This window comes from Pseudarthrobacter sp. NPDC092439 (assembly GCF_044754945.1).
GTDB lineage: Bacteria > Actinomycetota > Actinomycetes > Actinomycetales > Micrococcaceae > Arthrobacter.
Genome location: NZ_JBIVQB010000001.1, coordinates 115,344 through 171,956 on the forward strand (window position 1 = coordinate 115,344; position 56,613 = coordinate 171,956).

General features: G+C 64.4%; 51 protein-coding genes and 4 pseudogenes (2 of these 55 running past the window's edge). 22 read left to right on the forward strand and 33 right to left on the reverse strand.

The genetic code is table 11. The annotated features are described in order from the left end of the window. A protein-coding gene (locus tag ACIQCM_RS00535; protein WP_400604065.1) for a hypothetical protein crosses the window boundary here: on the reverse strand, nt 1–64 show its start. It extends 782 nt beyond the left edge of the window; only the first 64 of its 846 coding nucleotides appear in the window; it begins with the start codon at nt 62–64; the stop codon falls past the left edge of the window. A gap of 91 nt (nt 65–155) precedes the next feature. Between ACIQCM_RS00535 and ACIQCM_RS00540 the strand changes: the two genes are divergently transcribed. The 5 genes and pseudogenes from ACIQCM_RS00540 to ACIQCM_RS00560 all read left to right on the forward strand — a co-directional run bounded on the left by ACIQCM_RS00540 (nt 156) and on the right by ACIQCM_RS00560 (nt 4,606). After that, complete coding sequence (locus ACIQCM_RS00540) at nt 156–302, forward strand: hypothetical protein (RefSeq protein WP_400604064.1); 147 nt, start codon at nt 156–158, stop codon at nt 300–302. A 166-nt stretch (nt 303–468) separates the two neighbouring features. Beyond that, nucleotides 469–1,473, forward strand: a pseudogene (locus tag ACIQCM_RS00545) (IS481 family transposase). Nucleotides 1,474–1,601: 128 nt separating this feature from the next. Continuing rightward, on the forward strand, nt 1,602–2,132 hold the full coding sequence (locus ACIQCM_RS00550) for a YbhB/YbcL family Raf kinase inhibitor-like protein (RefSeq protein WP_400604062.1): 531 nt from the start codon (nt 1,602–1,604) through the stop codon (nt 2,130–2,132). Nucleotides 2,133–3,485: 1,353 nt separating this feature from the next. Then, a complete protein-coding gene (locus tag ACIQCM_RS00555; protein WP_400604060.1) occupies nt 3,486–3,797 on the forward strand; it encodes a putative quinol monooxygenase in 312 nt (103 codons plus the stop codon). 173 nt (nt 3,798–3,970) lie between these two features. After that, a complete protein-coding gene (locus tag ACIQCM_RS00560; RefSeq protein WP_400604058.1) occupies nt 3,971–4,606 on the forward strand; it encodes a TMEM175 family protein in 636 nt (211 codons plus the stop codon). A 441-nt stretch (nt 4,607–5,047) separates the two neighbouring features. On the opposite strand, the gene ACIQCM_RS00565 is transcribed toward ACIQCM_RS00560, so the two are convergent. The 5 genes from ACIQCM_RS00565 to ACIQCM_RS00585 form a co-directional block, all read right to left on the reverse strand. Further along, entirely contained in the window at nt 5,048–6,208 is a 1,161-nt protein-coding gene (locus ACIQCM_RS00565) for a low temperature requirement protein A (protein WP_400604057.1), read from the reverse strand. A 287-nt stretch (nt 6,209–6,495) separates the two neighbouring features. Continuing rightward, nucleotides 6,496–7,614, reverse strand: a complete 1,119-nt coding sequence (locus ACIQCM_RS00570) for a hypothetical protein (protein WP_400604055.1) — start codon at nt 7,612–7,614, stop codon at nt 6,496–6,498. Nucleotides 7,615–7,626: 12 nt separating this feature from the next. Next, nucleotides 7,627–9,357 (reverse strand): FAD-dependent oxidoreductase, encoded by a 1,731-nt coding sequence (locus ACIQCM_RS00575; protein ID WP_400604053.1) that lies wholly within the window; start codon nt 9,355–9,357, stop codon nt 7,627–7,629. A 24-nt stretch (nt 9,358–9,381) separates the two neighbouring features. Beyond that, entirely contained in the window at nt 9,382–9,645 is a 264-nt protein-coding gene (locus ACIQCM_RS00580) for a UBP-type zinc finger domain-containing protein (protein WP_400604051.1), read from the reverse strand. A gap of 30 nt (nt 9,646–9,675) precedes the next feature. After that, nucleotides 9,676–10,248: an HdeD family acid-resistance protein gene (locus ACIQCM_RS00585; protein ID WP_400604050.1), complete on the reverse strand. Its 573-nt coding sequence runs from the start codon at nt 10,246–10,248 to the stop codon at nt 9,676–9,678. Between the two features lie 9 nt (nt 10,249–10,257). On the opposite strand from ACIQCM_RS00585, the pseudogene ACIQCM_RS00590 reads away from it, so the two are divergent. Further along, nucleotides 10,258–10,323, forward strand: a pseudogene (locus ACIQCM_RS00590) (three-helix bundle dimerization domain-containing protein); the annotation flags it as partial. 104 nt (nt 10,324–10,427) lie between these two features. On the opposite strand, the gene ACIQCM_RS00595 reads toward ACIQCM_RS00590, so the two are convergent. After that, nucleotides 10,428–12,089, reverse strand: a complete 1,662-nt coding sequence (locus tag ACIQCM_RS00595; protein ID WP_400604048.1) for a phosphodiester glycosidase family protein — start codon at nt 12,087–12,089, stop codon at nt 10,428–10,430. A gap of 283 nt (nt 12,090–12,372) precedes the next feature. Between ACIQCM_RS00595 and ACIQCM_RS00600 the strand changes: the two genes are divergently transcribed. Further along, a complete protein-coding gene (locus ACIQCM_RS00600; protein ID WP_400604046.1) occupies nt 12,373–12,537 on the forward strand; it encodes a hypothetical protein in 165 nt (54 codons plus the stop codon). A 784-nt stretch (nt 12,538–13,321) separates the two neighbouring features. Here the strand turns inward: ACIQCM_RS00600 and ACIQCM_RS00605 are convergent. Next, nucleotides 13,322–13,633, reverse strand: a complete 312-nt coding sequence (locus ACIQCM_RS00605; RefSeq protein ID WP_400604044.1) for a 4a-hydroxytetrahydrobiopterin dehydratase — start codon at nt 13,631–13,633, stop codon at nt 13,322–13,324. Nucleotides 13,634–13,904: 271 nt separating this feature from the next. On the opposite strand from ACIQCM_RS00605, the gene ACIQCM_RS00610 reads away from it, so the two are divergent. Both ACIQCM_RS00610 and ACIQCM_RS00615 read left to right on the forward strand, forming a co-directional pair. Next, nucleotides 13,905–14,111, forward strand: coding sequence for a ribbon-helix-helix protein, CopG family (locus ACIQCM_RS00610; RefSeq protein ID WP_400604042.1), 207 nt, complete (start codon nt 13,905–13,907; stop codon nt 14,109–14,111). Then, nucleotides 14,108–14,476: a type II toxin-antitoxin system death-on-curing family toxin gene (locus ACIQCM_RS00615; RefSeq protein WP_400604041.1), complete on the forward strand. Its 369-nt coding sequence runs from the start codon at nt 14,108–14,110 to the stop codon at nt 14,474–14,476. Before ACIQCM_RS00610 ends, ACIQCM_RS00615 begins: the two co-directional genes overlap by 4 nt. Before the next feature lie 83 nt (nt 14,477–14,559). On the opposite strand, the gene ACIQCM_RS00620 is transcribed toward ACIQCM_RS00615, so the two are convergent. The 11 genes from ACIQCM_RS00620 to ACIQCM_RS00670 form a co-directional block, all read right to left on the reverse strand. Then, nucleotides 14,560–15,822 carry a hypothetical protein gene (locus ACIQCM_RS00620; RefSeq protein WP_400604040.1) on the reverse strand — a complete coding sequence of 421 codons (1,263 nt, stop codon included), beginning with the start codon at nt 15,820–15,822 and terminating at the stop codon, nt 14,560–14,562. Continuing rightward, the gene (locus ACIQCM_RS00625; protein WP_400604039.1) at nt 15,822–18,719 is read right to left on the reverse strand and encodes a hypothetical protein; all 2,898 of its coding nucleotides are present in this window, start codon (nt 18,717–18,719) and stop codon (nt 15,822–15,824) included. Before ACIQCM_RS00625 ends, ACIQCM_RS00620 begins: the two co-directional genes overlap by 1 nt. Continuing rightward, nucleotides 18,716–19,114, reverse strand: coding sequence for a hypothetical protein (locus ACIQCM_RS00630; RefSeq protein ID WP_400604037.1), 399 nt, complete (start codon nt 19,112–19,114; stop codon nt 18,716–18,718). Before ACIQCM_RS00630 ends, ACIQCM_RS00625 begins: the two co-directional genes overlap by 4 nt. A gap of 235 nt (nt 19,115–19,349) precedes the next feature. Next, nucleotides 19,350–20,012, reverse strand: a complete 663-nt coding sequence (locus tag ACIQCM_RS00635) for an aminotransferase class I/II-fold pyridoxal phosphate-dependent enzyme (RefSeq protein ID WP_400604035.1) — start codon at nt 20,010–20,012, stop codon at nt 19,350–19,352. Between the two features lie 68 nt (nt 20,013–20,080). Next, nucleotides 20,081–20,884: an SDR family NAD(P)-dependent oxidoreductase gene (locus ACIQCM_RS00640; RefSeq protein ID WP_400604033.1), complete on the reverse strand. Its 804-nt coding sequence runs from the start codon at nt 20,882–20,884 to the stop codon at nt 20,081–20,083. A gap of 11 nt (nt 20,885–20,895) precedes the next feature. After that, nucleotides 20,896–22,476: a class I adenylate-forming enzyme family protein gene (locus ACIQCM_RS00645; RefSeq protein WP_400604032.1), complete on the reverse strand. Its 1,581-nt coding sequence runs from the start codon at nt 22,474–22,476 to the stop codon at nt 20,896–20,898. Next, on the reverse strand, nt 22,473–23,777 hold the full coding sequence (locus ACIQCM_RS00650) for an MFS transporter (RefSeq protein WP_400604030.1): 1,305 nt from the start codon (nt 23,775–23,777) through the stop codon (nt 22,473–22,475). The genes ACIQCM_RS00645 and ACIQCM_RS00650 overlap by 4 nt, the downstream gene beginning before the upstream one ends. A gap of 171 nt (nt 23,778–23,948) precedes the next feature. Beyond that, entirely contained in the window at nt 23,949–25,106 is a 1,158-nt protein-coding gene (locus ACIQCM_RS00655) for a PucR family transcriptional regulator (protein ID WP_400604028.1), read from the reverse strand. Between the two features lie 152 nt (nt 25,107–25,258). Next, nucleotides 25,259–25,708, reverse strand: a complete 450-nt coding sequence (locus ACIQCM_RS00660) for a type 1 glutamine amidotransferase domain-containing protein (protein ID WP_400604026.1) — start codon at nt 25,706–25,708, stop codon at nt 25,259–25,261. A 53-nt stretch (nt 25,709–25,761) separates the two neighbouring features. Further along, entirely contained in the window at nt 25,762–25,941 is a 180-nt protein-coding gene (locus ACIQCM_RS00665) for a hypothetical protein (protein ID WP_400604025.1), read from the reverse strand. A 1-nt stretch (nt 25,942) separates the two neighbouring features. Then, a complete protein-coding gene (locus ACIQCM_RS00670) occupies nt 25,943–26,653 on the reverse strand; it encodes a TetR/AcrR family transcriptional regulator (protein WP_400604023.1) in 711 nt (236 codons plus the stop codon). A 183-nt stretch (nt 26,654–26,836) separates the two neighbouring features. On the opposite strand from ACIQCM_RS00670, the gene ACIQCM_RS00675 reads away from it, so the two are divergent. Then, entirely contained in the window at nt 26,837–27,448 is a 612-nt protein-coding gene (locus ACIQCM_RS00675) for a hypothetical protein (protein ID WP_400604021.1), read from the forward strand. Nucleotides 27,449–27,630: 182 nt separating this feature from the next. Next, complete coding sequence (locus tag ACIQCM_RS00680) at nt 27,631–28,875, forward strand: ATP-binding protein (protein WP_400604305.1); 1,245 nt, start codon at nt 27,631–27,633, stop codon at nt 28,873–28,875. A 13-nt stretch (nt 28,876–28,888) separates the two neighbouring features. Here ACIQCM_RS00680 and ACIQCM_RS00685 read toward each other — a convergent pair whose 3' ends face one another. The 5 genes from ACIQCM_RS00685 to ACIQCM_RS00705 all read right to left on the reverse strand — a co-directional run bounded on the left by ACIQCM_RS00685 (nt 28,889) and on the right by ACIQCM_RS00705 (nt 34,015). Continuing rightward, a complete protein-coding gene (locus ACIQCM_RS00685; RefSeq protein ID WP_400604019.1) occupies nt 28,889–30,085 on the reverse strand; it encodes a glycosyl hydrolase in 1,197 nt (398 codons plus the stop codon). 119 nt (nt 30,086–30,204) lie between these two features. Next, nucleotides 30,205–30,624: an ATP-binding protein gene (locus tag ACIQCM_RS00690; RefSeq protein ID WP_400604018.1), complete on the reverse strand. Its 420-nt coding sequence runs from the start codon at nt 30,622–30,624 to the stop codon at nt 30,205–30,207. Then, entirely contained in the window at nt 30,617–30,949 is a 333-nt protein-coding gene (locus ACIQCM_RS00695) for an STAS domain-containing protein (protein ID WP_400604016.1), read from the reverse strand. The genes ACIQCM_RS00690 and ACIQCM_RS00695 overlap by 8 nt, the downstream gene beginning before the upstream one ends. Then, on the reverse strand, nt 30,939–32,903 hold the full coding sequence (locus ACIQCM_RS00700; RefSeq protein WP_400604015.1) for a glycosyltransferase family 2 protein: 1,965 nt from the start codon (nt 32,901–32,903) through the stop codon (nt 30,939–30,941). The genes ACIQCM_RS00695 and ACIQCM_RS00700 overlap by 11 nt, the downstream gene beginning before the upstream one ends. After that, nucleotides 32,900–34,015: a PP2C family protein-serine/threonine phosphatase gene (locus ACIQCM_RS00705; RefSeq protein ID WP_400604013.1), complete on the reverse strand. Its 1,116-nt coding sequence runs from the start codon at nt 34,013–34,015 to the stop codon at nt 32,900–32,902. Before ACIQCM_RS00705 ends, ACIQCM_RS00700 begins: the two co-directional genes overlap by 4 nt. A gap of 145 nt (nt 34,016–34,160) precedes the next feature. On the opposite strand from ACIQCM_RS00705, the gene opgC reads away from it, so the two are divergent. The 5 genes and pseudogenes from opgC (at nt 34,161) to ACIQCM_RS00730 (ending at nt 39,405) form a co-directional block, all read left to right on the forward strand. Continuing rightward, a complete protein-coding gene (opgC, locus tag ACIQCM_RS00710; RefSeq protein ID WP_400604011.1) occupies nt 34,161–36,644 on the forward strand; it encodes an OpgC domain-containing protein in 2,484 nt (827 codons plus the stop codon). Between the two features lie 97 nt (nt 36,645–36,741). After that, on the forward strand, nt 36,742–36,906 hold the full coding sequence (locus ACIQCM_RS00715) for a hypothetical protein (RefSeq protein WP_400604009.1): 165 nt from the start codon (nt 36,742–36,744) through the stop codon (nt 36,904–36,906). Nucleotides 36,907–37,102: 196 nt separating this feature from the next. Next, nucleotides 37,103–37,369 (forward strand): annotated as a pseudogene (locus ACIQCM_RS00720) (flavodoxin family protein); the annotation flags it as partial. Nucleotides 37,370–37,399: 30 nt separating this feature from the next. Beyond that, complete coding sequence (locus tag ACIQCM_RS00725; protein ID WP_400604315.1) at nt 37,400–37,720, forward strand: hypothetical protein; 321 nt, start codon at nt 37,400–37,402, stop codon at nt 37,718–37,720. Nucleotides 37,721–37,728: 8 nt separating this feature from the next. Beyond that, nucleotides 37,729–39,405, forward strand: a complete 1,677-nt coding sequence (locus ACIQCM_RS00730; protein WP_400604007.1) for a DUF4389 domain-containing protein — start codon at nt 37,729–37,731, stop codon at nt 39,403–39,405. 345 nt (nt 39,406–39,750) lie between these two features. Here the strand turns inward: ACIQCM_RS00730 and ACIQCM_RS00735 are convergent, their stop codons facing one another. The 5 genes from ACIQCM_RS00735 to ACIQCM_RS00755 form a co-directional block, all read right to left on the reverse strand. After that, nucleotides 39,751–40,716: a sugar phosphate isomerase/epimerase family protein gene (locus tag ACIQCM_RS00735; RefSeq protein WP_400604005.1), complete on the reverse strand. Its 966-nt coding sequence runs from the start codon at nt 40,714–40,716 to the stop codon at nt 39,751–39,753. A 233-nt stretch (nt 40,717–40,949) separates the two neighbouring features. Beyond that, nucleotides 40,950–41,993 carry an alcohol dehydrogenase catalytic domain-containing protein gene (locus tag ACIQCM_RS00740; RefSeq protein ID WP_400604003.1) on the reverse strand — a complete coding sequence of 348 codons (1,044 nt, stop codon included), beginning with the start codon at nt 41,991–41,993 and terminating at the stop codon, nt 40,950–40,952. Nucleotides 41,994–42,047: 54 nt separating this feature from the next. Next, nucleotides 42,048–43,346 carry a four-carbon acid sugar kinase family protein gene (locus ACIQCM_RS00745; RefSeq protein WP_400604001.1) on the reverse strand — a complete coding sequence of 433 codons (1,299 nt, stop codon included), beginning with the start codon at nt 43,344–43,346 and terminating at the stop codon, nt 42,048–42,050. A gap of 1 nt (nt 43,347) precedes the next feature. Beyond that, a complete protein-coding gene (locus ACIQCM_RS00750; RefSeq protein WP_400603999.1) occupies nt 43,348–44,613 on the reverse strand; it encodes a RuBisCO large subunit C-terminal-like domain-containing protein in 1,266 nt (421 codons plus the stop codon). 38 nt (nt 44,614–44,651) lie between these two features. After that, a complete protein-coding gene (locus ACIQCM_RS00755; RefSeq protein ID WP_400603997.1) occupies nt 44,652–45,662 on the reverse strand; it encodes a 2-keto-3-deoxygluconate permease in 1,011 nt (336 codons plus the stop codon). A gap of 150 nt (nt 45,663–45,812) precedes the next feature. Between ACIQCM_RS00755 and ACIQCM_RS00760 the strand changes: the two genes are divergently transcribed. Further along, the gene (locus tag ACIQCM_RS00760; RefSeq protein WP_400603996.1) at nt 45,813–46,661 is read left to right on the forward strand and encodes a GntR family transcriptional regulator; all 849 of its coding nucleotides are present in this window, start codon (nt 45,813–45,815) and stop codon (nt 46,659–46,661) included. Between the two features lie 25 nt (nt 46,662–46,686). Here the strand turns inward: ACIQCM_RS00760 and ACIQCM_RS00765 are convergent. Next, nucleotides 46,687–47,949, reverse strand: a pseudogene (locus tag ACIQCM_RS00765) (alkaline phosphatase D family protein); the annotation flags it as partial. Nucleotides 47,950–47,964: 15 nt separating this feature from the next. After that, the gene (locus tag ACIQCM_RS00770; protein ID WP_400603994.1) at nt 47,965–48,969 is read right to left on the reverse strand and encodes a LacI family DNA-binding transcriptional regulator; all 1,005 of its coding nucleotides are present in this window, start codon (nt 48,967–48,969) and stop codon (nt 47,965–47,967) included. Between the two features lie 106 nt (nt 48,970–49,075). On the opposite strand from ACIQCM_RS00770, the gene ACIQCM_RS00775 reads away from it, so the two are divergent. The 5 genes from ACIQCM_RS00775 (at nt 49,076) to ACIQCM_RS00795 (ending at nt 54,253) form a co-directional block, all read left to right on the forward strand. Beyond that, nucleotides 49,076–50,227, forward strand: coding sequence for a Gfo/Idh/MocA family oxidoreductase (locus ACIQCM_RS00775; protein ID WP_400603992.1), 1,152 nt, complete (start codon nt 49,076–49,078; stop codon nt 50,225–50,227). After that, nucleotides 50,224–51,015 (forward strand): TIM barrel protein, encoded by a 792-nt coding sequence (locus ACIQCM_RS00780; RefSeq protein ID WP_400603990.1) that lies wholly within the window; start codon nt 50,224–50,226, stop codon nt 51,013–51,015. Before ACIQCM_RS00775 ends, ACIQCM_RS00780 begins: the two co-directional genes overlap by 4 nt. 80 nt (nt 51,016–51,095) lie before the next feature. After that, nucleotides 51,096–51,581, forward strand: coding sequence for a hypothetical protein (locus ACIQCM_RS00785; RefSeq protein WP_400603989.1), 486 nt, complete (start codon nt 51,096–51,098; stop codon nt 51,579–51,581). Further along, complete coding sequence (locus tag ACIQCM_RS00790; protein ID WP_400633642.1) at nt 51,581–53,758, forward strand: bifunctional polysaccharide deacetylase/glycosyltransferase family 2 protein; 2,178 nt, start codon at nt 51,581–51,583, stop codon at nt 53,756–53,758. Before ACIQCM_RS00785 ends, ACIQCM_RS00790 begins: the two co-directional genes overlap by 1 nt. Nucleotides 53,759–53,785: 27 nt before the next feature. After that, nucleotides 53,786–54,253 (forward strand): phage tail protein, encoded by a 468-nt coding sequence (locus ACIQCM_RS00795; protein ID WP_400603985.1) that lies wholly within the window; start codon nt 53,786–53,788, stop codon nt 54,251–54,253. Nucleotides 54,254–54,286: 33 nt separating this feature from the next. Here ACIQCM_RS00795 and ACIQCM_RS00800 read toward each other — a convergent pair whose 3' ends face one another. Together ACIQCM_RS00800 and ACIQCM_RS00805 are read right to left on the reverse strand one after the other, a co-directional pair. Beyond that, nucleotides 54,287–55,384, reverse strand: a complete 1,098-nt coding sequence (locus tag ACIQCM_RS00800; RefSeq protein ID WP_400603983.1) for an alanine racemase — start codon at nt 55,382–55,384, stop codon at nt 54,287–54,289. 138 nt (nt 55,385–55,522) lie between these two features. Beyond that, on the reverse strand, nt 55,523–56,613 hold the 3' portion of the coding sequence (locus tag ACIQCM_RS00805; RefSeq protein WP_400603981.1) for a prealbumin-like fold domain-containing protein. It continues 280 nt past the right edge of the window; 1,091 of the gene's 1,371 nt are visible here — the last part of the coding sequence; its start codon lies off the right edge, out of view; its stop codon occupies nt 55,523–55,525.

Below are 56,613 nucleotides of genomic sequence, written 5' to 3' on the forward strand. Positions count from 1 at the left end.
TTGCCGATTGCGCTGTCCAGGCTCCGGTCACGACAAGCTCCCCGGCCTGCCCGTGGTTTTTCATCGTTTTCCTACCCTGCTGCTGATCTGAACCGCCAGTTTTGCATCATTCCGTGAATCAAGGTGAACGGCCGGTCCAATAGCTCCATTCCTGGGTGGAAGACCTGACTCGGTACACGGTGGTCCACTCCCGGACGGTTGCGGTCCTGTTCGTGGACACCCGGCCGGTGGACGCCATCGTCTTTCATCACGACCTGCTGGGCGCCGATGACCCGAAGAGCTTCTTCAGTCTCCCTGGGTAGGCCAATGAGCTGCCCTTGCAGGGACGCTCATCACGGGTCCGGGAAGCGCCTTTTTGGTGTACTGTCCCGGCAGGTTGGTGACTCGGGGACGGATTTGACGCAATAAGAGGATCTCCGGGGGGTTGTGTGGTGCTTGTCGAGAGCGAACACAAACCAGGAGGTCCTCGTGTCCCACCGTAACGCGTTTTTGGCTCATTCGGGTCGTCTGCAGTTGGCCCGGTGCATTGTGGTGGATGGGTGGCCGTTGCGCAGGGCTGCAGAGCGGTTCAATGTCTCTGTGCCGACGGCGGCACGCTGGTCCCGCCGTTATCGGGAGCTGGGCGAGGCTGGGCTGGAGGACCGCCGGAGCAGGCCCCTGACCTGCCCGCACAGGACCCCGGTGCGCACCGAGCGCCGCGTGCTGGGGCTGCGGGTGAACCGGCGCTGGGGTCCGGCACGGATCGCCTACCACCTACACCTGAACGTCTCCACGGTTCACCGCATCCTGAGCCGCTACCTGTGTCCGCCGCTGCGGTTCACCGACCCGGCAACCGGGATCAGGGTCCGCGGCAGGAACCGCGCCAACCGGTACGAATATGCCTAACCGGGCGAGATGATCCATGTGGACATCAAGAAGCTCGGCCGGATCCCCAACGGTGGCGGCCACGGCATTCACGGGCGGGTGCAGGACGAAGCGAACTCTCGTGCCCGGAACCTCGCGGAGGGCCGGCCCAGGGACCGCGGCCAGGTCCGCGGCTACACTTTCCTGCACCACGCGGTGGATGACCATTCCCGGTTCGTTTACTCCGAGATTCTGCCTGACGAGACCAAAGAGACCGCATTGGTGTTCATGCGCAATGCCATCGCCGCGTTCGCCCCCCGGGGCGTGAAAATCCACCGGGTGCTGATCGACAACGGCTCCTGTTACCGTTCCCGCGCTTTTGCCGCTGTCCTGGCCGAAGCCGGGATCAGGCACAAACGCACCAGGCCGTACCGGCCCCAAACTAACGGCAAGGTCGAACGGTTCAGCCGCATCCTGCAAGAGGAATGGGCCTACGCCAAGGCCTACAGCTCAGAAGCCGAACCGCAATCCTGCTACCCGGACTTCATCGAGTACTAGAATCATCGCAGGCCCCACACCGCACTCAAAGGCGCCTCACCCGCCAGCCGCGTCACCAACCAACCGGGTTAGTACACCTAGGGTGTGTCTCCCAAACCCTGAGGCGGTTGTCCCGACCTAACTGCATTGAAACCGCCGCAGAGGACGCTCCTGCCGTCGAACTGACCGGGGCGGAGCTTGACAGTACCTGAAAGGCAGCCATGAAAACGCATTATCCATTTCCACCAACATCCGAGATCGAATCCTTCGAAGTCATCAGCGAATCCTTCGAGGATGGCCAGGTTCTTCCGGAAGCCCAACGCAGCGCTGTCCTGCGAGCCGGCGGCCGGGACGAATCGCCCCAGCTCACGTGGTCGGGCGCGCCCGAGGGAACCAGGAGCTACGCGGTCACCGTCTTTGACCCCGATGCCCCAGGCGCGGGCTACTGGCATTGGGCTGTGGTGAACATCCCGGCAGACGTCACCTCCCTCCCGGCCGGTGCAGGTTCCCGGGACAACTCCCGGTTACCGTCTGGTGCAGTGCAGTTGAGGAACGATGCCGGATTTACCGGTTTCGTGGGAGCCGCCCCGCCTCCCGGGCACGGTCAGCACCGGTATTTGATGGTGGTCCATGCCGTGGATGTTGAGCGGCTGGACCTTCGCACTGATGACACCCCGGCCGCCCTGCAATCCGCGCTCTCCACCCACACCTTGGGCCGGGCGAGGCTGACGGGAACCTTCGAACGCCGCTAGGGCATGTCTCCCAAGCCCTGAGGCGGTTGCCCGGAACCCGTGAGGGGTGTCTCGTATTTCTATGTTTTGACTGATGGGCAGTGGAGCCTTACTTAGCCGTTGCTGCCGTCTTCTCTTGGTCGCCGGGGTCGCCCCTTCCGGGACGACAGGCAATGACCTGTTTCTTCCTTGTGTTGACAAAACCGCCCAAAGTGTTGACCGCGGCGTTCCGTTTTTGGTGTGGCAAGCATTCGAAAACGCACCAAAAAGGACGGCTCATCGTCGTACTTGGTTTTATGGCCCGACCCAAAGAGCCGCGAGCAGCAGGGCCTGACAGTCGCCACGCTCGACCTGCCGATCCGTCCATCCAGCGGAACCACAAGACCTACCAACGCATGCTGGACCTACACATCCGGAACATCACCGGCCACGTCCCCGTGTACAAGCTCGATTACCGTCTGATCGCCCACTGGTGAAGTTGATGATGGTGAAGGGAAAGGCGCCGAAGACCATGCGGAGTTCAGCATCATCATGGAAGGGATGGGGAAGCGGTACAAGGCCTTCATCAATTTCCTGGTCATGAGCGGTACCCGCTTTGGCGAGGCCCCTGCCCTGACCGTGGCCGACGTCGACCTGCTCTCCAAATGCCCACGGCCCGGATCAACAAGGCCTGGAAACGGGCCGGCCAAAACGAGTGCTGCACTGGGGCGACGAAGACAGGCGCCGGTAAGCGGACCACAGGGCTGAACCCCGCCCTGGTAGAACTGTTGATTGGGTTAGTGGCAGCAGGCCCGGGAAGGACAGGTGTTTACGACGCCCAAGGGCGAGCGCATCACTCACAAGCGTTATTGGCACCACTACTGGGTCCCTGCCATTCGAACGGCCCAGCCAATCGGGCTTACTAAGAATCCGCGGATTCACAACTTCCGCGACACCCACCCGTCCTGGCTGATGAGCCCTGTAGATGAAGGCGAAAGTGCGGTGGTGCGGCACCTAGTGGCAAGTGCCCCCGGGTCACGGCCGCTGGCGTCAGGGGGACTCGGTTGGTAGCGGACCAGTTTTTTCGCCCTCTTACGCCTGGATGCCACTTTCAGTGAGGAACTCGCGGGCACGGCCTGTCTGACCGTCAGTGGAGTGGGCCGCCCGAAAGTAGCGGCCTGCTGCACAGCTTGGCAGAAGGAATCGTGTCTTGTGGTGGTCAGCAATCACTGGGAGACTGGGCAGTGCGTCACGCCGCTCCCTCGGTAGGTTGAGGAGGGTGCCACGAGGCCGGCTCGGTCCGCACCATCCCCGCCGCAGTACCGTTCCAAGGAGACTCGCCATGAAAACTATCGTTCAGTATGGAATCCGCCAGACCGGGCCGGGTGAGGGAGCATGATTGAGGTTGCATTATCAGTGATCTTGAAGGCCAAGCCCGGCAAGGAGAAGGACGTCGCGGATTTCCTCCGCAGTGCCCGCTCCGTCGTGGAACAGGAGCCAGGTACGCGCGCCTGGTTCGCTCTCCAGTTCGACGAATCGACTTTCGGGGTCTTCGACGTATTCCCCGATGACGAGGCCCGCCGGACCCACCTGTCAGGGGGTGTGGGGCAAGCACTTGCCGCTCAGGGAGCGGAGCTGTTCAGCGCAGAACCCAACATACAGAACGTGGACGTTCTCGCGTACAAGCTGCCCGGTGAGGGCGAGTAGATGGCTGCCTCCCCGCCGTCATAGCAACCGGGCTGCTGCGTTCCCGCGTCCATCCGTCCGTAGCCCTCGGCCCAGGGCCGGTCCAATCATCAGCCGCCGCTTCCTCAGGCGTCTCCCGGCAGCAAGTGCCCGGGCAGGAGGGCCACCACATGCACAGGCGGTAGGAGCAGAGGGTGAAACGTTCGGACACCAGCCGTGCCGAGGCGTTCAGCGACGCCGTTATCGCGATCGTTATCACGCTCCTGGTACTTGAGCTCACGCCGCCGGAGACCGAGCCCGGGGGGCTGCTGGCTGGCTTGCTGGGTCAATGGCCCACGTACCTGGCGTATGCGGCCTCCTACATCTACCTGGCCGTGATCTGGCTCAACCATAAGGCCGCCTTCTCCCGTATCCGGGAGATGGACATCGGCCTGCATTGGGCCAACCTGGGAATCCTCGCGACGCTCGCGCTTTTACCGTGGCCGACAGCTGTGATCATCGATACCGCCAAGACGGGCAACCTGGCCGACGAAAAGGTCGGGGTCGCGCTGTACGCGGTCATCGGGGCACTGCTGTGCCTGTCGTGGCTGGTGTTCTTCTCGCACCTGGCACGGCATCCCGAGCTCACCGAGGAGGAGGTGGAAGATTCCTACTTCGCACGCGAGCGGCCGCGTGCCCTTGCCGGCGTCGTGCTGTACCTCGCGGCGGGATCGGTAGGTGTCCTCGTCCACCCGCTGGTCGCATCGGTGATTTTCGTGATCCTGCCCATTTTCTACGGCCTCACCAGCCATGGGTTCGACCATCGGCCAGCCTTCCTCCGAGGTCGGTAGACCAGACGGCAGGAAAACGCGTAGGGCGGGCGGACGCCGCCAACTCGGTGGGTCAGGGACTCGAAATGTGATGCTAGGGGCCATGACTCTGTTACCGGGCCAATAAGCGTACCGCGCTGAACAAGGACCGGCGGATTGGCCAGTCGATGAACAGCGGATTCCGCGGTGATTTTCGCCTCGCCTCAGGCGGCAAGCAGGCTCCGTCACTGCAGGAATGTCGGAGGAACTGACCACCGTGCGCGCTCTAGTCGGCAGCGGGGGAGTGTTCCGCCGGCGAGCTCCGGTGCCCAGGAAGTGGGCACCGTCGGCCCCATGCAGATTTGGCGGGGGATCAGACGATTTAGAGGAATGTCTCAGTCCACTGATCGAAGAGCCGAAGGATGTAACGGTGCAGGGGTCAAGGCTGGCCCCAGGATACGTTCCTTGGCGTCTGATTGGCCGTCAGCGGGCTCCCTGTTGCGTTCGGCGGCGGTAGACGGTGTCGAAGGCTGCTACGCCAATGAGGGGAAGAACGGCCCCCATGGCGGCAACGAAGGCGGGGAGGAGAAGGCTGACGTTTGCCAGCACCACCAAGGCTCCGATGCCGACAAGGTCAGTTGGGTGGCGTCGGCCCAGTACCTGTCGAATGAAGAAGCCCCGGCTGGCAAGAAATAGAGCCGGCCCACTGTATAGAAGTAGAACAGTGGGCAGATCGGGGCGGGCGGCGGGATCGCTGATCACGAGCTGATCACCAACCGCCACTAGGATCAGGCCTGCCAGTAGCAGGAGCAAGGTGTTGCCGGCCAAAATGCCGGGCCGGAACTGATCATCGACAGAAGCAAGCTTTTTCAGAATGTCCTGTTCGAGGCCATGGAAGTAGCACCACCAGATTGCGACGCTTCCGGCCAAACTTATGGTCCCGGTCAGAAATATCAAGGGGTCCTCCAGATTGCCTGCAATCGCCAAGCCGGTTGAGAGAATTGTCTCGCCGAGCGCGATCAGGTAGAACAATCCGAACCGCTCAAAGATCCTCTCGCCCGGGAGCGGGACCCGGCTTCCTTCGGTTTTCCGGCCCGGCAACCGGTGCGCCAGCATGTGGCCGCCCAGGTCGATCGCGGCAGCGACACCCCAGAACATCAAACGTTGCCCCGGACCGAAGAAGACACCGGCAATCCAAAACGGCGCACTCATACACCCCCAGATCAGAGTGCGCACGAAATGGTTGTGGGTAGTGCGGTCAAGTCCGACAGTGAGCATCCACGCACCCCGGCCCAGCTGGACCAGGAGATAGGTTGCAGCAAAGAGCCAGCTGAAGGCGCCAAACGCTGAGCCGATTGAGGCGTTCATGAACAGTGTGACAAGCATGACGATCAGCAGCATCCACTGCACCTCAAGCCGCGAAGTGTCCACCAAGGTCGCCGACCAGGTGGTGTACACCCACACCTTATAGACCGCAAGAAGCAGCACAAATGTCTCACCGGCCCCAACCCAGGAGGGATAGGCCAGCAAATGGTGGGACAGTTGCATCAGCGCGAAGACAAAGACCAGATCGAAGAAGAGCTCAAGGCGCGTAACCCGATCCCCGGAGGTCGCGGAACGCATCAGCGTGCTGGCACGGAACATCAGCATCCTCCACTGGACCAGGAGCGGACGGATGCGCCGTCCTGTTGTCGACAAGAGTGACGACGGTCAGCAGGAAAGTCAAGGGGGAAGTTGCCGGAGGACACTGTCCGTTGCGGACAGGGCTTGCTTGCTCCGGGACCGTACCCGCGTGCTCTGGAGGACTGGCGGGTGCCACCTTCGCGTTTTTATCCCTCGGTTCTCCTGCCGTGGACTCCCCCTTTTCGTCAATCTCGGGCGCCGGCGAGGTTTCCTGTGCAGTTAGGGCGCGGCTGCCGGCAAGACGGGGCTTATTCGCCTGCATCCGCTGACTCGCGGCGGTGACGTTCCCGTTGGCCGTACGCCGCTCGAAGGATGTCGTCCTTGGACTCGAATCCCGATCCCAATGCTCCACCGATGAGCGCTGCCGATGTCGTCATCCACGTGACTTCCATGAAGTCCCAAACAGCCACCGGATGTTGCAGGGTCAAGGCCAACAGGCCGTCGTCGATAGTGAATACTGCAGCCAACAACACGGCCACGAACAGCAGCACGTAGCTGATCACGACGCCGATCGTCAACGACCACACTGTAGAGACGTTATATAAGGATGCTTTATATCTCTCGAGCAGGTCGTCGCGCCGGGGGCTTTCCCATAGATCGTGTTGGGTGATGATCCAGAACACCATCGTACTGATCGAAAGGACCATCAGTAACGTCAACCTCGGCGCCCCCAGCAGGTCCGCGAGTTGCCAGATTGTGTCCGTGACAAGCGCAAAGGCCCCTGTGGCGATCGCGGCGGCCATTGCGCTCCTCAACCCGAAGACCAGCCGCCAAGGCCGGTTCGCCCGCAACATGCCCGCCAGCAGCCGCGCGCGGCCGAGGTGGGTTGCCGAGACGTAGCGAAACCCAATCGGCCCGTCATCCAGAACAGCGGTCTCGACTTGCCGCGACTGATGCAGCGAGGGCGGGCCGAATTCCCCGGCGTCATCCTCGGGATCGAAGTGGCGGTGCATCGCCCAGCCGAGGTCTGCGACGGCAGCACGGACCCGTCGGTCGATGTTAACGGCGCCGAGCGCGGGCAGGGAAACCAAAGAGATTGGCTCTCCAAGCGCAACTTCCGCGACCACAGTGCGTCCCTCGAAACGAATCGGAAGATCGGTCAGGCAGACCATGACATCCCATGCGCGGCGGCTCCGGTGCTTCACCATGGGGCCCAGCATCGGCGCTAACCCATTACCGGCCGTAAAATCCCGATACTCGATCACCACGGACCAGTCGTGGCGCTCGTCGACAAGATTGAGCAGATGGCCCACTTCGCGGCCGTTACGCTCGGCGAACTCCGCAGTGACCTCCGGTTCGGCGAGCACGCCCAGCGTTCGGGCCGTTGTGGGGTTCACGTCGCTCGAATTTTCCGGCACGACAGTCACTTTTGCTGTCCCTCACCAACGCGCACGGGCCGGTCCATCCCGAAGAAGGCGCAGGTGTTCGTGGATCATTGCCACTGCTGTCGAGCCTTCACCGGCGGCGGCCGTTACGCGTTTCACCGATCCATGCCGGACATCGCCGGCCGCGAACATTCCGGGCACGCTGGTTTCCAGGGGCAGTCGTGTGCGCCCCAGGTGGCTGAACTCGGAAGGCAGGTCTTCGAGGTCAGCCCCGGTGAGGATATAGCCGTTGTCATCAAGGGCAAGGGTGCCCTGCAGCCATTCTGTGTGTGGCTTGGCCCCGATGAAAATGAAGAGGTATCGGGAATTGAAGGTCCGTTGTTCGCCTGTGGCTCGCAGATCGACGATGATCCGTTCAAGGGTGCCTGAACCGGCAACGCCCACGATGTTTGCCCCCAGCAACACCTCTATGCCCTGGTCCTCTTCGATTCGATCCGCGAGGTACCCCGACATGTCCGCGCGGAGGTCTTCCCCGCGCACCACAAGCCGGACGGGTGTTCCCGTGCCTGTCAGGAAGAGAGCGGCCTGGCCCGCGGAATTTCCGCCGCCGACGACGGCCACCGGCTGTGACCTGCAGAGCCTTGCCTCATGGACAGTGGCGGCGTAGAAGACGCTGATCCCCTCGTATTCCTCCAGCCCGGGAACCGGAAGGCGGCGGTAGTGAACCCCCGTTGCGAGCAGGGCGGCCCGTGAGGAGGCGGGTCCGCTCCCGTCGAACTCGGCGCGGAACTCAACGTCCCGCAACACAATGGAGTTTGCCCGGCAGGCTACGTTGATCTGGACCCTGAACTTTCGGGCCTGGAGGATCGCCCTTTCAGTGAGTTCCCCGCCTGAAATTCCGGAGGGAAAGCCAAGAAAGTTCTCGATCCGTGGTGACGTGCCGGCCTGCCCACCTATCGCACGGCTTTCCTTGAGGACGACCGACAATCCGTCGGACGCCGCATACACGGCCGCCGCCAGGCCAGCCGGGCCGGCCCCTATCACCATGAGATCGTAGGAGGCAGAATGCTCTTTCACCACCCGCAGGCCCAAGGCAAGGGCCAGATCCGCTGTAGAAGGGTTCTTGAGGACCCGCGAGGCGTTTAGCACCACTGCGGGCAGGTCAGTCGCCAGGATCCCTGCCCGGTCCAGGATTGCCTGTGCCTGCTCGTCAGCCTCCAGATCGACCAGTCGGTGAGGCAGGCGGTTGGCGGCTGCAAATTCCAAGAGGCGAAGCGTGTCACGGCTGAAACGGGACCCAACGATGCGGATGCCCGCCCCCACGCTGATCAGGAGGATCCGGCGCTGAAGATATGCCCGCAGAACGGTCTCGCCCATCGCGGCGTCCGTCAGCATGACACGGCGCAGATCGTCCCCGCTGATTTGGAGCACTTCACCCGCCTCGGCCACCACGGTGCTGACAAAGGCCGGCTGCCCCTCGACCAGGCCTAGTTCCCCAAGGAAACGTCCGGCACCGTGGACTTCGAGGATCCGCGTGCCGCGTCCCGGCTCGGCAGGCTGTCTGTCGCCGCCGTCGTGCAGCCCCTCTATGACCAGGACCGTGCCCTGCAGTATGACGATGAAGTCAGCGTCGAAGTTTCCCTCATGTATGAGGACTTCGCCGGCGGAGGTAGCCCGCCTGGTGCCGGTGCGGGCCAACAATTCGATCTGCGCCTGGCCGAGCCGTGGATAAGCGCCGGAGATATCCGGCGTTTCGATCAGAGTCGAGTCTGTGACAGGTTCCATCAGGTGGTTGCACCCCACCGTGTCCTAGACGAAGGCCTCATGGGGATAGCACCAGCGCCAGTATTCGCCGGGCTCCAGAGAACGAACGATTGGATGCAACTCGGTGGCGTGAGTCCGGGCGTGTCGCATGGGCGACGAATCACAACAGCCCACATGGCCGCAGGTGAGACACAAACGCAGATGAACCCAAGGGGTGCCCAGGGACAGGCATTCCTCGCAGCCTTGCGGTGTGCGCACCCTAACCGGACGAATCCGCGCCACATGCGGGTCATGAATCCTGGGAATCATCTTGGCTCCTATTTCTGTCCGGACGTGCTTTTAGCCCATCGAGAGCCGTGTCGTGGGGCCTTCGCCCAGTCGGTGCAGTCCGGCTCCGGAAGCGATCAGAAGTATTCCGAAGACAATTGCGAAGGACGAGAGCAGACCCAGGAGACCCAGGATGCCTGGGCCGGGAAGAATAACCAGGAAGAGGCCGAAAATGATGGTGACGATACCTGTGATCAGCCAGAGCCACCATTGTCCGACGGTCTTCTTAACTTCAAAGGCCAGTGCTATCTGGGAGACACCGAGAATGACGGCCCACAAGCCGATGATCAGCGCCAGCGAAAGGGCGGTGATGCCTGGCCAAACGAACGCGGCGAGACCCGCGAGTACGGAGATGACGCCGCTCACTATTTGCCAGACGGACCGGCGTTCCTTGCGCCTGACGTAATGCACGATGTTCGTGGCTCCGTCAACGATGGCGTAAATTCCGAAGAGGATCACCAGTGCGAGTACGGAGACGTCGGGCCAGAGGAAAACTAAAATGCCGAATAGAACGGCTGCACTGCCCCGGATGATCAATGCAGTTCCTGATCCCTTAAACAATTGTTGTGCAAGTGCGTCAGACATTGAGATAGCGGCAGGGTGAGGGATTACGTTCCGATCCTGGTCGAGCACGCGGTCAGGGACCGGCTGAGAGAGTAGCCACGGGCAAAACTGCTTCGCCCGGATGCCAGGAAGTCCCTACCCCCAGCAGAGGGCAGGGGCTTCCTGGGGTGTGGCTACTTGTCAGCTTGTTGCGGGCCGTGTCAGCCCTTGCGGCCGGGGAGTACCAGAAGGGCGTCGCCGACCGGGCGTTCGCCCGTGGCGTCCGACGGGGAGTTCACGATCTGGCCATCCTGGACCATTGCCGTGGATCCGCCTCCGTCGAGGTTGATGGCGTTGACCATGCCCAGGGAGCGGGCGACGTCGGCTGATTCCTTGATGCTGAGGCCCAGGCTGGTGGTCTGGCGGCCGTCTGCGGTGACCAGCAGGGTGCGGCCCTGGGCGTCGACGCCGGCGATGGTGCGGGGGTTGCGCTTGTGGACCCAGCCGTAGAAGAAGCTGTTGCTGTCGTTGCTGCGGACCATGCCGTCGCGTTTGGCGGTGATGTTCAACTGGCCGTTTTCGACGAGGGTCGGGCCGCCGTTGATGACGTCCGTGGTGGCGCCGGTCTTCAGGTCCTTGCCGGTTTCGTCGAGCAGGTCCGTAGCGACTTTCAGTTTGGCGCCCGGGACAGCCAGGGCGGCGAGCTTGTCCGCGTCTGCTCCGATGGCTTGCAGGGTCTGTCCGCCGGCCGGGACCGTGGTGCCGCGGGTGTGGTTGACCGCGGTGACGGTGCCGTGGGCGTCCAGGACGGCCTCGAGTCCTGGGCCGGACGGCGTGGTGGGGCCGAATTCGGGGGTGAACGTGACGATTTCGTCGGCGTCCGTGCAGGTGAGGTCGTGCAGCGGCAGGTTTGTGGGGGTGTCGTCGGTGCCGCCGCAGTTGCGGATGAGTCCGGGAACCCGGTTGATTCCGTCCAGGGGGAGTTCTGCGGTGCCGGGTGCGGTCACCGTGCCGTGCCAGTGTAGGCGCTGGATGGAGGTGCCGTTCTTGTCGAGGACGAGGGAGGGCCGGTCACCGACCGGTTCGCTGAGGATCTTTCCATCCTGTACGGCGGCCCCGGCCGGGTCGCCCGGCGCGCCTGCGGCGGGGTCCATGACGAAGAAGCCGCCGTTCACGGCGGCCAGGGCGCCGGCGAAGGTTGAGAGCTGGCTTGTGGTTTCGCGGTCTTCAAGGTTGGGTCCGAAAGAGGAAGTGAGGTCGCCGCGGAACTCCTTCGGGTCAACGGTGAGTACCTGCAGGTTCCATGGGCCGCGGTCATTTTCGCTGGAGCCGGCGTCGCCGTCCCAGCCGGTGTAGATCACCGATGCCTTGTAGCCGGCGGCCTTGATCTGATCGACGGTGGCGGAACCGTCGGCCTTGGAGCCGAATTGGCCTGCACGTACCCGGTAACCAAGGTCCCCGCCGGAGTCGGCCAGCTGAGGTGACTGGACGGGCTCGACCCTTGCGGGAACACCGGCGGCGCTGAGCTTGTCGGCGACAGCCTGAGCCTGGGCCTCGGTGGACAGCGCGGATGCGGTGGCATCGGGTGTAGTCGCCGGGATGGCCACTTCGGCGGTCCAGAAGAAGTCCTGATTAGGGGTGCCCCGGGTGATCGTGGTCCGGGTCAGGCCCGGTGCCAGAGTTGTAACGTTCCGCGTCTCGGGGAGGTCATGCGCGCCCAGATTCAGCTGAGAGAGCTGTGCCGGTGCGCCATTGCCCTGGTCGGACGTCGGGACCGTGGGCGCCGCGGTGGAGGGACCTGCGGGGGTGATGAAGGCGAAGGGGAGGGACACGGCCAGAGCAGTGATAACCGCGCGGCGGTGACGACGATTGGGGGTGATCATGGTCATCGACACTAGATCGGGTTGATGTCAGAGTATGCTCCCACGCGCCGCGGTTATTCATGCCTTCGGCAACTGTTCATCACCAGTTCGGAAGATCGTGGACAGACATTCCAGCCTGGTGCCGTAACCCTCGGAGAGCCTTCATCCGGCCTGCCCCTACCGGCGGCCAAGTGCAATCGGCCGCCTGTGGCTGGTGCCTGGCCAGGATTGGCCAGTTCCCCGGCAGGGCGGCAGGGTCCATTATGAGGAGTACAGAGCGCTGCGATTTGAATCGGAGGCTGCCATGATCCAGGCCCTGCTGTGCAAGCTCAACATCCGGCACGAATGGCACCTCGAACATGCCGACGACGGGGTGGTCTACAAGCGCTGTCGGCGGTGCGGCAAAGACGACGATGAGCGCAACCGGGGAGGCGGGAACTTCAGTGCGTGGGGCGTAGGCGGAGGATGACCGCGCGGGCCCGGGTGGCGTTTCACGGCCGGTGGACATTTACGGAAAGACGGCCTGCCGTACGCAAACTTCCGCCAGCCAGCGGATCAGGGTGTTTAGCTAGCTTGCAGCCTGGTACTTCTCAATGATGTCTTGCTGATACGGCCACGAACTGGTGCCGCTCGGCGCGCTCCCGACACGCGAAGGTTTCCTCCTATCCCAGACCGTCCTTCCGCTGCCTTCGAGGAATCCTGGTGAGGGCGGACGCCGTCGGGTTTTCGTCCCGGCCGCGACGCGTCTTTCGGGATGCCCTACCGCTCGGGACCCAGTTTTGTGGTCACGGGCGGTGGCGTACAGGCGTTCCGCTTACGAGGCTTGCTTGCACGTGCGCCGCCAGGTCATTTGTACCGCGAGTGTTGACAAAGCTTGACGCATTGGAAGTTTGAGCTGGATAACCCCTGCCGTTGTCGCGCTGACAACGGTCATCCATACCGCGGTCTCCAACGAGAATCGCGCAGCTGTTCTACCGGTTGCTCCATACTTTCGCGGCGGCAGCCCATCGCCCGGCCAGCCAACAGCGGCAACTTGTTGTTGCGTCGGACCTCGGCAGTGAGACATCACGTGAGGGTCTCAGAAGAGCTCAAGAATCATCAGTGAAGGGCAAATCAAGTCCTATTCCAGCGTCACCGGATTTTTCCATGGCGTCGGCGTGTCCCGCGGCCAGAATGGCGCCGGCGCCGACCGCGCCTCTGGCGTAGTAGCTTGAGCGCCTCAACGACCCTTCGCGACTGCCCACGGCGCGGACTCACTCCGCGGCGGTGACCCCGAGCTCCGCGGCGTGGCCGCTGATGGTGCGTGCCAGGTCGATGTCGCGGCCGGTGATCCCGCCGACATCGTGACTCGAAAGCGTGACGCCGACCTCGGGGTAGGTGAGCGTGAGGTCGGGGTGGTGGTTGGCCTCCTCGGCGGAAGCTCCGATGCGGTTCACGAGCTCCAGCCCGGTAGAGAACTTCCGGGTCCGGAAGGTGGCGGTGAGGGCATTGCCGGTCGGGCGCCAGTCTGTGAGCCCGGCCTCGGCGAGCTCGGCGGCGGACAGCTTCCGTTGGGGATCAGTCATAGTGCCATCATGGCTCGGAAGGGCCGCCGTGGGCTACCCCTTGAGGCACCACGCCTCCAAAGGTGATGACCGGTGCCGGCGGCCCTGGGTAAAACGTCCGCACTGCGCGGGCATAACGCTGTCAAGCCCTGACATCCGGGAGAAAAGGCCAGTCGCGATGTCAGGCGCGTCCTTCTCCTCTAAGAGAGGTCCGATCCGTCCGGCCACTGACGCTAATCGGCCCGAGGTGGCGTCCAGCAACGAGACGGTACCGTTTTGGTACCATGAAGATATGGCTATGAATCTCCGTGTCCCTGAAGATCTCGATCGTCGGCTGGAGAAGTTGGCTGCCGAGGAACACACGTCCAAGTCCGCGCTTCTGTTGCAGGGGGCGGAGTTGGTTCTGCAGCGCCATGCACGCCGGCGCGAAATCAGCCAGGGCCTTGATTTTGTTATGAGTCATGACGCTGATCTGCTGAAGCGCCTTGAGGACGCGTGACAGCATACCTGGACATTGAGGACGCACTTCAGGGAGTTGATCGGTACGGCCTCCATATCCGTGATGTCGGCTTGTTGGCCTCGGCCTTGGCAAGGCCGGCGACGGCTGTCAAGGGCACGGAAGCTTATCCGGAACTAGCGGTGAAGGCGGCAGCCTTGTTGGAGTCGGTCGCCCGGTTCCATCCACTCATTGATGGCAACAAACGGACCGCGTGGACGCTCATGGTGCTGTTGCTATGGATCAACGGTTACCGGCACAGCTTCACCACGGATGAGGGCTTCGATCTCGTCGTCGGGGTCGCCGCGGGCACCATCGACTTGCTGGACTCTGCCGCCCGGATTTCCAGGCATCTGGTGCCCCGATAGTCCTCCAGCGCCCCCGATGACAATTGCTTCGCTGAGGGCATGTGTGTAGACGGCCTAACTGTCTGCAGCCGGTCCCGCTCTCGTCAATACGTGAGGTACTCCCAACCGACCTCGGGGATGACCAGATCGTGCACGTCTTCCGCCTCGCCCTGCCACCAGCCGGGAAGCAGGTTGGGCCAGAGGATGCCGCGGAACGTGCCCTTCTTGCTGGCGACGCCGAGCTTCTCGCCGTATGCACGGACCGCCTTCTGGTTCGCTTTCGCCCAGTCCTCGAACACCGTGGCGCCCGCCGGGATCGACCCGTGAACGAAAGACCAGGCCTCCTTGTTTGAGATAACCGTCCCGCGCGCGAGAGACGCCGTCGCCAACACCATCTTGTCGTGGCGCGCCTGCAGATCGGCGGGCAGGGTGACCACCCCGTCATCGACGCCCCCCTGCAGCGAACGGAACACGCAGAGCGCCTGGAAGTCGCGGGAGTGGTAGAGATTCTCGATCAGTCCTCGCCGGTCGAGCAGGCCTGGATTGTCAGCGACGACCTTTAGCTTGCCGGCATCCGCGAAGCTGTTTCCGCCGTCCGAGGTCTTGTAGACCACGGTGCGCAGATCAGGCCCGGCTTTGCTCTTGACGAGCTTGATGGCCTCGGCCGTCGAACCGTATTGCGATGAGTAGAGGCAGTCGTAGAAGACCAGGCGCCGCACCGTTGTGAGGTCGACCAGCGAATTGAGGATCACCTGGTTGACCCCGGCCGACCCGAAGCTGTAGCCGGCGATTACTCGCAGCTTCCAGGTGACCTTCCCGCCGAGCGCCGTCGTAAGCAGCGACTCGATCTGTGCCGTGTCGATCACCCGCGCGTAGAAAGGTTTGGTCGCTTCGTTGCAGCGGACGTGGATGACGACGTGCTGGCCCTGGGCGCGCTCGACGAAGGAGCGCAGTCCGTGGCGGTTGACCTCCTGGCCGACCGCGAATAGAAGAGTGACTGAGACTTCGCCAGCCCATGAGCCGCCCGCCGCCCGTGCCCGCATCTGTGTCAGCACCTCAGCGCTGGGCGCCAGCTTGACGATGAAGTCGTCGCTCTCACCGGCGGGCACCGGATTCGACTTGTTCGTGAGCCCGGCATTGGTGTTCGGATTCGCACGGTTGCGGGCGGGGAGGGTCCATCCGCCTTCGGCTTCCGATATCGCTGCGCCGCCCGTCCCGACGAGCGTGAATCGGTTCTTATGGAAGCCGGACCTCGGGCGGACGTCGACCGACGTGTTTGCTGCCGTGTTCACCGGACCCCACTCGTCCTTGTAGAACGCATCGAACTGCATGCCCCCGCTGGTTCCACGATAGGTCGGCTCACCCATCAGGGCTTCATCCGGCCGGTGATTGGGTCGTAGGTGACCGGTACCGGCACGACCTGGTCGGTCGGAAGGATCTCGACCCACTGATCGATGACCGGAAACTGCCCCGTGCCGACGTTGTTGCGGAACCCACCTACGAGCGGATAGAAGCCGTGCTCGTACACGCGGTCCACCGGTGTCGCCGTGACGGTGTTTGCCGCATCCACGAGCACCGGATTCGCCGGTCCAGCGTCGTTGTCTACCTCGGGGTAGCTCCCTGCCTTCACGGACTCCTCGTGCTTGATCCGCACCCGGCGTGCCATGTCTCGGAGGACGTCGAACATTGGCTGACCGTCCAGCGGGTTGCCTTCGAGGTCCTGCTCCTGCGGGTTGTTGGTGTGGTAAATGTCAGTCGGCCCGATGCCGTTCATCCCTTCCACCTTGGTGAGCCAGTTCAGCGCAGCCTCTTCCATTCCGGGACGGATCGGCAGAACGGCCTTCACCCATGGTGCGTTGAGGAATGCGTTTCGAAGGTTGTCGCCATCGAGTTGCATCAACCAGCCGAGTGAGGCCCCCAATCGGGCGGGCTCCGAGTCTTCGGTCAGGTAGTAGTTGTCCTGTCGCCACTGCTTGACGCCTCCCCAGCCGACCACGCTGTCAGCGAGCAGCGGATCCGGCTTGGGCTTCGAGAGTGCGGCGATGCTTCCGACGAACGCGGGTATCTGCGTGACGATTCCCTTTGAGATCCCCGTTTTCGTCGTGACCGCTGTGACCGCTGGCGAAGCCGTGTCGCCGATCTTCGGCATCGCCGGCTTGCCGAGTTCCTGGCCGCTGCGGTGCAGGCGGGGCCGCCACCACTCCGGAGACACGAAGTAGAGCATCTTGTCGACGTCGAAGATGGAGTTGATGAGCTCTGCCACGACGTGCCGAGTGCGATCGTCGGGCTGCGGGATGTCTTTGGTCAGCAGGTCCTGGATGAGCGCCCGGTAGACCACGATCCGTTCCTCTTCGCGCAGGTCCTCGTACGTGCGCTGGCGGATCTTCGAAGCGAGTGTCACCCGCTCTCTGGCCGACTCGACGAACTCCTTCTCGTAGGCCTCGCGGATGGCGCTTTCGTATTCCTTGACCTTTGCGTTGTTCGCATCCGTGATGGCGGTATTGGCCGCCTCGACCGGAGTCCAGTGCAGGGTCGCAGCGATGGTCATCGCATCCTTGCCGCCGAAGTTGACGTAGGCCAGAGCGATATCGAACAGCCATTTGCCGTTCTCGGTGCGGATATTAAGGCGGCTGAGGTCGAACTCCACCGACTCGCCATTGGCACCGAGGTCGACCTGAGACAGGACGTAATTAGCGCGATCGCAGTAAGCCTCTTGCGGGAATTCCCAGGCCACCCGCTCACGCGAGCCCTCATTGAAGTCGGTGTCGACTTCGACCCCGTAGCGGTAGCCCTCGTCCTTATCTCCCTCGTCGCTGCTCGTCTGCGTGAACGGAATCGTGATCTGCGTCGTCGACGTGAAGGGGGTCAGCAGCGGTTGTGCTTCTGGATTCTTCAGGGAACCCGTGTCCGGTTCCTTCGCGACGTGAAGGAGCTGTCCGAGGCCGAGCGATCGGCCCGGATCGTCGACATATGTCTGCCAGCAGAGGAACGAGCCGACATCCTGCACCTGTACCCCCACCTGTCGCATCTTGCGGCGCAGCTCGTAGTTGACCAGTTCGTCGGTACCGTTCTTCAGGAGGTATCGCTTGCTCGAGACGTCCGTCGTCTCGGTGACGGTCCGGAAGGTCGACTTGAAGCTCTTGCGGATTTCGGTCGACAGCTTGTCGCTCTGCAGGCGGGAGCGCTTGTGCATCGTCTCGCGCGCCTTCTCCTGCGTCGTGTTCATATCGAAGCTCGTCGAGGCGTTGGCCTCTCCTCCGATCCACCCCTGGTTCACGTCAGCGTTGGCACCGAATGCAATGTCGGAGCGATTGCTGTCCTTCACCGAATCGGAAAGCTCGTCCGAGACGGTCACTGTCGATTCGCTCTTCACCGTCGTCTCCATCGCCTGCTCGATGATGCGCTCCTCGTACTTGCGCCGGGTGGAGACCTCGATCAGCTCCACTTCCGCATGTGGACTCAGCCACACATGCCCGACGGGCGTGCCCAAGAACGAATCGAACTCGAAGAAGTACTGGCGGTAGAGGTGCACGACGCTGAGCGGGGATAGACCGACCGAGGCGAGATGGTCGCGATTGGTGGGGTCGAGGCTCTCGATATCGAGATAGCCGGCGGCCGCGCTGTTCGCGTCGGCGAGTCCGAGGAGCCCTGCCACCGCGCGCGAGTGGTCTGTCTCGTTATAGAAGAGCGTGCGCAGGACGGTGAACTGCTTCTGCGCCACGAGATGAAGCAGCGCCCCTGCGACGGCGGACTCCGCGTCGAGTTGCGTCCGGAGGCTGTTCTGTTTGAGGAGTCGGATGCTGTCCTCGTCGTCGTGGCGCCGCAGCTGGAGGGGTGTGTCACAGAGCTCGCGGTACGCCCTCTGAAGCCGATCACTCACGGGGCCGCGCAGCAGTTCGTCGACGCGATCCGGCGACAGCAGACCATCCCACTGCGCTTCGTCATAATCACGGAGCGGTGGCAGCAACTCCGCGATGGCGTTCATCAGCTGGGTGCTGTGGCCGCGGGTGACGCCGCCCACCAACACACCTGCTCCGACACGGAAGTCAATGCCGCATCCCTCGTCGAACCGGGCATCAACTTGGGGGATAAACTGCCCGGCAATCCGATCGATCGCCTGGCGTCGGTCGCGGGTGAGGGCCGGTCCGAACCGGGCTTGGGCTCGCGCGGACTTCCATCCGAGAAGCGACTGGTAGATGCCGAAGAGTTCGCTGTCGTAAGGCAGAACGCCGATGTGGCGCTCCAGTTCCTTGGCCGTGATCATTGGTGCGCCTTCCGCTTCGCGTGAGAATCCTCACTACCTGCATATAAATTGAACTCGTACTTCGACACCGGAACCGCACGTTCTAGCGCCGGCACCATCTCGGATTCATCATGCAACCCGCGAAGCCCGTCGAGAGCGGAATGGATGTAAGGAGTCAGCGCAAGCTCGCCCGTCGCCATACGACGGGATACGGCCAAGAGTTCGTCGGCGACGAGAACAGGGGCATCGCGCCTGATGGCTTCAACCGCGACCTCATTGCCGAAATCCACAAGCTGCCCGGGGTCGCCAGCCATTGCGTGCAGCACACCCCCCGTTAGCCGGTGGGTGCCCCTCTTTAGTCCTTGGGAGAGGATGTCTTCACGAACGTCTTGATTGTCATGAATCCATGCCGCCATACCCCGCAACCTTGCCCCTAGAGTCGGTCTTACCTGACGAATCCTCCTCCTGCGCATCAGCGTTGTCTAGGACCGGAGCGGGCATCGGAAAAGCCCACCGGGCGAGATCACGATCCCGGTCACCACGAGTGAGCACGGCTCCGAAGAGCCGCCAACAGCAAGGCACGCTCGTTGAGGCCGAGACTTTCAATTGGCTCCTGAACCATCGGCCTGTTTTTCGAGGTTGCGCAGCACCCTAGGCGCGCCGGTGCGAGTACTCCCGGCGTGCCCGCGTGATGTGGCGGGAGAGCCCCCCTGCCTGGAAGTAATGCGCCAGCGCGGACTGGAGCAGCCCGGCGACTGGAGTATCCAGAGCCTCGCGTACAGCTTTGAGCCTGCATCCTGCTTCACCTCGAACCACCAGGTACCCGCACCGCAGCCACGGGCTGAGGTTCTTAGAGAAGGTTCCGAGCAGCACTACCTCAGCGCTCGCGGGAAGGGAAGCAACTGCCGGCAGGGGCATTCTGCTGTGACGGAATTCGCTGTCGTAGTCATCTTCAAGAATGAGCACCCCACGCTGGTCTGCCCACTTCAGGAGTCCCAGCCGTTCCTGAACGGCAATCCTTCCACCCAGCGGGTACTGGTGGCTGGGTGTAATCAGACCGGCGTCAGGGATGCCCGTAATGGCCTCCAGTTGCGAACTTCTCACGCCGTTTTCGTCGACCGGGACTGTCTGCAGTTGCGTGCCGGCCGCCCTCATGACTCGGCGTGCCGTCGGATAGCCCGGGTCCTCGACCCCGGGATTGGTTTCGGCGTGGAGGCGTTGCGATCGGTGATGATCCGGGTGATCACCGGGAGTCCCACCGTAGGCTTTAGGCCCTGGGCTGGCTACCTGCGGGTGTTGCTCTTCGCCGCACAACTTTGATCAAGGTGGCCCTCCCCCCCCCCAAATGGGCCCCAGCTAACCCCGGTTTTGAATAGTTTGAATTAGAAGCCCAGCGAAATGCCGCCGTCGACCCGAAGTTCAATGCCGGTGATGTAGGAGGACTCGTCGCTGGCCAGGAAGACCGCAGCGTTGGCTACATCCCAGGCGGTGCCCATGTGTCCCATCGGCACTTGGGCGTGCCGCTTCCTGAGCATCTCTTCCCGTTGCCCGGCAGCGTAGGCGCCTGCCAGTTCAGCTGACTCGGTGACAAACGGCGTTTCCATCAAGCCCGGGAGGATGGCGTTGATCCGGACTTTCCTTGCAGCGTACTCCGCGGCTGTTGTTCGGGTCAGGTGATTCAGCGCCGCCTTGGAGGAGTAGTAGGTGGAATAGGGCACCCCGGTCCAGCGGATGCCCGCCAGCGACGAGATGTTGATGATGGACCCGCCACCTTGGGCAACCATGTGCGGGATGACATGCTTCATGGTCAGGAAGGGGCCTTTGAGGTTGATGGCGTGCACCCGGTCCCACTCCGTCTCCTCGAGTTCAACAACGCCGCCCACCTTGGCGATGCCGACGTTGTTATCAAGAACGTCGATGCGGCCGAATTCATCGATTACCGACGCCACGGCGCTGCTTACGGCCGCGGAATCCGCGATATCGAAGGCCAAATGCCGTGTTTGGCCACCCTCAGCCATGATGAGGTCGCTGGTTTCCTTGGCCGCAGCCTCATTGACATCGGTGCAAACAACAGTGGCGCCTTCGCGGGCGAAAGCGAGGGCGGTGGCTTTGCCGTTGCCCATCCCCGGGCCGCTGGAGCCGGCTCCCACCACGAGGGCGATTTTTCCGTGCAGTCGGTTCGACATAGATGTTCTCCCTAGATCTTCGATTTTTCGTTGCGCCAAAAGGATTCGCGGATGTTTTTCTTCAGGACTTTCCCGTTCACGCTGCGCGGCAGCGCGGGGACCAGGTGGACGGCCTTGGGTGCCCGGATGCTCCCCAGTTCCTGCTTGCACAGGGCGATCACTTCGGCTTCCGTGACCGTGCAGCCCTCATTCAGTTCGAGGACGGCGGTCACCGCCTCGCCCCAGTCAGGGTGCGGGGAGCCGACCACGGCGCAATCGCGCACCGCCGGGTGGCCCCAGATGACCTGTTCTACTTCGCTGGGGTAGACATTGAAACCACCGGAAATAATGAGGTCCCGCCGCCGGTCAGTCAGGTGCAGGTAGCCTTCCTCGTCGAGGACCCCGATGTCGCCGGTGTGCAGCCAGCCGTCCTGCAGCGCCTGCGCGGTCTGTTCCGGGTTCTTGTAGTAGCCCTTCATGACCAGGTCGCCGCGGACGCAGATCTCGCCAGGCGTCCCCGCTGGAAGAGCCCGGCCGTCCTCGTCGCGGATCTCGACCTGGACCAGCGGATAGGGCCGGCCGCAGGAGGAGAGCCGGGAATCGGGAGCGATTTCGCCGCCCACGAAGTGCTCGTCCGGGCGCAGGAAGGTCACCGATGCGGGGGCCTCCATTTGTCCGTAAAGCTCCATCATGACCGGCCCGATGGTGGTCAGCGCCTGGCGCAGCTTTTCGACGGACATCGGGGCCGCCCCATAGATCAGGTAGTGCAGCGAGGAGAGGTCCCTCCGCTGTTCCTTGAGCACCTCGAGAAGACGGTAGATCACGGTGGGAGGCAGGAACAGGTCCGTTACCGCGTACTGCTCGATCGCGTCGAGGACGGCGTGCGGGTGGGCCTTTGGAAGCACCACCACTGTCCCGCCCCTGGCCGTCGCGGCCAAGCTTAGCAGGCCCGCAGTGTGCGTCATGGGCGCGGCGGCGAGGTTCACCACGGTGTCCTCGGAGCCGTAGTGGGCTGCCATCATCAGGTGTGTCACGAAGGCGGACAGGCTGCGGTTCGTGTTCATCACGCCTTTGGGCAGGCCGGTCGTGCCGCCGGTCGGGGCCAGGGAGACCACGTCTTCGGGGGCGGCGTTGACGTCGGGCTTGGTGGGCGGTTGGTCCGCAATCCACTGGCTGAACGGGAGGGCGGCTAACGACGGCGCCGTGGCGGTGCCTTCTGTGGTTGCGCCAAACCGGATCCACTGCCGGACGCCGGGCAGCCGGTCCTGAAGCTGTCGTGCCGTGTCGTCGAGGCCGGCGTGGAAGATCACCAATTCGGCGTCGAATCCGGCCAGAAGCTGTGCGGTTTCGCCCATGGGGCTCGCCGGGTTGGCCGGGATCCAGGTAAGCCCGGACCGCCAGATCCCGAGCACGCAGATCCAGGCAAGAGGGTCATTCGGGGACAGCACGGCCACCTTGGCCACGGACGAGAGGCCCGCGTCCAGCAGTGCGTTGGCGATGCGGCAGGACAGTTCGCCGGCTTCGGTGAAGGTGAAGGTAGTGTCTTCCTGCACGTAGGCGAGGCCGTGCGGGTTGCAGTTCCAGCCGTGGTCAAAGAATCCAATCGCGCTCACTGGGGCAGTCCCGTCTTGTAGCTTTCCTTAAGGCGCAGGAAGACCGCAGTGGTGATCGCCGCGAGGATGGTCAGGTACCAGCCGAAGGCGTCGATCATCTTGGCGTCTGCCAGCCAGGTCGCCACGTAGGGCCCGGTGCCGCCGACCAGGGCCACGCCCAGGGCGTACGGCAGGCCGATGCCGGCGGCCCTGATGCGGGCCGGGAAGAGCTCGCACATGACGGCCGAGGTTATGGATGTGTAGCAGGCGAGCAGCGTCAGTGCGGCCATTTGCACCAGCAGCAGGGACAGGAAGCTGTTCTGCAGTGCGTTGAGAAGGGGAATGGTCAGCAGCGTGAATCCGCCGCCGAAGGCCAGCAGCAGCGGCTTGCGGCCGATGCGGTCGGAAAGGACGCCCATCAGCGGCTGCAGGATGGCGAAGTAGGTCAGCGAAATCAGGCCGACGAAGAGGGCGTTCTTCATCTCAAATCCGACCGTGATGTGTGCGTAGGTGGGCAGGTAGGAGGAGAACACGTAAAAGTACAGTGTGGGCGCCGCGTTGATGGCAAACACCAGCAGGCATTCCTTCGGGTGGGTGCGCATGAACTCGAAAGCAGAGGGCCGGGCGGTCCTGGCGTTGCCTGCAGGTGCGGACGGATCAGCGGGGTCGTTGACGGCGAGCGTTTCTTCGGCGAAGCGGCGAATGAACAGACCAGCCACCGCTCCGAGCGTGCCGATGGCAAACGGTACGCGCCAGCCCCACTCGTGCATTGCACCGTCGGGCAGCACGGCGACGAGGAACGCGACGGAGGCGATCGCCGCCAAATTTCCGAGGGTTGCGCCGATGTAGAGGAAGCTGGAGAAGAAGCCCCGGCGTCCCTCCGGCGCTGACTCGACCAGGAAGGTCGAGGACGCCGCGAATTCGCCGCCGGTGGACAGGCCCTGCAGGAGCCGGGCCAGCACCAGCAGGACCGGTGACAGCACGCCGACCTGGTCGTACGTCGGGGCGACGGCAATCAGTAGGCTTCCGACGCCCATCAGCATGACGGTGGCGGTCAGTGCCTTCTTGCGCCCGAGGCGGTCGGCCACCATGCCGCCCAGCAGGCCGCCGAGAGGCCGCATGAAGAAGCCGACGGCGAAGATCGCCATGGCGCTGAGCAGCGGAACCACGGGGTCGCCGGTCTTGGGGAAGAATTGGCTGGAGAAGTACAACGCCAGCATGGAATAGACGTACCAGTCGAACCATTCGACGATGTTGCCCACTGTCGCGGCCGCGAGTTGGCGGGTCCTGCTGACAGGTGGTGCTGCGGTGATGACGCTCATCCGGTTGACTCCCAGATCCGATGGGCCCGGACTTAGTGACCCGCATCGGTCCGGGCCCCGGGGCGCGGCGGTCAGCAGTTCGTCCGGCTGTGATGCATACCACGCTACGGAGGCCTGCGCGTGCCGAACATGGAGTCAGATCAAAGGGAACCTGCAGGCGTTTGTGGATTTCTACAATGAGCCGCCGTCGGTCATTCCGGGCACGTCCCGGCAGCTTTCGAAGACCCAGCAGAGCTCCACAAGGGTGTCCGTTGCATCCAGCCGGGTGCCGGTGAGCTGCTCAAACTTCTGCAGCCGGTAGCGCAGCGTGTTTTCGTGCACAGACAAGGCCTTGGCTGCCACGGATATCCGGCGGTCGTTGGCCAGGTAGCGCCGGACCGAGTCCAGCACTATCCGGCCGAACTCGGCGTCGTCGGCAAACGGCGCCAGGTAGCGCTCGCGCAACACCGCTGTGACATACGGGTCGGCGGCCGCGGTGCGCCAGGTCAGGTCCTCCAGGCAGAACGAGCCACCTTCAGGACGCCGCCAGGCGGCCTCGAAGACGCGGTCGACAACGGCGTCTGACTGCGGCAGCTCTGCCAGCGGGCGGGCGGGTCCGACGGCAATTGTGGCGGTCTCCCGGCTGGCCGGGGGCCTGGCGGTAACGAAGCCGACGACGTCACCCACCTGTAGGGTGAGAACACCGTCGCCGCTCCGCAGCTGTGTTTCCAGCCCGCTGAGGAGTTCATCCGGGGAGGTCCCGGCGCGGGGGCGGGCGCGCAGGGCGCGGAACTGGCGCCGCGGATCAATGCCGAAGTCGGCGGACCGGGATACCAACTCTGGGCCTGCCAGAGTGCCAGCCAGTACCGCGCGCAGGTAGCCCTGGCGCAGTTCGTGATCACGCACAGCCTGCTGGACGCTGCTCTCCCGGTATGAATTCACAAGGGCGGCGGTGTAGGAGTCGCTGACACCCCAGAGCACCCGGTGCGCGGCGAGGACCTCACGGTCGCCGAGCTGAACCTCTTGGGAGATGTCGATGAAGCGGTCCTGGATCACGGCCATGGACAGGCGGTAGCCGCGCATTACGTCCTCAATCCGCAGGCCCTGGTGGAAGCGGACCTGGGCCACCCTGGCTTCGGGTGCCAGCTGCGACGACTCCGGGACGACCCCGGATTTCACGGCTTGGATGGCCATTCGCAGGTTTTGCTCGACGGAGGAGCTGATGTCCGCTTCCGCTACCCCCTGGTATCCGGCCACCTCGGTGACACAGCGCTCCACGCTGCGTGTTTTGAGGTATTGCAGATCCCTGATCAGCAGATCAGCCACGTACTCAATACTGTATTTAGCCACGGGCGACCTTGTACCAGGCATTTTTTTGAGGCTCATGCGATGGCTCCTTCGCGCTTTCGTAAATATGCGGGGCTCCTTTTCGGAGCAGGGGAGAGGCGGCCGTGAGTGCATTTCCGCTCCGTTGAGGTCCGGAACGCGATACGCGGCGGGGGTTATAGGAGTGCAGCGACTTTCCGGGCGGTTTTTTTGGCGGAGCCGGGGTTTTGTCCTGTGACAAGCCTGCCGTCGGCAATGGCGTAGGGAAGGAATGGGAGCAGGGCTTTTTCGTAGCGTGCGCCGCGGGTCTTGATCTCTTCTTCGGTGTTGTAGGGCACGAGTTTGTGGACCCCGGCAAGGACCTCTTCCTGCCAGGCGAAGCCGGTGACCTTGCGGCCGTCCACGAGGAGACTGCCGTCGGAAAGCCTGATATTGAGCAAGGCGCAGTATCCATGGCAGACAGAGGAAACGATTCCACCTTGCTCCCAGATCGCACGGGCGATCTGTTGCAGGCCTTCGCTGTCAGGAAAGTCGTACATCACTGCGTGGCCCCCAGTGAAATAGATGCCGTCAAAGTTCGCCGGGTTGATCTCATCCGGGCTGGCCGTGTTCTCAAGGAGGGCCATACGCGCCGGGTCTGCACGCCAGGACCTGGTTGCCTTGTCATTGCTGGGAAATTTCAGTGATCGCGGCTCCAAAGGGACCGGCCGCCTTTCGGGCTGATGAGGACTTGTTCGAACCCGTGTGCCTCGAAGACCTCCCAGGCATGAGCCAGTTCAGACAGCCACAGGCCGGTGGGATGAGACGAGCCGGCGTAGTGTCCGACGTTGGTGACAACGTGAAGGATGCGCCTGGGCATGTTAATTCTCCTTGGTTTCAGATCGAGCCGGGGGCGTCCGACCGCCCGAAGGGTGTGATGTTTGGCGACCAACTGCGAACACCGCTGCTGCAACAGACTGCACCCGGGCGGCGACTTCGTCATTGGGGTCTGGGCGGAACTTGCCATCGAGATGGAGGAATGCCAGCCCGTGCGCCATGCTCCACAACGCGGTCGACAGGCCCGGCACGTTCGCGTCGGGGAAGAGGCCCTCGATGGCGCGGGTCAGTACCTGGTGGAGGTCCCCAGCGGCCTGAACCCGTTCACTGTCCGCGTCGTCGCACTCGTTTCCGAACATCAGGCGGAATACGGCCGGCCGCCGCAACGCGAACGCCACATAAGCGACTCCCAGCGCCGTGAACACCTCCTCCGGCGCTCGCGGTTCCGCCTGGCCGGCCAGCGCCGCCGTCAGGTCCGCTCGTAGATCCTTAAATCCCTCTATGGCAACCGCGCTGTCAAGGGCTTTCCGGTCCGCGAAGTGCCTGTAGGGGGCGGTAGGGGAAACCCCCGCTTTCCGGGCCGCAGCGCGCAGCGAGAATGGCTCGCCGGCCTCCAGGCTTTCGATCGCGGCTGCGAGCAAGGCACTGCGAAGGTCGCCGTGGTGATAGTTCTTTTGCGATGTTGACGCCGCTAACTTTGCCTCCTCCGCTGATGTAAGCACCGCAAACATATCGCACAAAGGAAGCCATGTCACCCGCGCACATGAAGCCACGCGTGGGATCTCTGCCTGGGGGAATCCACGGTTGACTTTGCAGACAGTATTGGGCGCAAACGGCCAGGTCCCTGTGGAACTGGCCCGGGAACTGAGGAGCGGGTATACCAATGAAGCTGGCTCGCGAGCCGCAACCCGGTTGGGGTCAACGACACCGACACCCTGATGCCGGCCAACCTGCTCGACACTGCACAGCCGGATGCAGCCGTTGCCGGCAGTGACATCGTGTATTTCACGGCCGGGTTGCCGGCCGATACGCAGCTGTGGGAAGCGCAATTCCCCAGGATGCTGAGGAACGCGATTGACGCATCCCGGACGGCCGGGGCGAAGTTCGAGGCGGACTCTCATCTGGACCCTCGACGCGAGCCGGGCACTGGCCCTTCTGGGCAGCACGGCCGACGCATCGGACAGACCTGGCATCTTCCGGCCGCCAAGGACCACCCCACCTACCGGGAATTCGCGCTCATGGCCAGCGAAGCCTTTGGCAGTAACGCCGGCTACAGCGTATTGCCGCGGTCCTTGGTCAATGCCGCCGGCCTCTTCTCAAAACCCGTACGCGAGCTCACGGAGCTCCTGCCCCGCTACGGGCAGCACAACATCTTTGACTCAACCAAGTCCACCGCGCAGTTCCCGGACTTCAGGGTAACCGGCTATCGCGATGGACTCGCCACCATAAACCAAGAAGCCGACGCTGCACGGCGTGCGGGCACATCCCTGACGCCAATCAGGACCTTGGGTACGGACTCACAACCCACTTTTTCGATCGGCGGTAATTGAGATTCTATAGAGCCAGGGGAGTGGCTGACATCTAGGGTGTTGTCCGCGGGGCGATAGCATCCGCGCTCGTCAGGTTTGGTGAAAAGCGGTCCATGCTGCGCGGAAACGGCGGAGGCGCTTTTTCCCGATACTATCGACCGAAGAACGCCATGATTGGGTGTACTGACGGAAATAAAATGAATATGGACGGGACGGCTAAGCAGATGCTGACCGAAGGGAATGAGACGCGCAATTTGGGGTTGCGTGAGTATGGGCTGGCCGTGGGCGCGGACAGCCGTGTGCCGGTGGCGCTTGATGGCAGTGCGCGCAGATCACTGGACAACTTGGTCCGGCTGGCGGCCAGGGTTTGCGGGGTCCCGTACGCCGTGGTCAACGTCATTACCGCGGATCAGCAGTTGCAGATCGCCGCCTTCGGTCTTGACGCGGGCGTCTGTGCGCGCGATGACTCGATGTGCGCTCGGGTCTTTCTCAGGGGAGAAGCGACCATTGTTGCGGACGCTTCTGTGGACCCACGGTTTGCGTCCAGCCCGTTTGTCATCGGGGAGTTGGGCAACGTCCGGTTCTACGCGTCCGTACCCCTGGAAACCTCGTCGGGGCTTGTCCTGGGTTCTTTGTGTGTCTTCTCGGAGAAGGCGGAGATGCCGGACGAGGAACAGCTCAGCCTGCTGAAATTTCTTGGACACCAGGTTGTCGAAATTTTAGAGCTTCAGCACCGCACCCTTCAGCTCAATGACGCCTTGGATGAGTTGGAGCGGAGCAACGCGATGCTCGCCGAATTTGCGAGCCGCGTCAGCCACGATCTCCGCACCCCTCTGACCACCATCTTGGGCTATGTGGAATTTGCCGAGGACGATCCAGACAGTGCGTCAGACCATCCGTCGGCCGAGTACCTGCGCCTTATCGGCAGGGGCGGACGCCGGATGCTTGAAGTGCTTGACGATGTCTTGGATTATGCCCGGGCCGGCGGCACCCTCAAACAGCAGCCGGTTTCTTTGCTGGCCGTCACTGCGGAGGCGGCACAAGACCTGGGCAGAGACCTGGGCCCAGTCACCGGTATCTTTTGCGAGGACGCCGTGTTTGTCGCAGACAGGGGCCAAGTGCGGACTCTGCTGCAGAATCTGCTGGCCAACTCGATCAACTACCAGAGCCCCTGGCGTCCATTGCATGTGGAGGTCACAGCCACCGCTGGTCCGCAGGGCATTACCCTTTCCGTTGCAGATAACGGCAAGGGAATCCCGGCAGCCGACCGGGAAAAGGCACTTGAGCCGCTGGGCCGCCTGAACCAGCCAGGCGACGGACCCGGAACCGGGCTGGGCCTGGCCACCTGCAGCCGCATCGCCCAGGCCCACGGCGGTCAACTGGTCATCAGCGATACCCCTGGTGGCGGCACCACCGTGTCCATGACTTTTCCCGCCTTGGACACATAGCGCCCGGCAGGAGCTACTTTGGGCGGCCTGCGAGGGCCGCGGCGAGGGCCTGCGCGGAGGAGACGCTGCTGTTGATGCGCCAGTCAGTTTCTTTGTTGAAGTGGAACCAAATGACGGCGGCGACGTCAGTCTGCGCCGACAGGTAGCTGATGAGGGAGGTGTTCCACTCGGCTTTGGAACCGCCTTGTTCTGCTGAGGCTGTTTCGGCAATCAGGATCTGCTTGCCGGGCGCCAGAGTTCGCAGCTGCGACAGCCCATCGCCGAAAAGCTGGGTTGGAGACTGCCAGGTACTCCACGATGCCGAGGTTCCCCAGTTATAGCCGTCAAGGGCTACCACGTCCACGTATGTAGACCCCGGGTAGAGGCCGGCAAGGGGTGCCGATCCCCAATAGGGGACGTTGGGGTTCCACACCCAGGCAATGTTCGTGGCCCCGGTGGACTGAACTACGTCATGGACGTGGCGCCAGGCAGCAGCGTAGTCACCTGCACCGTTCCCGTTGACCTGCTCAGACCACGGATACCAGTTCCCGTTCATTTCGTGGCCGAACCGGAGCAGAACTGGGTGCCCCCAGGCAGCCAGCGACTGGCCCCATTCGCGCAGGTAAGGGTCAAAGTCACCGGCCACGATGCGGTCCAGGGAATATCTCGGCTGCTCCGCACCGCCGCCCCAGGACCAGGGTTCCCATGTCAGGAGGGTCTTCGCCCCGCGGCCGCGAACGGCCTCGAGCTCGGCGATGGGCGGTGCTTGGTTAAAGTCCTTGTAGGAGAGAATGATCGACGGTGCCTCACCGGCAAGCGCCGTGACCTCGTCGATTTCCGCCCCTGCCAGCGGACCCCCTGCTGTGCCGACCCCGAACTGCAGCGGCGAAGGGTCCGGCGTGCCGGACGGCGAACTGGAGGTCAGAGCAAACGACGCCGAAGCGCTCACAGACCCGGAGACTGCCCGCACCGCTATCACCGGATCGACGGCTTCGGGCATAACTACATCGGCGGTGAAGTAGCCGGAGGCACTGGTCTTAAAAGCCACGCTTGTGCTGCCCGCACTGACGGTGCCCGAGGTCTTCTTGGGGAAGGCAGTCCCGGTGACGGTCACCTTGGTACCGGCGGGTCCGCTGCCGGGGCTTAGCTGAATCATGGCTGAGGCTGCCTGCGCGGGCGTGGCTATCCACACCCCGCAGCACGCGAGCAGCGCCAGAATGGAAAGGAACAAACGTAGCGGCTTCAAAGGACCCTCCTGTGAGTTCTGCGGACAGCGTACCGGCGGTGTTGGCAAGACAATATGAGCGAACAGAAACGGCCCTGCTACTGGCACAGGACCTCCCGGGTCGGCTAATGGGAATGGCGGGTCAGCACCCAAGTGTTGGTACTGTCCTGCCGCTCGAACGTCACGGTGGTAACCAGCGCCTGGATCAGTCGCAACCCGCGGCCGGACTCGTCGTCATCAGCGGCCGCTTTCGGCTCCATGAGGCCGAACGGCGGCTCGGCATGCAGGGCGCTGATACGGGCCTGAAGGCGGGCGGGCTTTACCGTGATTTCCACGGCCAGCTCCACCGGTTCCGATCCCGCCGGTTCCGCGTGCTGCACCACGTTCGACACCGACTCGATGACCGCAGTCGAAAAGGTCATCTGGTCTACGCCGCCCACGAAGGGGGCCTCACGCCACAGCCCCTCCAGGTCATCGTGGACGCACTCGACGGCGGACGCAGCGGCCAATCCGCGGAAACTGCTGGAGGCGACTACATCAGTCATTGAGAAACGCCTCCGCCGGCGTGGGATAGGCCTTGAGGACCCTATCCAGGCTGGTCAGTTGCAGGACCATTTGGACCTGGGGTTGTAGCGCTGCGATCCGGAGATCGCCTCCGGCCTGGCGAGCCGCCTTCAGGCAGCCGATCAGGGCGCCGAGACCTGAGGAATCCATGAACGAGGTGCGCTCCAGATTCACCACGACGCGGTTCGCACCGCCCTCGATCACGTCTGCCACGTATTCGCGGAGCTTGGGCGCGGAGACCATGTTGAGCCGTCCGCTGGCTGTAACTTCAGCGTACGAATCCTTGACCTCGTGGCTAAATTCCATTGACATTCCTCTCTCTGGGTTCCGCGGCCGGTTCGTAACCCTTGTACAGCACTGCGCGCACCAGGACGCTCATGACCAACAGGTCAAAAATAACCCACACCACATTCACCAGCGTGCCTAGAGGTTCCGCGATCCCGGCGGACAGGCGGATGATTCCGACCACCGCGGCCACAGCCAGCAGCACGGAAACCACGATTTGGGGCTGGATGAGGCTCCAGCTGGGTCCGCCGCTTTGGCGCGTTTTGGGGGTCACCGCAAATCCCAGGGGACGGCCGAACCAAACGTTACGGGCCGCCGTCGAACACGCCTTGATCCAGACCGGGAACAGCGCCAGGCTGTACTGCTGCCCCCGCCAAGTGGGGACGCCACGCCCGGCAACGACGAACAGGAGCTGGTTGACCAGCATGAAAGGAATGAACCGAACAAAGAACTCCCAGCTCAGGCTGCTAACCGGAAGGATGCCTAGAAGCAGGTAGATGATCGGCGCCGCGAAGTATACTACGGCTGCATATCCGCTCAGGTAGGTCCACATGGTCGCGAAGTACATCAGCCTCTGGCCGATCTTGAGGCCTCTCTGCAGCAGCGGATTTTCCCTCAACAACACTTGGATGGTGCCCTGTGCCCAGCGTAAACGCTGGGTCAGCATGGTCTTGAGATCCTCCGGCGCAAGGCCATAAGCGAGGACCTCGTGGTGGTAGACGCTCTGCCACCCCATGGCGTGCATGCGCATGGCGGTGGCCATGTCTTCAGTGACCGAGATGGTAGCCAGCGGCATGACGGGCTGGGCCTCGTCGTTGCGCTCCACGGAGAGCGCGTCCATGACCGCCTGCACGGACTCTGGTGCGCCCAGTGGCGACCAGTCGCGGCGGGACATTCGCTGCACGGCGTCGTCGGCCACCACGGGGACCCCGGCCTCGCCCACGTGGGCGATTTCCATGGCGGCGATCTCTTCGAGGTCGGACTGCAGGGCCTCGACGTCGGCCAGGACCAGGGTCTGCACGGCGGCGTCGACGCGGCGGCGAACCCGGTACGTGATCTCGCTGAGCGACTTCCCGGCGTCGAGTTCCTTTTGTGCTTCCCGGGTGGCCGCCTCCACTTCGTCCAGCACATCAGCCACCAGCGGTGACTCCATGGCGGTGGAGTTACGTGCCCGCTTGAGGGCCGAGCGCGAGGCGGCCAGGGCCCGCCGGACGCTCTTTTCGGTTTCCCTCACGTAGCCCACCAGGCCCAGCTGCATCAGCGCTTCACGGCGCAAAATGGCGTTGGAGCCGCAGAAGAAGGCAGCGTTCCAACCGTCCTTGCCCTGCTGGATGGGACCGTAAAATAAGGGGGCCTGACTGCCGAGCGGATCGTCTGCGGGGACGTTACTGAAGTACTGAGGAGTCTGAACCAGCGCCACTCGGCGGTTGTTGAAGTAACCCAGCGTCTTTTCCAAAATGTCCGGCTCCGGGATCTGGTCCGCGTCAAGAATGAGGAGAAATTCTCCGTAAGTTCGCATCAGGGCGTTATTCAGGTTGCCCGCTTTAGCGTGCCGGGGGACGTCTGGAGTCCAGTCATCACTACGGGTGACGTAGCCGAGGCCGTGCTCTTCTGCGAGCACTCTAAGTTCCGGCCGGGCACCGTCGTCCAGGATCCAGGTGCTATGCGGATGCCGGATCCTTTGCGCTGCCAGGGCCGTTGTCATCACCATGTCCAAGTCCTCGTTGTAGGTGGTGATGAAGACATCTACCGTGGCGTCGGCTGGCGGCAGGGGGGCACCCGTCCGTATTTTGAGCTTCCATACCGTCATGCCGAAAAGCATCACGTCGATGAGGCTGTAGGTCTCGGCCATGACCAACGGAAGGGCTATCCACCATGCTTCCCAGTTAAGGGAGGCCGCCCAGCGCCAGGCAATATAGTTGACGCCCGTAATGGCGGTGAGTACCACCACCAGGCGCGTCGAGAATCGCGTCACGACGCAATGTCCCGAGGCACACGCCGGACCACCACCACCGTAACGTCGTCCTCGGTGGTCTCGGCAGGGGCCAGGGCCAGGATGGCCTTGCTGGCTGCCTGCGCGGAAGGCTGGTTTTCTGTGGCCTCCAGAACCGCGGCAGTAAACAGCTCCACGGACTCGAATCTGTCCAGCACACCGTCGCTGACCACGACCAAGGAGTCGCCCGGCGCGAGCTCAAACCCGGACTGTGGCCATACCGTCCCCGGCCAGGCACCCACCGGCGGGCCGCCGGACGGAAGACACCTGGCCGTCCCGCCCGCCCGCACGTGCAGCGCCAGGCCGTGCCCGGCGTCGACATAGCTGATCTTCCCGGACGCCGCGTCGAGTCGGGCATGGAACAGGGTAACGAAGGAATTGGAGGAACCGAGGTCCCTCGCGATGGCTTTGCTGGCGGATCCAAAGGCAGCGTCGAGGTCCGGCCGGTGCCCGGTGGAGCGCATCACGGCGCGAACAGTGGCGGCGAGGAGTGCGGCACCCATGCCCTTCCCCATGGCGTCGGCGAAGGTCAGGTGCAGTCCGTCGGCTGTCTGGTACCAGTCGTAGAAGTCGCCACCCACGCTGCGGGACGGGCGGAACAGGCCCGCCACGTCGTAGCCCTCCAGACAAATGTCCTCCTGGGGCAGGAGGCTTTGCTGCACCTCCATCGCGTGCTGCACCTCGTCGCGCGCGGCGTCGTCCCGGGCGGCAACGGCGGGGCGGCGGCGGAACAGGGCGTTGATCCGGGCCTGCAGCTCGCGCGGGCTGAAGGGCTTGCTGAGGTATTCGTCCGCTCCGTTATCCAGACCGGTCAGCTTGTCCAATTCGCCGGCCCGCGCGGTCAGCATCACGATAAACGCGTCCGAGAACGCGCGGAGCAGCTTGCACACTTCCAGGCCATCGAGGTCCGGAAGGTTCAGGTCCAATGTGACCAGTTCCGGTTTGCGGCGGCGTACTTCTTCTACACCGGATAGGCCTGCTGTCGCGTGGGTTACGTCAAAGCCTTGTTTGGTCAGGATTCGAATCAGCAGTCCGCGAATGTCCGGGTCATCCTCGATGACCACGGCGCGCCGAACCTGAGGGGCATAATGCATAGGTCTACTTCTACCGTATATTTCGGGGTGGGGCGTTCAGTGCCCCTCGCGTTGGACTTGGCCACCCCGGTTCCCGGTCGCGGGTTTCACTTAGGATATTGCGCACGGCTGTTTCTGCCGTGGTCCGGCTGGGAGGAAACTTACCGTGAAGCGGGGATTCTTGCTGAGTTCGTGTACCCGTCGGCTCGCGGAACTGACCGCCCTCGTGGTGTTGATCCTGACCTTCTGCGTTCCCGCGGCCGGGGCAAGTGCCAGCGTCCCACTAAGGGACCCTTTGGTTCCCGAGCGGGCCTACTTCGGCGCGTTACTGAACTGGGGCAGCGATTCGGCCGCCGGATATGCGAAGCGCACAGGCATATCCGCGGCGCTCTACGGCCAGTCCGTACCGATGCCGATGAACAGCCAGGAGCAGGTCTACTTGAAGGCCTACTTCTCCCAGATTGCCGCTGAGGGCGCCCATGCGCTGGTGACGGTCGAGCCTCGCCAACCGCTCGTGGAACTGGATGCGGCGGCCGCAGCAACTTTCGCCCGTCAGGTCGCAGACGCCTCCGCAGGATTCAGCGGCGCCATTTATCTACGGTTCGCGCCGGAGATGAACGCCCCCTGGGTTGCCTGGGGTCAGCAGCCAGCAGCGTACCGTGCCGCATTTGCCGCAGTGGCTTCGGCCGTACGTCCCGCGGTAAACAACGCGGCGATGGTCTGGGCGCCTGCCGCTGGAGGGGACTACCCCTTCCGGGAGGCAACGACGGAACCTCCGGGCGGTGCTTCCATGCGTTCACTGGACACCAGCGGAGACGGAGTCTGGAATGGCGACGATGACGCCTACGCTCCCTACTATCCCGGCGATGAGTTCACAGACTGGGCGGGCCTCTCGATCTATCACGATCCAACAAACGGGGGACCGGCCAAGAACGCGTTGCCGGTGGAGGGTGGATTTGCCGCTGAGCTTGATCCCGCGGCCAGCGGACCCGGTGAGAACAACTTCTACCGGACCTACGGCGAAGCCCGCGGCAAGCCGCTCATGGTCGAAACTGGTGCCTACTACTCTCCGGGATCGTCCGGAGAAGCCGAGGCGGACATCAAGAACCGGTGGTCGGACCAAGTAATTACCGCAATGACGGACGGAAAACGACCGGCGCTGCGGGCGATGGTATGGAACGAGACCGTAGAAGCACGGGAAGGCGGCATCACCATTGACTGGCGCGTGGGACACGCCGCGGGGCTGGCCGCCGCCTTCCAGGCCATGATTGAAACTTCCAGCCTGACGGTGGGTCCGGTCACGGATCGGGCACAGAAGGTGGTTCCCGCCGTCGAAGCCCCCAGGGAAATTGCGGGCACTGTTCTCACCGGCTGGGCTGCCTGGGCTGCTGCTGGCGCGGCCCTTTTGGCGGTGGTCCTTCTCTGGGCAGTTTCCAGGCGGGCAATGGCCCGCGCCTGGGCGTACGACGGGTCGTTCGATGACCGGGACGCGCGCATCGACCTGATGAGGGGCGTCGCCATCGTGTTCGTGGTGGTCAACCACGTTGGAATCACATCGGCGTTCCAGCTCCTCACTCAGGAAACAATTGGCGTCGTGTCCGGTGCGGAGCTCTTCGTACTGCTCTCCGGGGTGGTCGTAGGGATGGTTTATGGTCCCCGCGCCCGCAAGGACCTGGGCGAAGTGGTGGATCGGACCAGCAAACGCGCAGGCAGGCTCTACGCGACGGCGCTCACGGTCGCACTGGCCATCTACGCGCTCAGCCTGCTGCCATTCGTCAACGCGACCGCAGTCACCACCTTCACAGACCAGAGCGACGTCGGCGTGACGGGGGCTATGGGCACGACGTACGACCTGTACGCCGGGATGGAAGGACTGCTGCAATTCCCCGTCCCACAGGGGCTGATTCCGGCCCTGCTGCTCCTGCAGGTTGGCCCTTGGCAGTTCAACGTCATCGGACTGTATGTCATCCTCCTGCTGGCCAGCCCGCTCATACTTGCCGCACTCACACGCGGATTCGCATGGTTGGTCCTTACCGTGAGCGCCGTACTCTACGCGCTGGGGTCAATATTCCATTTTCGGTTGCTGCCCTCACAATTCGAAGACTCGTTCCCGCTTCTGGTTTGGCAGGTGTTGTTCGTCTTGGGCACTATAGCTGGCTATTACCGCCACCCGCTGGTGGAATGGTTCTCGCATCCACGGCAGCGGGTGTTTCTGGGGACGTGCCTGCTGATAGCGGCTGGTTGCGCCGTCTTCTCCTGGACTGGCCCGTACCTGACAAATGACCTGGATGTGCGACTTGACCTGTTATCCGAGCAGTCATTCGGCCTGCTCTACGACGGCTTCTTTGACCGGACTTACCTTGGACCCGGCCGCCTGGTCAACGTACTGGTGGTGGGCATCGCGTCTTATGCCTTCATCACCGCCTACTGGAAGCCCCTCGACCGGGCACTGGGGTGGTTCCTGATTCCGCTCGGGCAGGCAACGCTCTACGTGTTCATCATGCACGTCTTTGTCATCATGGTCACAGCCAACATCCCGGCCTTGCGGCAAGGGAACGTGTGGTTGAACACCGCCGCCTACATCCTGCTTCTCGGACTGCTCTGGACCATGGTCAGGGCGCGCTTCCTGTTCCGCCTGATCCCGCGTTGATCCAGTCAAAGCAGTCGGGCCGTCGAGGAGAACCATGCCCACGGTGCGCGTCCTCGGTAGACGGTCTCCTCAGAGCCTCGGCACTTCTTTGGGCTGCATGAATGCCGGCTCCCTGCTACGTCCGGCGGCGGCGCTTCCCAGCGTCGGAAACTGCTACGCCCACGAGGGGAAGAACTGCGCCCACAGCGGCAACGAAGGCCGGGAGGAGGAAGCTCAAGCCCGCCAGGACCGCCAGGGCTACGATGCCGCCGAGATCGGATAGTCGGCGGTGGCCCAGAACCCGTCGAATAAACACTTTCCAATATCTCACGCTCGAGGCTTTGGAAGTAACACCACCAGATCGCGACGCTGCCGGCCAAGCTTACAGTCCCAGTCAAAAGTATCAAGGGGTCTTCCAGCCTCAAAGAGGGCCGGAAGACCCTATGCACAGGCGTAGGGACACCTGTAGGTCTTTGCATATGGGCGGTGGGGCTGGCCCGACGGTGTCTTCTCGGGGTAGACGTTCGGACAAAGTCCAGATTGGATGCGGGAAATTGAAAGCAACAGTTGTTTACGAATCGATGTACGGCAATACCCACAGCATCGCCCGGGCAATAGCAGAAGGACTGGGATCCGCAGGGGCCGCGGATGTGGTCTCCGCGGAAGAGGCAGCCCAAACGGATCTCAGTGGCCTTGATTTGCTGGTCGTAGGCGGCCCCACACACGCGCACGGCATAACGCGGGCACAGACACGTCATGCAGCCGTAAGTGACTCCATGAGCAGGAACAAAGGGCTGACCATGGATCCCTCGGCCAAAGGCTTAGGCCTGCGTGATTGGCTCGACTCTCTCGGGCCGGGCTCTGGCAAGGCAGCAGCCTTCGATACTCGGGTGGACATGCCGGCATTATTGACGGGGCATGCGTCCAAAGGTATTGGAAAGAAACTGAGAAGCCACGGTTTCGAGCTAGTGGCGGATCCGGAGAGTTTCCTGGTCAGTGGCGACAGTGGGCTCCTTCCCGGAGAACTGGACCGGGCACGGGCTTGGGGCCAGATGCTCGCCTCAACTGTGAAGGACGAGCATCGGCCCTCCAGCTAACGGAGCAGGTGCCGGCAAACCAGGAGAACGGGCATGACGTACTCTACGAAGATTTTTACTGTCGTCATCTTTACCATCGCATTGCTGCCGGGAGGACCACGGTGAAGGCCCGTTTCCTTGCAATGCTTATCGTGGGCGTTCTGTTTTCACTGATCGGCGCGGGCTTGGTCCTCGGCGGGATAGGAGCATACGCCGTACAGGACGACGATGGATACATCAGTTCACCCGTGGAAAGATTTGCGGTCGATTCGCGTGCAATCACCTTCGGCAGGGTCGAAGGCCTGCGGAACGAAGACGTGCCGGGACCCTTGCCGTTCGATGTCGGCAACGTCAGGATTCGCGCCGAGTCCGTTGGAGAAGGGAAGGAAATCTTTATTGGAATAGCCCCACAAGGTGAGGTAAAGCGGTACCTGTCCGGCTCAAACTACTCCGAACTGCTGGAAGTGAACCATCGCCCGTTCCGTGCCGAGTATGAGGAAGTGGAGGGATCCGCCCAACCGGGACTGCCCATGGAACAAGGCTTTTGGGTGGCTTCAGCATCAGGTTCGGGCCAACAGGACATTGACTGGAACATTCAGCCCGGGAATTGGTCAGTGGTGCTGATGAACGGCGACGCCACCCCGGGACTTGCGGTGGATCTGCAGGCCGGATTCAGCTCAGAACTGCTGGGTCCGATCGCTGTCGGGTTGCTGATCGGGGGTACCTTGCTCCTGGTCAGCGGCGTTCCGCTCCTGATTTTCGGGGCAATAGGGCTCGGACGGCAGCAGGCTACCCCATCAACCGGGCCTGCCTCCAGGATGGTGCCACCTCAATCTCCAGGACAAGGACTGCCTTCGCAGGGACCTGGCGTGCCGGCGCCTGCCGTACTGGGTCCAGCACTCCCAGAGTTCGACCCGGCCGGGGGTGAGTCGATGGATGCCCGAGCCGGCGGCGGATCTCCACCTGCCCGGTCCGGTTACAGCCTGCATCGCCTGGGACCGGGCGGCTACCCTTCCATGCTGCGGGGTGAACTGGATCCCGTCCTTTCCCGGTGGAAGTGGTTGGTCAAATGGTTCCTGGCGATTCCGCATTTCATCGTGCTGTTCTTCCTTTGGTTCGCGTTCGTCGTTGTCACGATCACGGCCGGGTTCGCGATCTTGTTTACCGGCCGGTACCCGCGCTCCCTTTTTTACTTTAACGTCGGGGTCCTTCGCTGGAACTGGCGCGTCGCATATTACGCCTACGCTGCTCTGGGAACGGACAGGTATCCGCCCTTTACCCTGGCCAAGACGGACTATCCGGCCGACTTCGACGCAGAGTATCCCGAGCAGCTTTCCAGAGGTCTGGTATTGGTAAAATGGTGGCTTCTGTCAATCCCGCACCTGCTGATCGTGGCGGCAATCACGGGGTCAAGTACCATCCGGTGGACCAACCTGGAAACCCCGGGTCTGAGGTATGAAACCGGAACAGGACTTTCCTTGGTAGGAGTGCTGGTACTCATCGCCGGCGTGACTCTCCTGTTCACCGGCCGTTACGTTCACTCCTTGTTCGACCTCATTCTCGGTCTCAACCGCTGGATCTACCGGACCATCACCTACACCGCACTCATGCGTGACGAGTACCCACCCTTCCGCCTGGATCAGGGCCCAACGGAACAGGAGCGGCGCGGCGCAGACGGAGTTGACCCTGGCCCGCCTCCAGCCTGACTGGACTGCCCCCGCTATTTGTTGGCCCCTCGATCTGGCGTGCCTGTGCTCGACGTTGGAGCGCTGGATCGCCATTGCCGAACGCGAGGAGACCGGGGCCTCACTCACGAATCCGGGGGCTCCGGCGACGATACCAAGCGATCCGGCCCAGCGCGGGAGGATGCAGCCTGAGTCGGTCGCCCGGTTCCATCCGGACATCTGGTGCCTGGGCAGTCCCTAGACACCGCCGAAATGAAGTGTGGCCTCTCCGCAGCTGGCGGGGAAGGCGGCGGCCCGTCCATCGGTCGCCAGCCTGCTGGGCAGGGCTGGGAAGTCGAGAAACTCCAGAATCGTTCGAGTGAGCCCTTAGATGCGTGCGGGCTCCCAATCCGGGGCGTCTCGCAGCACTACGGAACGCAGGAGCTCGGCAGATTTGCGGACACCTTCGCCGGAGTTCACAAGGACATCCTCGTGCTCGATATTCAGTGGGCCGTCATAACCAACCGACCGCAGCGCGTAAACGAAGTCAGCCCAAAAAGCAGCGCCTCCCGGATGCCCCAGGCCGAGGGTCACGTAGTTCCAGGAACGGTCCGCCGCGCGGGCCGGGGGCAACGTATCAAGGATGCCGTTGATGGCCGCGTTGGGCCTGTCGATGCGGGCGTCCTTGGCATGTACGTGGAAAATCGACGATCCCAGCTCCCGAATGACCGCAAGGATGTCTGCGCCCATCCACATGAGATGAGACGGATCCAGGTTCGCTCCGACAACATCGTCACCCACCATGCCCTGCAGCCGCTTCATCGTCGCCACATTGAAGACAAGCTGACGGCCATGCATTTCAACAGCCAGGCGGACATTATGGGCCCGGGCGAATTCAGCAAGACCCACCCAATAGGGCTCTGCAACCTCGGTCCACTGGTACTCAAGGACCTCAAGTGTCTCCGGCGGCCATGAAGTAGTGATCCAGTTCGGCACCTTGTCTCCCCGTGCGCCGGGCAATCCGGACATTAAGACAACGGTGGGCACCCCCATCTCGGAAGCCACCCTGATTGTGTCCCGCACGACCCCGTCGTGGGCAGGGCCGGTCACGGGGTGGAGCTGGTTGCCATTCGCATTCAGGGCGCTCAAGGTGAGTCCACGGGAGCTGATTGATCCAGCGAGAACGTTACGTGCCGTAGCGCTGCTTAGGAGCTCCTCGAGATTCACGTGCGGGGATTCGGACCAGTTTCCGGTGGCAATCTCCACAGTCTCCATGCCAAGTTCGGCGGCAGTGTCGAGAACTCGCTCAAGGGGATGGGCTCCCAGCGAATCAGTGATGAGTCCAAGCTGCATTATTGGTTCCTTTCATAGGCGACTGTGCGCGGGCCCACAATTGCCGGCTTAGAGCCTTGGATCCAAGTTAGTCTTAATGTCCTTACATGACAAGCGCGTCACGTCCGCCCGGACTGTCGCTGAATGGGCGACCGTCCAGGGATATGCCCATCTCTGGCCGCATGGGCAATCGGACGGCCGCCCTCAACGTCCCGGCTCGGTACTCATTGAAGTTCCGTGCGGTGTGGCTCCGCTCAGCCGAGGCCAGGGACCAGCAGGACTTTGCAGGCGTCCCCGGTGAGGAGTTCTACAGCTTCGTCAATCTGGCTGAGCTTCATTCGGTGGGTGATGAGCCAGTCGAGTTCCAGTTTTCCGGAGTCGAGCAGCAGCAGGCTTTGTTCCCAGGTTTCCCAGAGCCGGCGGCCGAAGATTCCGCGGAGCGTGATGCCTTTTTTGTTGATGTGGGCTGCGATGTCGACTTCCGCCGGGCGGCTGGGGTGCCCAACGGTGATGACGGTGGCCTCGCGGCGGACAGCTTCGAAAAGGGTTGCCAGGGTGCCGGGGGCGCCGGAGCATTCGAAGGCGACGTCGAAGCCGCCGCGGCGGCCGGTGAGTTCGCGGCAGCGTTCGACGATGCCGTCGTTGGGGTGCAGTGCGATGGCGCCGAGCTTTTCGGCCTGGGCGCGGCGGTAGGGGTTGGGGTCGACGGCGATGACGTGGGAGGCTCCCATGAGCAGTGCCAGGTTCACGACGACGAGGCCGACCGGTCCTGCGCCGCTGACGAGCACGGCGCGTCCTGCGACGGAGTAATCAGCCCGCTGGATGGCGTGGACGGCGACGCCGGCGGCTTCGAGCAGGGCGCCGGATTCCAGGGACAGGCCGGTGGGGAGTTTGACGCAGATGTCCTGGGGGACTGCTGCGTATTCGGCGAAGACACCGTCGATGTGCATGCCGAGGATGCCGGTCCGTTCGCAGGTGTGGGCATCTCCTGTGCGGCAGGGGAAGCATTGTCCGCAGGTCAGGTGGCTTTCGAGGGCGACCTGGTCGCCCACCTTGAGCCCCGTAACGCCCGCGCCGACTTCGACGACGGTGCCTGCGCCTTCGTGGCCGAGGATGACGGGGAGGTTGAGGTTGAAGGCCTGGGCGGAGGGGGTCCATTCGTAGAGTTCCCGGTCGGTGCCGCAGAGGGACGCGGCTCCTACCTGGATGACGACCGATCCTTCTGTGGCCTTGGGGTCTCCGGCGTCGGTGACGTACTTAACGCCTCGCTCGGCCGCGTTTTTTACTACTGCCCGCATTGGGGGCCGCCTTTCGTTGGTTCTGGTGATGCGTGGAGCAATTGCTTGTGGGTGTTACCCGGCGGTTTGGCCGGCGAAGCGGCGCAGGATGTCGGTGGGGCCCACCTGGCCGCCCTTGAGGACGAGCCGGCAGCCGGCGACGGCAGAGGCGCCATCGGGCTGCAGGATCGGCCCTGCGGTGACGAACTGGTCGGAGACCCGGAGTTCGCGGACACCCATGGCGATGAGTGCGTGGCTGGAGGTATCGCCGCCACAGACGGCGATGTCGCGGGTGAGCCCGGCGCCGGCCATCCGTGCCGCGACGCCGCCGATCAGCGCGCCCACGTAGCCGGCGTCCAAGGGTGCGGCAGTTCCGTAGCGTGGGTCCGCAGCGCCGCGGGTGGTATGGACGACGACGTTTCTCCCAGCCCGGAGGGCAGCGGAGACCTGCTCATCCAGGGCTGCCACGGCCGCCGGGTCGTGGCGCTGCAGCAAGCCGGCAGGGACGGGGACATCTTCCCAGCCGTGGGTGAGGGCATCGTTGATCTGCTCTGCTGTGGTGCTGGACGCTGAGGCGCTGACGGCCAGCACGGGTCCCGAGGGCCGCTGCGGTCCGGGGGTGCGTGGGGCGTGGTCGGAGACAGTGCGTGCCAGGGCGGCCATGATGCCGCCTGATCCTACGACGATGGAGGGCCCGTGGCCGTGCTCTTCGCGTGTCAGTGCTTCGGCGACGGCGTCCATGTGGTGTTCGTCCACGGCATCGACGACGAAGGCCTGCGCGCCAAGGTCCCGCCGGCGGTCCGCCCAGGCGTCCTTGAAGGTGCCGTCGTCGTAGGCGGGCAGGTGGATCGCGTCCGGTTCCTGGCTGCTGCCGAGTTGTTCGGCGAGGACCTGGCGCAGGTCGGCTTCGGCCATGGGGGTGGAGGGGTGCCGGGACATGACGGGATGGCGGTCCAGCCGGTAGGTCTTTCCGGCGTAGGTCGCGTAGTGGTTGCTGAAGGCGGTGTACCGTCCGAACCCCGGCTGGGCCGGGACCACGGGGATTGGACCGTGGAGGGGGAACTGCTCATGGAGAAGCTGGATCCCGCGGCCGATGCTGCCGACGGTGGTGGAGCTGTCGAAGGTGGAGCAGACCTTGTAGAGCACCACCTCGAGGTTCAGTGGTGCGATGCCTGCCAGGTCCCTGCGGACCAGTGTGTCGAAGGCTTCCCCGGCCAGGGACCTGGAGGGCCCGGCGATTCCGACGACGTCAGCATCGGCGGGCAGTGGCGCATCGCCGATAACGAGGACAGCTTCGAGGCCGTAGCGGTGGGACTGGGCCAGGACGTCGGCTGCTCCGGTGAGGTCGTCGGCGACGAAACCGAAAGCGGGCATGTCAGGCACCTTTCGCGAAGGCTTGGACTGCGTGCAGGAGCGCATCGTCCCCGGTTGAGGCGAGTTTGTCGGCGGCGGACTGCAACGGCACACCGTCCACTGCAGCTTCCCATGCCTGGCGCAGGCTGCGCACCCCGGCCCCGGGACCGTCAGGGTGCGCGGCGACACCGCCGCCGGCGAGCATCATCAGGTCCGTGGAGCCCACGGCCTCGAACGTGGGTCCGGGGGTGGTGACGTTCTGTCCGGAGGACAGGACCGGCAGCGGTGCGATGGTCTCACCCAGGGGTTCGAGCAGGCGCCGGATGTTCGCGGCGACCTCTTCGTCGAGTTCGTAGAACTTGCTGCCCAGTCCGCTGGCGTGCAGGTGGTCGGCGCCGGCGAGGCGGGCCATCTGCTGCCAGACCCGGTAGTCCATGCCCAGGGCCTTGGACCGCATCGAGGCGGCGAGGCCGGCGCGGTGGCCGTGGATCGGTACTTCGGCGAAGCTGCGCAGCATGGCCAGGGCGGGCAGGCCCATGACCGGGATGTTCAGCATCACGCAGCGGCCGCCGGCTTCGACCACCGTGTCGTGGCGTTTGCGCAGGCCGGCCAGGTCGCCGGTGATGTTGAAGGCGTACATGGTGGCGTGGCCGGTGACCTGCTCGGCGGCGCGGATCTCTTCGGTGGCGACGGCGACCCGGCGTTCCAGGGGCAGGTACGCGGGGTCGGTCATCAGTTCGTCGTCTTTGATCAGGTCGATGGAGGCCATCGCCAGGTCGCGGACCACGAGCCGGAATTCCTCTTCGGAGAGCCCGACGTTGGGCTTGACGATGGTGCCGACCATGACGCCCTGGACGTCGCTGATGAGTTTGCGGGTCCCTTCGATGCCGAATGCCGGGCCGGGGTGGGCCGCGACGAACTCCTCGGGCAGCCGCATGTCCTGGAGCCGGCAGGCGTAGAGATCGCCCAGTTCGAAGAGGTTGCCGGCGATGGCGGTCTGCAGGGTAGCCAGGTCCGTGCCGACGTTCTCCATGGGGAAATCGACGGTGACAAGGGCAGCCCGGACTTTTTCCGGGGTTGAACGGGATGGCAGGGAGGGTCGGCAAAAACCGAGCTCCTGCACATTCGCGATGCGTGCGGCGTGCCGCTCACGTATCCGGGCTGACTCGCCCGGTACCGGCAGGAACGTGCCGCTGGACTGCTCGCCGGCCATGATGGCTGCGGCCTTTTCGGGGTCGATTTCGGACTCCAGGTAGTAGGTGCAGCGCACCGAGCGCGGGTCGCGCATGGTTTCTCCGTCCGTAAAGGGGATATGCAAGGGAAGGTTCAGACTGCGGCGGTGACCGGGTCGGCCGGCTGCAGGCCCCCGGCCCGCTTCAGGGCCCAGGACGCGACGATCGGGGCGAGCAACGCTGTCACGAGGACGGCGGTGGCGGCCTGGGCCGAGGCGGAGGCGACGAAGGGTTCGAACCTCGGGTCCGCGACGGCGACCACCGCAGGGACGGCGACAGCGTTGCCGGCCGTGGTGCCGGCGGCGAAACCGATGCCGCTCTTGGAGCCGCGCCGCAGGATGAACCGGTACCCGAGATAGGTCAGGCCTCCGGTGAACACCACGACGATCAGGCCGAGGAAGATCCCGGCGAAACCGCCGGTGAGCACGGTCTTGAGGTTGATGCCGGTGCCAACGGCGAAGGACATGAACGGGATCACGATGTTCGGCACGTGGTCCAGGGCCTTCGTCCACTCGCGGTCCACGGCGCCGATGATCAGGCCGATGATGAACGGGATCAGTGCCGCGGCGAAGGCGAGTACCGGGATGTCGCCCAGCCCGGATGCGCCCAGGAAGATCAGGGCCAGGAACGGTCCGTCATCAAAGGCGCTGGCGACGTAGGCGCCCTCGTCCCGTTCGTCGCCGTACTGGCCGGCGAACGCCAGCCACAGGGCGCCGTTGCTGTTGCCGAAGATTGCCAGCATCGCCAGGATCGATACGCCTGCGATGCCGTCGATGCCAACCATCAGGCCCAGGATCACGGCAATCGTGGCCGGGATCAGGGTCTTGCAGACCAGCACCACGGTGGTGGTGGAGGCGGCGGCCTTGCCGCTGTGGCTTCCGGTGATCTGTGCGCCGGTGGCGAGGATCAGCACGGCGATCAGCGTCAGGGCGCCCTCCTTGAACAGCGCGGTGGTGAAGCCGCCTATTTTCAGGGCTTCGGGCGCGAAGGTGTTCATCAGTACGCCGAGTATGAGCGGGATCAGCATCATTCCTGCGGGGACCTTCTGGAGGAAGGCAAACATTGGGAAGCGTGAGCGCCCGGTCCTCAAGTGCATCTGTGTCATTTACTCGACCTTTCTACGTCATTGTATGTTCCAGTCGCCGGATCAAGTCCGTACAATTAGTACGTACATTACATGTGGTTTGAATCACCCGTCAAGCGGGAGTTGCCGAGGGCGGGGGCTAAGATGTGCTCGAACGGCAAAGGAGTCAGCGTGAGCGTGCAATCAACTGCGGCAGAGCCCCGGGAGCGGGCCAATGGCCTGAACCGGGAGGAGGGGCCGCCCCTCCATGCGCAGATTCGGGACATCCTGCATCGGCAGATAGTGGAACGGCCCCTGCTGCCCGGATCGCCCCTTCCCACCGAGGAGGAACTCCAGAAACAGTTTGGTGTCTCCCGCAGCGTTGTACGCCAGGCGTTGTCCGGGCTGTCCGACCTTGGATTGATCCGCCGCCAGCGCGGCCGCGGCAGCGTCGTGGCCGCAGCCCCGGTCCTCCGCCGGCATCTGCAGCGGGCCGGCGGGCTGGACGAACAGGCCGCCGCGCATGGCCAGCGCTTGCGGACCCACGTCCTTTCCGTCGAACACGCGGCCCCGCCCGAGCCGGCGGTAAACGCCCTGAACACCACGAACACCTGGAAGATCGAACGCATCCGCTACCTGGAGGACGTCCCGGTGGCATTCATGAGGACCTGGGTGCCACGCGACCTTTTCCCGCACTTCACCGAGGAGCTGCTGGAGAACGCCTCACTGCTTGGCCTCATGCGCGAGCACGGCTACCATCCGGCGGGCGGGCCCAGGCAGGTCCAGGCGGTGGCCGCAGATGCGGACCTGGCTCACAAACTCAGCTCGAGCGTCCGCGAACCCCTGCTCCTGCTGCAAGGCGTGACCCGAGATGCCCTGGGCCACGGCCTGGAATGGTTCAACGTCTGGCACAGCCCCAATACCGTCTTCGACGTGGACGCGCAGGTGACATCGCAACCGGGACGCGTATCCGAAGAACACATCCGGCGCCTGCGGAACCTGGCGCAACAGCTTGAATCCGAACTGGCTGCTCTTGAATGATGAGCGCAACGAGGTAATCGCTGCGGAACTCTTCACGCGTCACGGTGCAGCGCGTCCAGCCGCGCTTGTCGGGGTTGATGTAGCGGGTGTGCGGGTTTGCCGGGAAACCGTCCTTGATGGCCTGCGCCCAGCCGCAGCCCGAGCTGATGGACGTACCAACGAATTCCGTGGCCACAACCTGTGAGGCAGGAGCGGCGTGGTCTCGCAGGACGTCGTTGACGAAAGCGGCGTGCCAGTCGCCGGTGAGAATCACAGGGTTTGCCGGACGCTGTTGCGCAATGAAATTGGTGAGGCGGTTGCGTGAGACCACGTAGCCGTCCCACTGGTCATGGTTGACTGAAAGAGTCTCACCGGGGTCGTAGTCGTACTGGGCCATCATGGTCTGCTGGGCGATGACGTTCCAGCGGGCGGGCTAGGAGGCCAGCCGGTCGAACAGCCACTGCTCCTGCTCGTCGCCCATCAAGGTGCGGGAGGGATCGTACACGTCGGGGTGCTGCGGTCCGCCGGGGAAGTTCTCCGTGAGTTGGTCCGACCGGTACTGCCTGGTGTCCAGCACGTGGAAGCGGGCCAGGTTGCCGTAGTCCAGTCCGCGGTGCAGCACCATATCCGGGCCGGTGGGCCGTTGCGGCAGGCGGAGCGGAAGGTGTTCGTAGTATGCCTGGAACGCGTTCGCCCGCAGCTGGAGGAAACGCTCAGGATCGTTTGATGCCTCGTTGTCCGGCTGGGACACGCCGTCGGCCCAATTGTTCTCCACCTCGTGGTCATCGAACGTCACCACAAAGGGGAAATTCGCATGTGTGGCCTGCAGGTCCACGGAGCCCTTGTATTTGGCGTGGTTGTTGCGGAAGTCGGCCAGGGTCTCATGGTTCCTGCCCTCGTAGATGTAGTCGCCGACGTGGACTACCAGGTCGAGGTCCTCCTGGGCCATGGTCCGGTAGGCGGCGCAGCGGCCGCCGGCCCAGGACTGGCAGGATGCGAGCGCGAAAGTCAGCCGGCCGGGGTCCGTGCCGGCAGCCGGTGCGGTGCGCGTGTGTCCCACCGGGCTTTCCTCGGTGCCCACGAGGAAGCGGTACCAGTAGTCCCGGGACGGCAGCAGGCCACTGACTTCGGCGTGCACCGAGTGGGCAAGTTCCGGCGCTGCCTGCTCGCTGCCTGCCCTGACCACGTTTTGGAAGCCCTCGTCGGTGGCCACCTGCCAGGTCACCTGGATCTTGTACGGGGGCATCCCGCCCATGCCATCCGGCGCCTGCGGTTCGGGCGCCAGCCGGGTCCACAGCACGATGCCGTCGGGAGTGGGGTCGGGTCAGGCGGCCCCGGCCTGCCGCGGAGCCGCCGTCGTCCGCCGGGCCACCAGGTGAGGGGTCCGGACCACGTGTTCCGGCGGGACCGTCCCTTCGATCCGGGCGACGGCGCGGTCCACCGCTGCGGCCGCCAGCAGCTGCGCGTCCTGACTGACGGAGGACAGCTGTACGTAGCTCAACCTGGCGAACTGGCTGTCGTCGTACCCCAGCACTGAGACGTCGGACGGAACGCCCAGCCCGGCAGCCCGAAGGCTCTCCATGACGCCCAGGGCGCACCGGTCGTTGAAGGCGATGACCGCCGTCGTCAGGTTCGTAGGGATGAAGCGCCCGGCGCTGATGCCGTCCTCTTCGGTGGGGCCGCCGGGTACGGTCAGGGGCTCCAGGCCCCGGCGCAGCATCTCCGCGCTGAAGGCCTCGCGGCGCTTGTCCGCGGACACGGCCGTCCCGCCGTCCACATGGACGATATGGCGGTGCCCCAGGCCCGCGAGGTGGTCAACAGCCTCCCGGATTCCGGCGTGGTCGTCGCTGCTCACCGAATCAACTGAACGTCCGACGTCGTCACGCAGCAGGCTGACCACGGGCACCTGGGCAGCAAGCCGGGCCAGTTCCTGGTCGCCCAAGGTGGGGGAGACCAGGATGAGTGCCTCCGCCCCGACGTCGAGCAGCGCCTCTGCGGCGCGCGTCTCCGTGCGTCCGCTGGCCACGGCACTTAAGGCGATCTCGTACCCTTTGGCCGATGCCTCCGCGTAGGCGGCATCCACGATTTCGGCATGGAACGGCTGGGAACTCGAAAAGCTCAGGCCAAGGAGCCGTGTCCGGCTGCTGCGCAGCAGCCGCGCGCGCGAGTCCGGCCGGTACCCGAGGTCCCGGGCGGCCGCCAGAACTTTTTGGCGTGTGGTCTCCGATGCGCCGGGGGCTCCGCGCATGACGATGGACACCAGCGCCCGGGACACCCCGGCCGTCCTGGCGACGTCCATGAGTGTGGCGCGGCGGTGCTGCTCGGTCATATTTCCTCCTCCTTGAGAGCAGTCTATAGAACGATCTAGACACGTCCGCTCAGGCATGCCATAGTGAGCTGACTAGAACGATCTAGAATTCTGCAAGGAGTACGCAATGCCCTATGTTGAGCATCCTGTCAGCGCCGACAGGCCGGTCCGGATCGGACTGGTCGGGGCCGGCTGGATCGGCAACTTCCATGCCGAATCCGTCGCCCGGCGCGTTCCCGGCGCCCGCCTGGAAGCTATTGCCGATCCCGCGCTGCCTGCTCTCGAGGCGCTGGCCGGACGGATGGGGGTGGCCAAAATCAGCACGGACCCTGCCGACGTCATCGCCGACCCGGAGGTGGACGCCATCCTGGTTGCCGCCCCGGCGCGGTTCCACGCCGGGCTCATCGCTGAGGCAGCCCGGGCCGGAAAGCATGTGTTCTGCGAGAAGCCCGGCGGGCGCACCATCGAAGAACTGGACGCAGCCCTGGATGCCGCCGATACGTCCGGAGTGCTGGTCCAGTTCGGCTTCAACCGGCGCTATGCCAAGGATTTCGCCGCAGCCCGCGCATTGATCGACGACGGTGTGGTGGGCAAGCCGCAGCTGTTGCGGTCACTGACCCGGGATCCCGGCACCACACAGGGCATCGCCAACCCTGAACGGATTCCGCCGGGCACGATTTTCCTGGAAACACTGATCCACGACTTCGACACGCTGAACTGGCTTAACCCCGGCACGGTTCCCGTTCGCGTGCACGCTGTCGCCGACGCCCTGGTGGCCCCCGCAGCCAAGGCCACGGGGCTGCTGGACACGGCCGTCGTCACCATCACCTACAGCAACGGGGCCATTGCCGTGGCCGAAGCCAATTTCAACGCCCTTTATGGCTATGACGTGCGCGGTGAAGTGTTCGGCTCGGCCGGGATGGTGACGGCGGGCGGACCCCAGGCGTCCAGCGCCACCAGCTACACCGCCGCCGGCATCGGCATGGACACGGTCCGGCTCAACGTCGACCTCTTTCACGACGCCTACACCGCCGAAGTCGCCCACTTCGTCGAGGCGGTCAGGGAACGCCGCGACGGCAGCGGTGCCTTGGACAGCGCCGCTTCCCTTGGCATAGCCGGCACCCCTGCGCGTCCCGGCGGTACTGACGCCCGCAATGCCCTGGCACTGGCGCTGGCAGCCGTTCGGTCCGCTGAATCCGGGCTTCCGGTGGATGTCGCTTCCGTGGCGGAACTCCGCCCGGCGGAGCCGGAACTGCACCCGGCGGGAGGAGACTCATGAGCATGCGCCTGGCGGTATGCGCCGAGATGGTCTACGGCGAACTTTCCCTGATCGACCGCGTCAACCGTATCCACGAGCAAGGCTTCGACGTTGAACTCTGGGACACCCGCGGACGCGATATCGCCGCCCTCGCGGCCACGGGCGCGCGTTTCTCCTCCATGAGCGGCTACTTCGGCGGCAGCCTCACCGATTCCGCCAGCGCCGACGAAGTGGTGGCCTCTGCGGAGAAACTCATTCCGGTGGCCCTTGAGCTGGGAGTCGAGCGGATGGTGGTCCATCCGGCCGAACTCGGGGAGGGCGGCAGGGCGGTCAATCCCGTCCACCGATCCACCGGCGGAATGTGGCTCACGGGCCTGCGGACGCTGGAGCGCCTGGCTGAGCTGGGCGCCAGGCATGGGGTGACATTCGCGCTGGAAAACCTGAACACCATCGTGGACCATCCTGGCATCCCGCTGGCCCGGGCCAAGGACACCATGGCACTGGTTGAGGCCGTAAACCACCCCAACGTCAGGATGATGCTTGACCTGTATCACGCGCAGATCGGCGAAGGGAACCTGATACAACTGGTGGGGACCGCCCTGCCATTCGTCGGGGAAATCCAGGTGGCTGACGTGCCCGGCAGGTTCGAACCCGGTACCGGTGAAATCAACTACCGTGCCGTGGCGGACGCCTTGCGCGCGGCGGGATACAACGGCGTTGTCGGCCTCGAAGCCGGGGCCGCCGGAGGCCAGGGGCTGGCGGCCGGAGACGCCGCGCTTGCGGCGTTCAGGGCTGCTTTCGAAGCCTGACGCGGACAGCAGGTTTAAGGGAGCGCGGGTCGATCGCCTAAGATGGATGCTCGATGCCAGCTCCTGAAGAGTCTCTCCACATGCCGCTTTCCGCCCCGGGCGGGCCGATCTTCGTCGACGCCTCCGGGCGCAGGCTGCGCCGGATCAGGCTTCTTGGCCTGGCTGCGCTGGCGCTCGTGGCCGGATATGCGGTCCTGCTGGTGGTTGCCCTGGCGGGCGGCCCCAACGTCGGCGCGCCCTACCTGCCGCGGCCGGCCGGACAAGCAGCCATCGATGCTCCGGCCTCCGCGCCCAAGCCGGCGCCGTCGACGGCAGCCACCGCCGGGGGAGCCCCGTTGCCGGCTGGACCGGTCGCTGCACCGGCTGACCCGGCGCCCGACCCGGCAGGGGAGGTACCGGCGTCGGCCGCGCCCGCCCCGGCGCCCTCCACGCTTGCCGAAGCAGAGCCTGCGCCCGCCTTGCCGGGTGCGGCGGCTGCCGCGCAGGGAACGGATCCGGTCGATCCTGGAATGAGCGGGGCGGCTCCCGGGCAGGCAACCAAGCCAACGCAGCCGGCCCGCCGGTGATGTACCGCCGACGGAACAAACCCGGCGCTCCCCGCCCCCTCAGGGCCCACTGGTTCATCCTCCTGGCCGTTATGGGCGGCCTGGCGCTGGCTCTCACGGTGCAGGGCTATATGCACCACCTCGCCGGCGTCGGCCACCCGGCCGCGCCCATAGCGGGGCCGGCCACCTCCGTACCCAAGGACGTGCTCCAGGGCGGTCCGGTCATCGACGCCCGGGGCGGCGCGGTGCGCACTGTCAGCCCTTCGGACCGCACCCTCGCGCTCACCTTCGACGACGGTCCTGACCCGGTCTGGACGCCCCGGATATTGGACGTCCTGCGGAAACACGACGTCCAGGCCACGTTCTTCGTGGTCGGTTCCGCGGCCATCGAGCACCCCGACCTGCTGCGGCGCATCGCCGCCGAAGGGCACGAGATCGGCGTCCACACGCTCACCCACGCCGACCTCGGCAGCGCACCGGAGTGGCGGCAGCAGCTCGAAATCCAGGCGGACCAGCAGGCCATCGCCGCCATCACCGGGCGCACCGCCACCCTGCTGCGGCCCCCGTTCAGTTCCGCCAACGCGGCGGTTTCGGACGGCACCTGGGAGGCGGTCCGGGCCGCTGCGGACCAGGGCTACCTCACGGTGCTCTCCACCAAGGACAGCAAAGACTGGCAGCGTCCCGGCGCCGACGCGATCGGACGCAACATCGCCCCATCCGGGCCGGGCGGCCAGGTGCTGTTGATGCACGACGGCGGCGGCGACCGCAGCCAGACCGTCGCGGCCCTCGATTCATCCCTGGCGCAGTTCGCCGCGCAGGGTTTCCGGGTCACCTCCGTGGGCGACTCCGTCGGCATCTCCAGCATGCGCGAGGCCTCCGCGGAGGACCGGATCAGCGGCACGGCACTGTGGTGGGGGATCCGGCTCAGCGACATCGTCATCACCCTGATCTCCTGGGGGCTGGTGGCCGCCGGCGCAGTGACCTTCATCCGGGCTGTCCTGGTGGTGGGCGTCGCCGCGCGGCACAACCGGGCCGGCCGCCGCCTCCGTGCCTCCGCCCGCGGCCGGCGCCGGACGGACGTGGTGGTCCGGCGGGAGGTCACCGAACCGGTCACGGTCATCGTGCCGGCCTACAACGAGTCGGCCGGCATCGAGGCCGCGGTGCGGTCCATCGCCGCGTCCACCCACCCGGTGGAGATCATAGTGGTGGACGACGGCTCAACGGACGGGACGGCCGACCTGGTGGACGCCATGGCCCTGCCCGGCGTCACCGTGATCCGGAAGGAAAACGGCGGCAAACCCTCCGCCCTGAACGCCGGAATCGCCGCGGCCAGCCACAGGATCCTGGTGATGGTGGACGGCGACACCGTGTTCGAACCGGACACCGTCCGCGCACTGATCCAGCCCTTCGCGGAACCGGAAGTGGGCGCCATCTCCGGCAACACGAAGGTGGCCAACCGGGGCGGAATCCTCGGCGCCTGGCAGCACATCGAGTATGTGGTCGGGTTCAACCTGGACCGCAGGCTGTTCGACGTTGCGGAGTGCATGCCGACTGTTCCCGGCGCCATCGGGGCATTCCGCCGCGACGCCCTGCTCGCCGTCGGCGGCGTCAGCGACGACACCCTGGCCGAGGACACGGACCTGACCATGGCCCTCTGCCGCGACGGCTGGCGCGTTGTCTACCAGGACGATGCCCGCGCCTGGACGGAAGCGCCCGCCAGCCTCGGGGCGCTCTGGAAGCAGCGGTACCGCTGGTGCTACGGCACGCTGCAGGCCATGTGGAAGCACCGCGGCGCCGTCTTCCAGCGCGGCGCGGCCGGGAAGCTCGGCCGGCGCGGCCTGGGTTACCTGCTGGTCCTCCAGGTCCTGCTGCCGCTGTTCGCCCCTGTGGTGGATGTCTTCGCGCTCTACGGGCTGATCTTCCTCGACCCGGCCAGGATTGCGGTGCTTTGGCTCGTCTTCCTGGGTGTCCAGCTGCTCATGGCCGCCTACGCGTTCCGGCTGGACAACGAGCCGTTCCGGCCCCTCTGGACGCTACCGCTCCAGCAGTTCGTCTACCGCCAGGTCATGTACCTGGTGGTCATCCAGTCCGTGGTCACGGCCCTGGCGGGGGTGCACCTGCGCTGGCACCGGATGGAACGGTACGGCAGCCTGAAAGTACCTCCCTCCGAGAGCACCCCCGGCCGCGCTATGGTTTAGTCCAGACACATCCATCCGGGAGGACCCATGCCGTACGTTGTCGACTTCAGGGACGTTTCCACCACCGGGCTGGAGTCATCGCCGGTGGCGGACGCCCTCGCCGGGCTGCGCGCCAACGAGTCCCGCTACTACAAGAACAAGTACAACCACGACTTCGCCGTCAGCCCCGCGGCCGAGGTTCCCGGGACGGTGGAGCGGGTGGCACGGATCCTCAGGGAGGAGCGGGACATCGCCATCAGCTCCCGGCCCCTGGAAGCCAGCACCTTCGAAGTGGACGGCCTGCGGATGGACTACGTGTTCTATGAGTCCGGGCTGTCCATCAACGTCATGTACAGCATCACTGAGGGCGGGAAGCGGGCAGTGGGATTCAAGCTCTCCGAGGGCATGGAGGTCCCTGAAGAGCTGGCCGCTGCCGGTTTCAAGTTCGCCCGGCAGAAGTCCAGGCTCGCCGGAGTGATCCGCGGTTCATACTTTGTGATCAAGGGCGGGTACTGACCGGACAAGGCGTACGGCTGCCCCGCCCGGGCGCTACCTGTTGAGCCCCCGGGCGGCGACCCGCCAGCGGTCCACCACAGTTCCGCCGCGGACCACGGCCACCCCGTCCACCAGGTTCACGGCCACGCAGACATGGTTGGGAACCACCCGGAGCCTTTCGCCCAGGGCAGGCAGCTCCACTTCTGCCGGCCACTGCACCGTTGCGTGATGCTCTGAGAGCGCGGTAATGCGGGCATCCGGGCAGTCGAGGATCCGCCCGAAGCCCGTGGCCCAGGCGGGACGGTCCCCGCCCAGGATCTTGCTGCCGGAGTCCAGGATGATCCGGCGCGGCGCTGCCCCTCCGCCGTCGTGCCGGCTGACGACGGTGGCGGCCACGGTCAGGGCGATGTCCTCGGGTGTGCAGCGCCCCAGTTCCAGCTGCTGGGCGTCGCCAAAGACGTAGACACCGGGCCGTACTTCGGTCGCCTCGGCGGGGCCGGTCAGCATCGCAGTGGGAGTGGATCCGCCGCTGCGGCGGGAGATCCGGAAGCCGGCGGCCTCCAGCAGGGCGGCGGCGCGGGCGAGGGCGGACGCTTCCTGTTCCGCCGCGGCGGGAGCCATCCCCGGGGCATAGCTGTGGCCGGGGAACGTGAAAACTCCGGCCACGCGGAGCCCGGCGGCCGCCGCTGCCCGGGCCGCGGACACGGCGCCCTCCGGCAGCAGGCCGCTGCGGTGGTGGCCGCTGTCGATTTCCAGCATCACCGCCACCAAGCCGGCCGCATCGCCAAGCGCCGCGCCCATGGCCGCTGCCCCCTCTGCGGAGTCGACCCCTACCGAAATCCTGGCTGAGGCCGCCAGCCGCCGCAGCCGCTCCGCCTGGGCCGGCCGGATCCACAGGGGATAGGCGATGAAGATGTCCTGCACGCCGTCCGCGGCGAACACTTCCGCTTCGCCAAGGGTGGCCACCGTCAGGCCCACGGCACCCGCACCCAGCTGCAGCCGGGCGATTTCGAGCATCTTATGGGTCTTGGCGTGCGGCCGAAGCTGCAGGCCCTTCCCGCCCACCGCCTCCGCCATCCGGACGATGTTGCGGGCCAGCACGTCCCGGTCGATGAGGATTTCGGGCGTCTCGATGTCCGCGGGGACGGTCATGGCGGGCTCCTCCCGGAGGCGGTTTCGCAGGGTTCAGTGCCACTGCAGAGGCGGGCAAAGTGCAGAAGCAAGCGTACGACGGCGGGAGGTCCCGCCGTCGTACGCTCCGCTGTGTCAGGGCTGCTGGAACCTGCCCGCCTACTGCGGGATGGTCACCCCGGCGGTGTGGCTGCCGTGGCTCTGGTCATCGAACGCCGCCCCGCCCAGGCCGCAGAGCTGCGCTGCGGTCATGCCGGTCGGCGCAGCGCCCAGCGAGGTCTTCGCCGGTGTGCTGCCGTCCAGTGTGACCTGGCTCGGATAGAGCGAGTTCGTGGCTTCGCTGCAGACAAGCACGATCACCTTGAAGTCTCGGGGGTTGACGAAGGTCAGCGCAACCGTCCCGCCGGCCCCGACCACAGCCTGCTGGGGTGCGGCCGTGTCATGGCCCGCAGGCGTGGTGGTTTCCACTACCCAGTAATTGCCGATGGGGACATTGGTGAAGGAGCAGGTGCCCGCGGCGCTGGTGGTGCAGGTGGTGGCCGGAGTCACCGCCGTGTCTTCGGCACCCATCGCTGTCCCTACAGGCGCGGCGTCCTTGAAGAGCGTGAAGACTGCTCCCTGGAGTGCGGAGACGGGACTGTCGTCATCCACCTTGGTGACGTTGATGGTTCCGCAGCGGGACGCCCCGGCGCTGATGGGGGCGATGAAGTCCTTGACCGCAGACGTGAACGAATCGGAGGAACGGCTCTTCAGGTACGCGGACGCGAACGGGAGGCACGTGTTGGCGGGAATGATGCCTGAATCCGTCAGGTTGATGGCAGCTTCACCGAACGTGCGCACGCTCAAGGTCCGCGGTTCGTTCGGAGCGATCGGGTCCACCACCTCGACCGTGTTGATGGATCCCTCAAAGTATCCGCCCAGCGCATTCACCGTGCCCCAGCAGGGGAGGGTGTTCGAAGCCTCGCAATCCGTGCGGGGGTCCCCCGCGGTGATCCACTCGTGGTAGCCGAGGTCGGGATTGACGCCGCCCTGGGAGAGGTCGTACTTGACCAGGATGTCACCGGCCGTCCGGACAGGGGTGACGCCGTTGCCGGATGTCACCTTCGACTGGTTGAACTCGAAGTCCATGTTGGTGGTGCCGTTGGGTTCCTGGACGCGCTCCCAGGCAAGGTACAGGAAATCCTTTGAGTTTTCCTGGGTCATCTTGGTGTAGAACCGGAGCAGGTCGCTCTTATTGTTGGGGATGGAAC

Coding starts and splice junctions, on each gene's coding strand:
- ACIQCM_RS00550 (WP_400604062.1), top strand. CDS start 1,602: ATGAAAACGCATTATCCATTTCCACCAACATCCGAGATCGAATCCTTC.
- ACIQCM_RS00555 (WP_400604060.1), top strand. CDS start 3,486: ATGATTGAGGTTGCATTATCAGTGATCTTGAAGGCCAAGCCCGGCAAG.
- ACIQCM_RS00565 (WP_400604057.1), bottom strand. CDS start 6,208: ATGTTCCGTGCCAGCACGCTGATGCGTTCCGCGACCTCCGGGGATCGG.
- ACIQCM_RS00575 (WP_400604053.1), bottom strand. CDS start 9,357: ATGGAACCTGTCACAGACTCGACTCTGATCGAAACGCCGGATATCTCC.
- ACIQCM_RS00580 (WP_400604051.1), bottom strand. CDS start 9,645: ATGATTCCCAGGATTCATGACCCGCATGTGGCGCGGATTCGTCCGGTT.
- ACIQCM_RS00585 (WP_400604050.1), bottom strand. CDS start 10,248: ATGTCTGACGCACTTGCACAACAATTGTTTAAGGGATCAGGAACTGCA.
- ACIQCM_RS00595 (WP_400604048.1), bottom strand. CDS start 12,089: ATGATCACCCCCAATCGTCGTCACCGCCGCGCGGTTATCACTGCTCTG.
- ACIQCM_RS00600 (WP_400604046.1), top strand. CDS start 12,373: ATGATCCAGGCCCTGCTGTGCAAGCTCAACATCCGGCACGAATGGCAC.
- ACIQCM_RS00605 (WP_400604044.1), bottom strand. CDS start 13,633: ATGACTGATCCCCAACGGAAGCTGTCCGCCGCCGAGCTCGCCGAGGCC.
- ACIQCM_RS00610 (WP_400604042.1), top strand. CDS start 13,905: ATGGCTATGAATCTCCGTGTCCCTGAAGATCTCGATCGTCGGCTGGAG.
- ACIQCM_RS00620 (WP_400604040.1), bottom strand. CDS start 15,822: ATGGGTGAGCCGACCTATCGTGGAACCAGCGGGGGCATGCAGTTCGAT.
- ACIQCM_RS00625 (WP_400604039.1), bottom strand. CDS start 18,719: ATGATCACGGCCAAGGAACTGGAGCGCCACATCGGCGTTCTGCCTTAC.
- ACIQCM_RS00630 (WP_400604037.1), bottom strand. CDS start 19,114: ATGGCGGCATGGATTCATGACAATCAAGACGTTCGTGAAGACATCCTC.
- ACIQCM_RS00640 (WP_400604033.1), bottom strand. CDS start 20,884: ATGTCGAACCGACTGCACGGAAAAATCGCCCTCGTGGTGGGAGCCGGC.
- ACIQCM_RS00650 (WP_400604030.1), bottom strand. CDS start 23,777: ATGAGCGTCATCACCGCAGCACCACCTGTCAGCAGGACCCGCCAACTC.
- ACIQCM_RS00660 (WP_400604026.1), bottom strand. CDS start 25,708: ATGGCCCTCCTTGAGAACACGGCCAGCCCGGATGAGATCAACCCGGCG.
- ACIQCM_RS00665 (WP_400604025.1), bottom strand. CDS start 25,941: ATGCCCAGGCGCATCCTTCACGTTGTCACCAACGTCGGACACTACGCC.
- ACIQCM_RS00675 (WP_400604021.1), top strand. CDS start 26,837: ATGCCGGCCAACCTGCTCGACACTGCACAGCCGGATGCAGCCGTTGCC.
- ACIQCM_RS00680 (WP_400604305.1), top strand. CDS start 27,631: ATGGACGGGACGGCTAAGCAGATGCTGACCGAAGGGAATGAGACGCGC.
- ACIQCM_RS00690 (WP_400604018.1), bottom strand. CDS start 30,624: ATGACTGATGTAGTCGCCTCCAGCAGTTTCCGCGGATTGGCCGCTGCG.
- ACIQCM_RS00695 (WP_400604016.1), bottom strand. CDS start 30,949: ATGGAATTTAGCCACGAGGTCAAGGATTCGTACGCTGAAGTTACAGCC.
- ACIQCM_RS00705 (WP_400604013.1), bottom strand. CDS start 34,015: ATGCATTATGCCCCTCAGGTTCGGCGCGCCGTGGTCATCGAGGATGAC.
- ACIQCM_RS00715 (WP_400604009.1), top strand. CDS start 36,742: ATGAATGCCGGCTCCCTGCTACGTCCGGCGGCGGCGCTTCCCAGCGTC.
- ACIQCM_RS00725 (WP_400604315.1), top strand. CDS start 37,400: ATGAGCAGGAACAAAGGGCTGACCATGGATCCCTCGGCCAAAGGCTTA.
- ACIQCM_RS00735 (WP_400604005.1), bottom strand. CDS start 40,716: ATGCAGCTTGGACTCATCACTGATTCGCTGGGAGCCCATCCCCTTGAG.
- ACIQCM_RS00740 (WP_400604003.1), bottom strand. CDS start 41,993: ATGCGGGCAGTAGTAAAAAACGCGGCCGAGCGAGGCGTTAAGTACGTC.
- ACIQCM_RS00745 (WP_400604001.1), bottom strand. CDS start 43,346: ATGCCCGCTTTCGGTTTCGTCGCCGACGACCTCACCGGAGCAGCCGAC.
- ACIQCM_RS00750 (WP_400603999.1), bottom strand. CDS start 44,613: ATGCGCGACCCGCGCTCGGTGCGCTGCACCTACTACCTGGAGTCCGAA.
- ACIQCM_RS00755 (WP_400603997.1), bottom strand. CDS start 45,662: ATGACACAGATGCACTTGAGGACCGGGCGCTCACGCTTCCCAATGTTT.
- ACIQCM_RS00770 (WP_400603994.1), bottom strand. CDS start 48,969: ATGACCGAGCAGCACCGCCGCGCCACACTCATGGACGTCGCCAGGACG.
- ACIQCM_RS00775 (WP_400603992.1), top strand. CDS start 49,076: ATGCCCTATGTTGAGCATCCTGTCAGCGCCGACAGGCCGGTCCGGATC.
- ACIQCM_RS00780 (WP_400603990.1), top strand. CDS start 50,224: ATGAGCATGCGCCTGGCGGTATGCGCCGAGATGGTCTACGGCGAACTT.
- ACIQCM_RS00785 (WP_400603989.1), top strand. CDS start 51,096: ATGCCGCTTTCCGCCCCGGGCGGGCCGATCTTCGTCGACGCCTCCGGG.
- ACIQCM_RS00790 (WP_400633642.1), top strand. CDS start 51,581: ATGTACCGCCGACGGAACAAACCCGGCGCTCCCCGCCCCCTCAGGGCC.
- ACIQCM_RS00795 (WP_400603985.1), top strand. CDS start 53,786: ATGCCGTACGTTGTCGACTTCAGGGACGTTTCCACCACCGGGCTGGAG.
- ACIQCM_RS00800 (WP_400603983.1), bottom strand. CDS start 55,384: ATGACCGTCCCCGCGGACATCGAGACGCCCGAAATCCTCATCGACCGG.